Annotated in this window: 52 protein-coding genes, 4 pseudogenes and 1 riboswitch (1 of these 57 running past the window's edge); of the genes and pseudogenes, 35 read left to right on the top strand and 21 right to left on the bottom strand. The window is 37.0% G+C overall.

The window, feature by feature from the left end; all coding sequences use genetic code 11:
- From pgtP to HRG09_RS08705, 3 genes are all read left to right on the top strand, one after another.
- Nucleotides 1-1,252: the 3' portion of an MFS transporter gene (pgtP, locus tag HRG09_RS08715; protein ID WP_174100426.1), read on the top strand. It extends 89 nt beyond the left edge of the window; the window shows 1,252 of its 1,341 coding nt (coding positions 90-1,341); its start codon lies beyond the left edge, outside the window; it ends in the stop codon at nt 1,250-1,252.
- A gap of 471 nt (nt 1,253-1,723) precedes the next feature.
- Entirely contained in the window at nt 1,724-1,921 is a 198-nt protein-coding gene (locus HRG09_RS08710) for a DUF3311 domain-containing protein (RefSeq protein ID WP_174100425.1), read from the top strand.
- On the top strand, nt 1,921-3,420 hold the full coding sequence (locus HRG09_RS08705; protein WP_174100424.1) for a sodium:solute symporter family protein: 1,500 nt from the start codon (nt 1,921-1,923) through the stop codon (nt 3,418-3,420). The genes HRG09_RS08710 and HRG09_RS08705 overlap by 1 nt, the downstream gene beginning before the upstream one ends.
- A 189-nt stretch (nt 3,421-3,609) precedes the next feature.
- Here HRG09_RS08705 and HRG09_RS08700 read toward each other — a convergent pair whose 3' ends face one another.
- The 4 genes and pseudogenes from HRG09_RS08700 to HRG09_RS08685 all read right to left on the bottom strand — a co-directional run bounded on the left by HRG09_RS08700 (nt 3,610) and on the right by HRG09_RS08685 (nt 5,846).
- Nucleotides 3,610-3,891, bottom strand: a complete 282-nt coding sequence (locus tag HRG09_RS08700) for a hypothetical protein (protein ID WP_174100423.1) — start codon at nt 3,889-3,891, stop codon at nt 3,610-3,612.
- A gap of 18 nt (nt 3,892-3,909) precedes the next feature.
- A pseudogene (locus HRG09_RS08695) lies at nt 3,910-4,032 on the bottom strand (DUF4176 domain-containing protein); the annotation flags it as partial.
- Between the two features lie 248 nt (nt 4,033-4,280).
- Nucleotides 4,281-4,664: pseudogene (locus tag HRG09_RS08690) on the bottom strand (hypothetical protein).
- Nucleotides 4,665-4,668: 4 nt separating this feature from the next.
- A pseudogene (locus HRG09_RS08685) lies at nt 4,669-5,846 on the bottom strand (alpha/beta hydrolase family protein).
- 58 nt (nt 5,847-5,904) lie between these two features.
- On the opposite strand from HRG09_RS08685, the gene HRG09_RS08680 reads away from it, so the two are divergent.
- The 10 genes from HRG09_RS08680 (at nt 5,905) to HRG09_RS08635 (ending at nt 13,199) form a co-directional block, all read left to right on the top strand.
- On the top strand, nt 5,905-6,297 hold the full coding sequence (locus HRG09_RS08680) for a DUF1433 domain-containing protein (RefSeq protein WP_174100422.1): 393 nt from the start codon (nt 5,905-5,907) through the stop codon (nt 6,295-6,297).
- Nucleotides 6,298-6,366: 69 nt separating this feature from the next.
- Nucleotides 6,367-6,750, top strand: a complete 384-nt coding sequence (locus HRG09_RS08675) for a DUF1433 domain-containing protein (protein ID WP_174100421.1) — start codon at nt 6,367-6,369, stop codon at nt 6,748-6,750.
- Between the two features lie 75 nt (nt 6,751-6,825).
- Nucleotides 6,826-7,227 carry a DUF1433 domain-containing protein gene (locus HRG09_RS08670; RefSeq protein WP_174100420.1) on the top strand — a complete coding sequence of 134 codons (402 nt, stop codon included), beginning with the start codon at nt 6,826-6,828 and terminating at the stop codon, nt 7,225-7,227.
- A gap of 59 nt (nt 7,228-7,286) precedes the next feature.
- Entirely contained in the window at nt 7,287-7,583 is a 297-nt protein-coding gene (locus HRG09_RS08665; protein WP_174100419.1) for a WXG100 family type VII secretion target, read from the top strand.
- Nucleotides 7,584-7,858: 275 nt separating this feature from the next.
- On the top strand, nt 7,859-8,290 hold the full coding sequence (locus HRG09_RS08660) for a hypothetical protein (RefSeq protein ID WP_174100418.1): 432 nt from the start codon (nt 7,859-7,861) through the stop codon (nt 8,288-8,290).
- 349 nt (nt 8,291-8,639) lie between these two features.
- Nucleotides 8,640-9,830 (top strand): efflux RND transporter periplasmic adaptor subunit, encoded by a 1,191-nt coding sequence (locus HRG09_RS08655; protein ID WP_174100417.1) that lies wholly within the window; start codon nt 8,640-8,642, stop codon nt 9,828-9,830.
- Complete coding sequence (locus HRG09_RS08650; protein WP_174100416.1) at nt 9,827-10,507, top strand: ABC transporter ATP-binding protein; 681 nt, start codon at nt 9,827-9,829, stop codon at nt 10,505-10,507. The genes HRG09_RS08655 and HRG09_RS08650 overlap by 4 nt, the downstream gene beginning before the upstream one ends.
- The gene (locus tag HRG09_RS08645; RefSeq protein WP_174100415.1) at nt 10,504-11,703 is read left to right on the top strand and encodes an ABC transporter permease; all 1,200 of its coding nucleotides are present in this window, start codon (nt 10,504-10,506) and stop codon (nt 11,701-11,703) included. Before HRG09_RS08650 ends, HRG09_RS08645 begins: the two co-directional genes overlap by 4 nt.
- A gap of 134 nt (nt 11,704-11,837) precedes the next feature.
- Nucleotides 11,838-12,512, top strand: coding sequence for a YknW family membrane protein (gene yknW, locus HRG09_RS08640; protein WP_174100414.1), 675 nt, complete (start codon nt 11,838-11,840; stop codon nt 12,510-12,512).
- A 219-nt stretch (nt 12,513-12,731) separates the two neighbouring features.
- Nucleotides 12,732-13,199: a sigma-70 family RNA polymerase sigma factor gene (locus HRG09_RS08635; protein ID WP_174100413.1), complete on the top strand. Its 468-nt coding sequence runs from the start codon at nt 12,732-12,734 to the stop codon at nt 13,197-13,199.
- Nucleotides 13,200-13,251: 52 nt separating this feature from the next.
- Here the strand turns inward: HRG09_RS08635 and HRG09_RS08630 are convergent, their stop codons facing one another.
- The gene (locus HRG09_RS08630) at nt 13,252-13,731 is read right to left on the bottom strand and encodes a competence protein ComK (RefSeq protein ID WP_174100412.1); all 480 of its coding nucleotides are present in this window, start codon (nt 13,729-13,731) and stop codon (nt 13,252-13,254) included.
- Between the two features lie 192 nt (nt 13,732-13,923).
- Here HRG09_RS08630 and HRG09_RS08625 point away from each other — a divergent pair, with 192 nt between their 5' ends.
- Nucleotides 13,924-14,322 carry a DUF4359 domain-containing protein gene (locus tag HRG09_RS08625; RefSeq protein WP_174100411.1) on the top strand — a complete coding sequence of 133 codons (399 nt, stop codon included), beginning with the start codon at nt 13,924-13,926 and terminating at the stop codon, nt 14,320-14,322.
- Between the two features lie 20 nt (nt 14,323-14,342).
- On the opposite strand, the gene HRG09_RS08620 is transcribed toward HRG09_RS08625, so the two are convergent.
- The gene (locus HRG09_RS08620; protein ID WP_174100410.1) at nt 14,343-14,558 is read right to left on the bottom strand and encodes a DUF2922 domain-containing protein; all 216 of its coding nucleotides are present in this window, start codon (nt 14,556-14,558) and stop codon (nt 14,343-14,345) included.
- A 27-nt stretch (nt 14,559-14,585) separates the two neighbouring features.
- Complete coding sequence (locus HRG09_RS08615; protein ID WP_174100409.1) at nt 14,586-14,810, bottom strand: DUF1659 domain-containing protein; 225 nt, start codon at nt 14,808-14,810, stop codon at nt 14,586-14,588.
- A gap of 110 nt (nt 14,811-14,920) precedes the next feature.
- Here HRG09_RS08615 and HRG09_RS08610 point away from each other — a divergent pair, with 110 nt between their 5' ends.
- Complete coding sequence (locus HRG09_RS08610) at nt 14,921-15,406, top strand: VanZ family protein (protein ID WP_174100408.1); 486 nt, start codon at nt 14,921-14,923, stop codon at nt 15,404-15,406.
- 124 nt (nt 15,407-15,530) lie between these two features.
- On the opposite strand, the gene HRG09_RS08605 is transcribed toward HRG09_RS08610, so the two are convergent.
- Nucleotides 15,531-18,287, bottom strand: a complete 2,757-nt coding sequence (locus tag HRG09_RS08605; protein WP_174100407.1) for a DEAD/DEAH box helicase — start codon at nt 18,285-18,287, stop codon at nt 15,531-15,533.
- Nucleotides 18,271-19,890 carry an SWIM zinc finger family protein gene (locus HRG09_RS08600; protein WP_174100406.1) on the bottom strand — a complete coding sequence of 540 codons (1,620 nt, stop codon included), beginning with the start codon at nt 19,888-19,890 and terminating at the stop codon, nt 18,271-18,273. The genes HRG09_RS08605 and HRG09_RS08600 overlap by 17 nt, the downstream gene beginning before the upstream one ends.
- Before the next feature lie 154 nt (nt 19,891-20,044).
- Here HRG09_RS08600 and HRG09_RS08595 point away from each other — a divergent pair, with 154 nt between their 5' ends.
- The 3 genes from HRG09_RS08595 (at nt 20,045) to HRG09_RS08585 (ending at nt 23,744) form a co-directional block, all read left to right on the top strand.
- Complete coding sequence (locus HRG09_RS08595) at nt 20,045-20,536, top strand: zinc ribbon domain-containing protein (protein WP_174100405.1); 492 nt, start codon at nt 20,045-20,047, stop codon at nt 20,534-20,536.
- 5 nt (nt 20,537-20,541) lie between these two features.
- Nucleotides 20,542-22,077, top strand: coding sequence for a zinc ribbon domain-containing protein (locus HRG09_RS08590; RefSeq protein WP_174100404.1), 1,536 nt, complete (start codon nt 20,542-20,544; stop codon nt 22,075-22,077).
- A gap of 290 nt (nt 22,078-22,367) precedes the next feature.
- The gene (locus HRG09_RS08585; RefSeq protein WP_174100403.1) at nt 22,368-23,744 is read left to right on the top strand and encodes a zinc ribbon domain-containing protein; all 1,377 of its coding nucleotides are present in this window, start codon (nt 22,368-22,370) and stop codon (nt 23,742-23,744) included.
- A 231-nt stretch (nt 23,745-23,975) separates the two neighbouring features.
- Here the strand turns inward: HRG09_RS08585 and HRG09_RS08580 are convergent, their stop codons facing one another.
- Together HRG09_RS08580 and HRG09_RS08575 are read right to left on the bottom strand one after the other, a co-directional pair.
- Complete coding sequence (locus HRG09_RS08580; protein WP_174100402.1) at nt 23,976-24,269, bottom strand: DUF3910 family protein; 294 nt, start codon at nt 24,267-24,269, stop codon at nt 23,976-23,978.
- Between the two features lie 163 nt (nt 24,270-24,432).
- Nucleotides 24,433-25,311, bottom strand: a complete 879-nt coding sequence (locus HRG09_RS08575) for a cell wall-binding protein EntA (protein ID WP_174100401.1) — start codon at nt 25,309-25,311, stop codon at nt 24,433-24,435.
- Between the two features lie 664 nt (nt 25,312-25,975).
- Between HRG09_RS08575 and opuD the strand changes: the two genes are divergently transcribed.
- Both opuD and HRG09_RS29370 read left to right on the top strand, forming a co-directional pair.
- Nucleotides 25,976-27,496 carry a glycine betaine transporter OpuD gene (opuD, locus tag HRG09_RS08570; RefSeq protein ID WP_174100400.1) on the top strand — a complete coding sequence of 507 codons (1,521 nt, stop codon included), beginning with the start codon at nt 25,976-25,978 and terminating at the stop codon, nt 27,494-27,496.
- 238 nt (nt 27,497-27,734) lie between these two features.
- Nucleotides 27,735-27,869: a hypothetical protein gene (locus tag HRG09_RS29370; RefSeq protein WP_000833063.1), complete on the top strand. Its 135-nt coding sequence runs from the start codon at nt 27,735-27,737 to the stop codon at nt 27,867-27,869.
- A gap of 185 nt (nt 27,870-28,054) precedes the next feature.
- Here the strand turns inward: HRG09_RS29370 and HRG09_RS08565 are convergent, their stop codons facing one another.
- The 6 genes from HRG09_RS08565 to HRG09_RS08540 all read right to left on the bottom strand — a co-directional run bounded on the left by HRG09_RS08565 (nt 28,055) and on the right by HRG09_RS08540 (nt 37,106).
- A complete protein-coding gene (locus HRG09_RS08565; RefSeq protein ID WP_174100399.1) occupies nt 28,055-29,350 on the bottom strand; it encodes a glycosyltransferase family 2 protein in 1,296 nt (431 codons plus the stop codon).
- A complete protein-coding gene (locus tag HRG09_RS08560) occupies nt 29,347-30,099 on the bottom strand; it encodes an MreC domain-containing protein (RefSeq protein ID WP_174100398.1) in 753 nt (250 codons plus the stop codon). Before HRG09_RS08560 ends, HRG09_RS08565 begins: the two co-directional genes overlap by 4 nt.
- Nucleotides 30,100-30,201: 102 nt before the next feature.
- Entirely contained in the window at nt 30,202-31,413 is a 1,212-nt protein-coding gene (locus HRG09_RS08555; protein WP_174100397.1) for a NupC/NupG family nucleoside CNT transporter, read from the bottom strand.
- A gap of 497 nt (nt 31,414-31,910) precedes the next feature.
- Complete coding sequence (locus HRG09_RS08550) at nt 31,911-33,593, bottom strand: C40 family peptidase (protein WP_174100396.1); 1,683 nt, start codon at nt 33,591-33,593, stop codon at nt 31,911-31,913.
- 210 nt (nt 33,594-33,803) lie between these two features.
- The gene (locus HRG09_RS08545) at nt 33,804-34,688 is read right to left on the bottom strand and encodes a D-amino-acid transaminase (RefSeq protein ID WP_174100395.1); all 885 of its coding nucleotides are present in this window, start codon (nt 34,686-34,688) and stop codon (nt 33,804-33,806) included.
- A gap of 489 nt (nt 34,689-35,177) precedes the next feature.
- Nucleotides 35,178-37,106 carry an LTA synthase family protein gene (locus tag HRG09_RS08540; RefSeq protein ID WP_174100394.1) on the bottom strand — a complete coding sequence of 643 codons (1,929 nt, stop codon included), beginning with the start codon at nt 37,104-37,106 and terminating at the stop codon, nt 35,178-35,180.
- A gap of 632 nt (nt 37,107-37,738) precedes the next feature.
- Between HRG09_RS08540 and HRG09_RS08535 the strand changes: the two genes are divergently transcribed.
- From HRG09_RS08535 to thiC, 4 genes are all read left to right on the top strand, one after another.
- Nucleotides 37,739-38,104 (top strand): YkvA family protein, encoded by a 366-nt coding sequence (locus HRG09_RS08535; RefSeq protein ID WP_174100393.1) that lies wholly within the window; start codon nt 37,739-37,741, stop codon nt 38,102-38,104.
- Nucleotides 38,105-38,153: 49 nt separating this feature from the next.
- A complete protein-coding gene (locus HRG09_RS08530) occupies nt 38,154-38,648 on the top strand; it encodes a metal-binding protein (RefSeq protein WP_174100510.1) in 495 nt (164 codons plus the stop codon).
- Nucleotides 38,649-39,035: 387 nt separating this feature from the next.
- Nucleotides 39,036-40,697, top strand: coding sequence for an L-lactate permease (gene lldP, locus HRG09_RS08525; RefSeq protein WP_174100392.1), 1,662 nt, complete (start codon nt 39,036-39,038; stop codon nt 40,695-40,697).
- A 233-nt stretch (nt 40,698-40,930) separates the two neighbouring features.
- Nucleotides 40,931-41,045, top strand: a riboswitch (TPP riboswitch).
- A gap of 179 nt (nt 41,046-41,224) precedes the next feature.
- Nucleotides 41,225-42,985: a phosphomethylpyrimidine synthase ThiC gene (gene thiC / locus HRG09_RS08520; RefSeq protein WP_174100391.1), complete on the top strand. Its 1,761-nt coding sequence runs from the start codon at nt 41,225-41,227 to the stop codon at nt 42,983-42,985.
- Between the two features lie 182 nt (nt 42,986-43,167).
- Here the strand turns inward: thiC and HRG09_RS08515 are convergent, their stop codons facing one another.
- Nucleotides 43,168-44,193, bottom strand: a complete 1,026-nt coding sequence (locus HRG09_RS08515) for a cytochrome d ubiquinol oxidase subunit II (RefSeq protein WP_174100390.1) — start codon at nt 44,191-44,193, stop codon at nt 43,168-43,170.
- Nucleotides 44,186-45,541: a cytochrome ubiquinol oxidase subunit I gene (locus HRG09_RS08510; RefSeq protein WP_174100389.1), complete on the bottom strand. Its 1,356-nt coding sequence runs from the start codon at nt 45,539-45,541 to the stop codon at nt 44,186-44,188. The genes HRG09_RS08515 and HRG09_RS08510 overlap by 8 nt, the downstream gene beginning before the upstream one ends.
- 273 nt (nt 45,542-45,814) lie before the next feature.
- Here HRG09_RS08510 and HRG09_RS08505 point away from each other — a divergent pair, with 273 nt between their 5' ends.
- Entirely contained in the window at nt 45,815-45,958 is a 144-nt protein-coding gene (locus HRG09_RS08505) for a hypothetical protein (protein ID WP_174100388.1), read from the top strand.
- 108 nt (nt 45,959-46,066) lie between these two features.
- The gene (locus HRG09_RS08500) at nt 46,067-47,149 is read left to right on the top strand and encodes a transcriptional regulator (RefSeq protein ID WP_174100387.1); all 1,083 of its coding nucleotides are present in this window, start codon (nt 46,067-46,069) and stop codon (nt 47,147-47,149) included.
- A 209-nt stretch (nt 47,150-47,358) separates the two neighbouring features.
- Here HRG09_RS08500 and HRG09_RS08495 read toward each other — a convergent pair whose 3' ends face one another.
- Together HRG09_RS08495 and HRG09_RS08490 are read right to left on the bottom strand one after the other, a co-directional pair.
- Nucleotides 47,359-48,507: an acyltransferase family protein gene (locus HRG09_RS08495; protein WP_174100386.1), complete on the bottom strand. Its 1,149-nt coding sequence runs from the start codon at nt 48,505-48,507 to the stop codon at nt 47,359-47,361.
- 271 nt (nt 48,508-48,778) lie between these two features.
- Nucleotides 48,779-49,996: a dicarboxylate/amino acid:cation symporter gene (locus HRG09_RS08490; protein WP_174100509.1), complete on the bottom strand. Its 1,218-nt coding sequence runs from the start codon at nt 49,994-49,996 to the stop codon at nt 48,779-48,781.
- A gap of 212 nt (nt 49,997-50,208) precedes the next feature.
- Between HRG09_RS08490 and HRG09_RS08485 the strand changes: the two are divergent.
- The 9 genes and pseudogenes from HRG09_RS08485 (at nt 50,209) to chbG (ending at nt 57,554) form a co-directional block, all read left to right on the top strand.
- Nucleotides 50,209-51,084: pseudogene (locus HRG09_RS08485) on the top strand (PTS sugar transporter subunit IIC).
- A gap of 1 nt (nt 51,085) precedes the next feature.
- Entirely contained in the window at nt 51,086-51,403 is a 318-nt protein-coding gene (locus HRG09_RS08480; RefSeq protein WP_174100385.1) for a PTS lactose/cellobiose transporter subunit IIA, read from the top strand.
- A 371-nt stretch (nt 51,404-51,774) separates the two neighbouring features.
- The gene (locus HRG09_RS08475) at nt 51,775-52,203 is read left to right on the top strand and encodes a LytTR family DNA-binding domain-containing protein (RefSeq protein ID WP_174100384.1); all 429 of its coding nucleotides are present in this window, start codon (nt 51,775-51,777) and stop codon (nt 52,201-52,203) included.
- A 4-nt stretch (nt 52,204-52,207) separates the two neighbouring features.
- On the top strand, nt 52,208-52,621 hold the full coding sequence (locus tag HRG09_RS08470) for a DUF3021 domain-containing protein (protein ID WP_174100383.1): 414 nt from the start codon (nt 52,208-52,210) through the stop codon (nt 52,619-52,621).
- Between the two features lie 518 nt (nt 52,622-53,139).
- Complete coding sequence (locus tag HRG09_RS08465; protein WP_042980912.1) at nt 53,140-53,442, top strand: PTS sugar transporter subunit IIB; 303 nt, start codon at nt 53,140-53,142, stop codon at nt 53,440-53,442.
- Between the two features lie 17 nt (nt 53,443-53,459).
- A complete protein-coding gene (celB, locus tag HRG09_RS08460; RefSeq protein ID WP_174100382.1) occupies nt 53,460-54,767 on the top strand; it encodes a PTS cellobiose transporter subunit IIC in 1,308 nt (435 codons plus the stop codon).
- A 183-nt stretch (nt 54,768-54,950) separates the two neighbouring features.
- Nucleotides 54,951-55,274, top strand: a complete 324-nt coding sequence (locus HRG09_RS08455) for a PTS lactose/cellobiose transporter subunit IIA (RefSeq protein ID WP_174100381.1) — start codon at nt 54,951-54,953, stop codon at nt 55,272-55,274.
- Nucleotides 55,275-55,277: 3 nt separating this feature from the next.
- Nucleotides 55,278-56,603, top strand: a complete 1,326-nt coding sequence (celF, locus tag HRG09_RS08450) for a 6-phospho-beta-glucosidase (protein WP_174100380.1) — start codon at nt 55,278-55,280, stop codon at nt 56,601-56,603.
- A gap of 246 nt (nt 56,604-56,849) precedes the next feature.
- Complete coding sequence (gene chbG / locus HRG09_RS08445) at nt 56,850-57,554, top strand: chitin disaccharide deacetylase (RefSeq protein ID WP_174100379.1); 705 nt, start codon at nt 56,850-56,852, stop codon at nt 57,552-57,554.
- Nucleotides 57,555-57,671 lie beyond the last annotated feature (117 nt).

Below are 57,671 nucleotides of genomic sequence, written 5' to 3'. Positions count from 1 at the left end.
GTTAATCGGTATTTCGGTTGGATATGCAGCGTATTATTTAGTTCGTAGTAACTTTACTTTATCAAGTACGTATTTAATGAAAGAATACGGTTTTAGTGCTTCTCAAATTGGATTACTAGGATCGGTAATGGCAATTGTTTATGGATTTAGTAAATTCTTTATGGGGAATTTATCGGATAAAGCGTTCGCCCAGCGTTTTATAGCGGTCGGTTTATTCTTATCAGGGCTTGTAAACTTATGCTTTGGTTTTGCTCATTCATTTGGAATGATTATCACATTACTTGTACTGAACGGTATTGTACAAGGTATGGGGGCACCACCTTGTAGTATTGTTATGACAAAGTGGTTCTCGAAGAAAGAACGCGGTACAAAAACAGGTATTTGGAATATTTCACATAATGTCGGCGGAATGCTTGTACCACCTCTTGTTGGTATCGGTGTAGGTATTTTCGGTGAAAGCCATTGGCAAGGCGGCGTATTTATCTTCCCGGCGATTATTGCGATGGTCATTGCTGTTCTTGTTTGGATTAATGCGAAGGATACACCAGAATCAGCTGGTCTTCCTCCAATCGACGAATATCGTAATGACTATGAAAATCTTGAAAAAGCAGATAATGCTAACAAGATGTCACCAAAAGAGATTTTGATGAAATATGTAGTAAAAAACAAATTTGTTTGGTACTTATGTATTGCGAATGCATTTGTTTACTTAATTCGTTTCGGTGTTATTAACTGGGTACCGATTTACTTAACAACAGTTAAAGGGTTTACGCAAGCACAGTCACATGCAGCGTACTCTATTTTTGAAGGAATGGCGATTCCAAGTTCATTAATCGTTGGTTTCTTAAGTGATAAGTTATTTAAAGGGAAACGTATGCCACTATGTGTTATTAGTATGGTAGGTGTTGTTATTGGAACGTTTGTATATTGGCAAGCATCTAGCGTACTTGTTGTGAGTATTGCGGTTTCTATCATCGGTTGTTTAATTTACGTACCACAGTTCTTAATTGGTTTAAGTGCAATGGAATTAGTGCCGAAATTTGCAGTAGGTACAACAGTTGGTATGTGCGGTCTATTCGCTTATGTAGGTGGAAGCCTTACAGCAAACCTAGTTATTGGATTTATTGTTGATAGCTCTGGTTGGGACGGGTGCTTCATCTTACTATTAGCAGGCGGTATTTTATCAACATTATTCCTATTAATTGTTCAACGTGGACATGAGAGAAAAGGTCCTGAAGGTAAAATTGCATAATCGTTTATGGAAGGAGAATCTATCAATTGATAGGTTCTCTTTTTTAATCAAACGTTTGTTTAAAATTTTAGTAGTCAATCACTCCATAATATAAGATGAAATTCGAATTTGTTTTCCCTCTCCATTCGTGCTAATTCTGATGCGATTTTTTGCTTCATAAGCATCCCTATCAGTTTTATCCCGCATTAACGGGCAGTAATACTCCCACCTCAAAATTCGGCGAGAGCAAAGAAGTTAGGTGGGAGATAAACTGCCCGTAAAAGCCCGATTGGTTCAACTAATAATCAGTGGGGGATGAAGAAAATCCCCACTGATTAAAGTTTCACTTTATATAATAACATTTTTAATATTTTATAAAAGAAAATTCTGTTAATTCTAAAATTTTATCTTGTTCTAATAATTTAATACTGCTATAATGACCATTAAATTCATTTTTAGGATTCATTATTTTAAGAAAGGGGGGTTATTACATTGAGAAAGTTCGCAATTTTCATTCTTTTTTTGATTCCTTTTCTACAATTGGTATTATTACCTTTCGCTAATCGAATTGGGCCATTTATAATTGGCTTGCCTTTTTTGCACTTTTGGTTATTTTTATGGATTGTGTTAACACCATTATGTACATTTGGTATTTATTCTCTACATAAGTCACAAGGAGGTTCTCTGTAATGAAAGGAAACATAACAGCATTAAGTATCACTGCTTTCATTGTACTAACTGTCGTTCTAATTGGATTTCTAGCAGGGCGGAATAAATCCGCACGAAGTTCTGTAGAAGAATGGTCTGTGGGAGGCAGACGATTTGGCGGACTGCTTGTCTGGTTTTTAGTTGGTGCAGATTTATATACCGCTTATACATTTTTAGGATTAACGAGTACTGCATATAAAGGTGGCAGTATCGCTTTCTTTGCGATTCCTTATTCTGTTTTAGCCTATTTTATCGCTTATTTTTTCCTTCCAAAGCTCTGGAAAGTTGCAAGTGTACATAAATTAACGACTCTTGCAGATTATGCGAGAGAACGCTTTAATAGTAAGTTTCTCTCTTCACTCATTGCCATTATCGGTGTATGTATGCTAATTCCTTATATTGATTTACAATTAAGCGGCATTCAAGATACGCTTCAAGTAGCTGGTGCAGGTTATATTAATGTAAAGGTAGTCGTCATTATTTCTTTTCTTCTTGTTGCCCTTTATACATTCTTTAGTGGTATTAAAGGACCGGCATATACTGCAATTATTAAAGATATTCTCGTTTGGGCCATTATGTTATTTATGGTTGTTTCACTTCCTATTATCCATTTTGGTGGTTGGAATCCTATGATACATACACTTGCCACTGAGGCACCACAACTGTTAACGATTCCAGATGCAGGACCAAAAGGGATTGTATGGTTTATAACAGCATCTCTCGTATCAGCTCTTGCATTATTTATGTGGGCACATGCAGCAACAGGTGTATTTACCGCTAAAAGTGCTGATGCTATTCGAAAAAATTCGATGTATCTACCTTTATACAATATCGTATTAATACTCGTTATTTTTCTTGGTTTTATTGCATTTCTTGTACTGCCAGAAGATACAAACCCACGCTTTGCTTTATTACATCTCATTCAAACTTCTTATGGTGGGGTAGCGCAAGGGTTGGCATATTCGACAATTGCTTTAGCTTCTTTAATTCCTTGTTCCATCATGGCAATTGGCGCTTCCAATTTGTTTGCAAATAACATTTATCGTGATCTCATGAATCCGAAGGTAGATGGTAGTCGTTTAACACTTGTGAACCGGATGATGGTGTTTGTTGTCATCGGACTTGCTTTGCTATTTGGATTATTGTTCCCAACTGCCCTTGTATCACTGCAGCTTTTAGGCGTATCTGGTATGGTACAAATCTTTCCAGCCATTGTTATTAGTTTGTTTTGGAGAAACCAATCAAAAGAAGCAACTATTATCGGGCTCATCATCGGTTTAGTTACTACTTTTACCGTATATGCAACGGGGTATTCTTTCGGAGTCTATGAAGGTTTTTGGGGATTAACTGCAAACGTTCTATCTCTTATTATTCTCAATCCTTTATTCGTAAAGAAAACAGCAAACAAATCAAACCTAGTGATTCAGCATCTATTTGACGAAAAAGAAACTGCACATCTACATGCAGAAAAAGGAGCATAATACGCATCTTCTATGAAAATTTTGGAGTGATCTAATAAAGTGAAACAATATACTGCATTTTGAATGTTTACTTTTGTTGGTAGTAGAGGAATTGGTGCAGGTAAATCCATTTTTTAAATTTTAAGCATATAAACGAAAAGACCTTTTAATGAAAATAAAAGGTCTTTTCTACCACTATATATGTATCACTTAAGATTTATACTTTTTTACTGTATAAGGGATAGTTACAATGTATAAATCGACAGCATAGATTGTAACCCAAATTCCTTTCCCTTCAGCTGCTAATTTTTTATTTAATTGAGATAAGTGTTCTGAAACTTTTCTCTTCCCCCATCTCCTAGGAAACCATTGAAAGACTTTCGGAACATTATGTTTCTTGTTATACCATACCTTTAATCTCCAAAAAACAAAAAAGAATAAAAAAATGATTATGAAGTTAAAGATGTCAAAATGTGAAATTCCTAAAATCATATGTACTCTACCTTTTTATTAAAATTTTGATAGTTTATCTCTTAATTCTAATTCCCCCTCTGTTTCAAAACCCTTAAATAATAAATGAGCAATTTGGTTATGATTAAAAAATACATTATATTCTTTTGATAAATTACCATGCTTAATTGATTTTTTAGTCCAAGTTTAGCTTCAACTTTAAGTAATATTAAAATCAGCATCTACAAATACACCCACTGCAGAGGTTGTTGCTTCTCATGATGAAGAATTATCACGTCACTTTGGTTTTGGATAAGGAACGTTCTATTCTCTATAAAAAGCGTTTTAAATTGGCTATGCAATTTATGTTGTATGGCCAATTTTATGATATTTATATGATTCTATACTTGAAATAACAGTTTTTTATGTTTTTATTTTTTTCCACAACTGTTTGCTAAGTGAACATGTTCATTAAAAATTTTGTTGTTAATTTGTTTTTCATATTTTTTTTATGTTTCATTTATTTCACTACCAGTTTTACTTTCGAAACTTTTCTCTAGTTCTGTTGCTATATCTCTTATACTTGTTTGTAAATCGTGAAATACCCCTATGTTTTTTTGAAGAGCATATGTATCTTCTTTTATAATATCATTTGATTTAAATGTTATTTCTGTCTTTAAAAGCATACGTTGCATTTCTCTTTCGACTTGTTTTTTAGCTGCTTGTAATTCATCAACAACCTGCTCTGCTAAATCCCCTGCAGCATTTTCAATTTGTTTTTCTATCTTTTTAATTTCTCCCATAAAATCCATCATATAATTATCCCCTTATTAATCCTTGAAAATTCTTTGCTAATTGATTGTCTTTATCTCTTAATGAACTTGCTGCATAACTAATATCTTCTCCAAATAGGCTTAAGCTCTTTTGTTCTTTTCTTAAAAGATGGATTAATTCTTCAGCTTTATTTGCATCATGAAAATAGTCATTTCCATCTTTTCTTGTTTTAGCAATTTGTGAGATGGCTTCATCTACTTCGTGCTCTTCTAATAAATGATATTTTCCACCTGGCCCTGTTTCATGCTTTAATTGATTTTTTAACTTTTGAATTGCTTCGGCTTCTTTTCTTTGAAGCTCTTCTATATTCTTTGCGATATCTGATAATTGATTGCTAAGCGTTTGAATTTTTTTTGCTTGTCCTATAATATCTTCAGGTTCTAATTTTAATACGGGACTTCCATTTGAATGAAAGGATCCTCTAAATGTATCTCTGCCGTGTCCTTCCATAGTTGCACGTGTGAAAAATCCTTCTTTTGTTCCGTTTTGTTTTACTGTAAATTGTTTACCAATTAAAGGAGATCCAAATTGAGTGTGGTTTCCAATTGGGTCGTTTTTATGTGTATAATCGGTTGCTTTATTATCCATTTCCCCCGTATCTACTCGTTTTTTTGCTTTGTCACTGAGTAATCGATAAGCATTAGGCGCGGCATAGGTAGTTGCATAACAATCTAGTTCTGCAGATACATATTGCGCTTCGGCACCACCTTTACTATGGCCAGTAGTATGAAGGGATGTAGGTTGATATTTATCTACTATATCTTTTTTGTCCATTCTAATGCTCTTTCAAATGACGTCGGTAAATATTGGAATTCACCTCCTATTGCTCCAAAATTTTTTTTGATTCCTAATGTAACTTGAAATGTATCTGCAGATAAATCTCCATCCCATTTACTAAATTCAGTTCCACGAAATGCGAGAACTATCTCTTCATAATGTGTTTTATTTTCTTCATATTTTTCTGCTGGTACTACTGCGATAGCTTGTAATCCATTTTTTACTTTTTCGCAATCTGCATCTATTGATTCTATAACCCTCCATGCTTTCCCATCACTACCTGCTATTTTTTCCCCTTTATGTAAATATGTATCTTTATAAACTTTATCTGATAACTCGAAATAATCTTCATCTGTCGCAATTGTATTCTTTTTAAATTCACTCATATGTTTCAACTCATTTCATGGTATATTTTAACTATATTCAAGAACAAGGGGATTTTAAATGAAAAAGAAATTGGTAGTTATTTTATCCATTATTTGTATTATAGCAGGAGGGTATTTTACTATGGAATACTTAAAACAAAAAGAAAAAGAAGAAAAGTTTTGGAAAGTGCAAGAAGCAAGAGTAGAGAAGTATATACATTATAATGTTAAAGATGTAAAATTTATTACATTTACAAAACAGGATGTAAGTTCAATGGGAGTTCCTTCTGTAGAAGGATACATAAATGATGATAAAGAATTGTGGTTTGATGCTAGTATAAGTACTACAGAGAATTTTGAGGATAAATTCGGTTGTTCAGGAAAATTATATGATAATTATGTGAAAAAACCTGAAAAATCAGTATCCGAAATTGAAAAAGAAGAAAAAGAAAAAAACAAGAGTAGTCTTTGAACTACTCTTGTCTTCTGTATCCCATTTTAAGAAGAATGCAATGAAAAGTTTTTTATAAGGTGATTTTCTATGAAGAAAATAATGATTTGGGTTGTATCTGTTATGGTGCTTATAGCAGGAGGGTATTTTACTATGAAATACTTTAAACAAAAAGAAAAAGAAGAAAATTTTTGGAAAGCACAAGAAGCACGAGTAGAAAAGTATATTCATTATAATATTAAAGATGTGAAATCTATTACGTTTACAAAACATGAGGTGAATCCGATGGGAATCCCTACTATAAAAGGATATATAAATGGTGATCAAGAATTATGGTTCGTTGCTAGTATCAGTACAACGAAAGACTTTGAAGATGATTTTGGACGTTCTGGAGAACTGGGGAAACTTATAAAAGATCCTGAAAAATCTGTATCCGAAATTGAAAAAGAAGAGAAGGAAAAGAAACAAGAGTAGTTCTTGCACTACTCTTATCTTCTGTATCCCATTTTAAGAAGAATACATAGGTAAGTTTTTATAAGGTGATTTCCTATGAAGAAAGTAATGATTTTGGTTGTATCTGCTATGGTGCTCATAGCAGGAGGGTATTTTACTATGAAATACTTTAAACAAAAAGAAATTGAAGAAAAGTTTTGGAAAGCACAAGAAGCACGAGTAGAAAAGTATATTCGTTATAATATTAAAAATGTAAAATCCATTACATTTACAGAACATAAAGTAAACCCAATGGGAGTTCCATCTGTAAGTGGATATATAAATAATGATAAAAAATTAGATTTTTTAGCTAGTATAACTACTACGAAGGGTTTTGAAGGTGATTTCACACGTTCTAGAGAACTTGGAAAACTTATAAAAAACCCTGGAAAATCCGTATCCGAAATTGAAAAAGAAGAAAAAAAGTCTTCAAAAATTTCTAGCAATACTCTATACTAAATTAGTAAAATTAACCATAAAATAGATTTTACTAATTTATTATTAAAGGGGAGATTGAAATGGCTGGACAAATTCGTATGAGCCCTGAGGAGCTAAAATCAAAGGCTGCTTTATATGGACAAAGTTCTCAACAAATTGATGATATTCTTCGTAAATTACAAGGATTGCAAAATGAATTACGTGGTGAATGGGAAGGTCGTGCTTTCGAAGGTTTTGATCGACAATTTAACGAATTAAGACCAAAAGTAGAAAACTTCTCACAATTATTACATGAGATTAATGTTCAACTTTCTAAAACTGCAGAAGCTGTTGCTTCTCATGATGAAGAATTGTCACGTAATTTTGGTTTGAAATAAGAAACGTTTTCTCTACATAAAAAGAGTTTTAAGTGAGCCATGCAGCTTTGTTGTATGGCTCATTTATTTTTTGAGATTGAATATTGAAATATGTAATAAATCAAGTATTCATATGAAGAGAATTCATATTATTCCATTTATAAAAATATATAAAATTTATTATTTTATTATATATAGAAATTTAACATTTGTTTTACAATATCTTCAAAAACAAATGTTAAAATTTAGTAGAAATGAGCAAGGCAAATTAATATGTATAAAGGAGATGCTGGAAAGTGGGAATTTTTGTATCAGAAGTAGAAACGTTTTTATTCTGTTCCGCAACAGTCACACAGCAAGATTGTACATTTGATTTTGTCGTTCGTAGTACGCCGATCGGACTTTCGATTTGTTTAGTAGAAGATTATGAAGTAGAGTGGCTTCCGATGAGAGTGGAGACATATTTGAAAGTGAATAGAAGCATGTTTCCAGATGAAGAGGAAAAAGAGGAATTTCGTAAGCAGTTAAATAGTGAAACGGGCTGGATGTTAGATAAGCAAGGTGATAACCAAGAAGGCATTGTTCAAAGAGCAATGCGAATGGATGAATATGAGGCGTTTCAAATGGTAGAAAAGAATATTCCGCGTGAGATGAGAAAAGACGTGACAACTTTTCCGTTAGAGTATGATTTGGGAGAAACGAAATCGAGCACTTGGAAGAAACACTGAAGCCGCCTTATGTAGAGCGGTTTTTTATATTTCTTAAAACTTGCTTAAAAGATATGTTGTTATATTTCTAAACATTGGTATTTTTGTTACAATATAAGTGATGGTGTAAAACTTTGTAAAGAAAGCGTAATAATGTAAAAATATATAAATCCATTTTGATTTTTCCACATATTAGCTGCGGCTATGAAAACAAAAAAGGAACTGACCACTTCTATGCATGGCCGGATGCTCTCTCCCGCCTAAAAAAGGGTTTATGTCGGTTTTTAATTTGGATCTATATAGTTATCGTTTTCTGAAAGTTTTATATAATTCAAGAACTACTATATAAAGATATAAAAGGAGAGAGAATATGTTACCAAATACCGTTCGTACTCCAAACAAAAAGAAGAAATGGATCATCATTGGGGTTATTGCATTAATTGTCATTATTGCGGCCGTCAATATCTTTTTAGTGCAAGGGAAGAAACAGGGCGCGGCAAAAGGAGACGCTGTTAGTTTTGAAAAAGTAACAGAACGTACACTCAATAATACGAAGTTGATTTCCGGACAAGTAAAACCTGGAAATATTGAGAGCTTCTACGCAGATCCGACTAAAGGAAAAGTGAAGGATATTGCGGTAAAAGAAGGGCAAGAGGTAGAAAAAGGAACGAAATTATTCTCTTATGATAATGAAGAAATTAACTTACAGCTGAAGCAAGCTGAGCTTGATCAAAAAATGGCAACTATGCGCTATGATCAAGGGAAAAAGAAAATAGATTCATTAAAGAAAGAGATTAAGAAAGCAAAAGATAGTGGTGCTGGCAAAGAAGTAACAGATCCTATGGAAGAGCAAGTAAGTGAATTAGAAATGGGACAAAAAACAATTGATCTTGAGAAAGAAAAAGGACAATTACAATCCCAAGAGTTACAGAAAAAACAAGGTGAACTCACAATTTATAGTAATTTCGCTGGTGTTGTACAAAAGCTAGATAAAGATGCAGCACAAAGTTCAGCGCAAGCAATGGGTGGACAAGGAAAATCATTTTTACAAATCGCATCTAAAGATCCGTTCCAAATTCAAGGGACATTAACAGAACTTCAAAAATCACAAATTCAAAAGGGTCAAACATTTACTGCAACAGCAAAAGCAAATAGTAAGAAGAAATGGACAGGGAAAATTACAGAAATAAGTGAATTCCCGACAAGTGCAGAGATGGCGCAAGGAGCTGGTGCGGGTGAGGGAACACAAAACATGTCTCAGTATACATATAAAGCAAGCCTTGATGGGCAGGAAGGTTTATCACCAGGCTATCATGTATCACTGCAAGTAAACTTAGAAAATAAGAAGATGATTGCTGTTCCTAGTAAGAGCATTGTAGAAAAAGATGGCGAACCATTTGTTTATGTAGAAGAAAAAGGAAAACTGCGTAAACAAAACGTGAAAAAAGGTTCTACTGATGGAGACTGGACAGAAGTTCTTGAAGGCGTAACAGTGGGGCAAAAGGTGGTTAAAAATCCTTCCGACAATGTATATGACGGAATGGAAGTGAAAGAAAAATGATTACGTTAAACAATATTCATAAAACATATTATCAAGGGAAACTCGCGGTACCGATTTTACATGGTATTAGTTTAACGATTCAAAGCGGTGAGTTTGTTTCCATTATGGGACCATCTGGTTCGGGGAAATCAACGCTTATGAATATTATCGGTTGTTTAGATCGTCCGACAGAAGGCGAATATATGTTAAATGACGTGAATATCTTAACAGCAGACGAGGCAAAACTAGCTCTTATTCGTAATGAATATATCGGCTTTGTATTCCAGCACTTTAATTTACTACCGCGTCTATCAGCGGTGGAAAACGTTGAACTTCCGCTTATTTATGGCGGTGTGAAGAAAGCAGAGCGCCGACAAAGAGCTCTTGAGGCACTTGGGAAGGTTGGATTATCTGACCGCGTGCATCATTTGCCAAGTGAACTTTCAGGTGGGCAAAAGCAGCGTGTGGCGATCGCTCGCTCTATCGCGAATGATCCGACGTTTATTATGGCCGATGAGCCAACTGGTGCCCTTGATACGAAGTCTGGACAGCAAGTTATGGACATTTTCACAAAGTTAAATGAAGAAGGTACGACGATTGTTATGGTTACGCATGAAGAGGAAGTTGCTGCGTATTCTTCGCGCCGAATCGTGCTAAGAGACGGGAAAATTACAGAAGATAGAAGGTGTGCGGTATGAGTTTACTAGATAGTATCAAAATTGCCCTATCTTCTATTCTAGCTCATAAACTGCGCTCAGCGCTTACGATGCTCGGAATTATTATCGGCGTTGGTTCCATTATTACTGTTGTTGCGATTGGGCAAGGCGGGGAAGCGGCGCTGAAGTCTCAGTTCGTTGGATCTGGTAATAACGTAATCCCAATTCATTATAGTGCGGATATAAATGATCCATTTGGTATGGAAATGATGGAGCAACCAAAGTTAACTGAGGAAGATATTTTTGAAATAAAAAAACTTCCAGAGATTGCGCATGTTCTTACAACGAATTCAAGCATGGAGCCACTCGATATTGAAGATAAAAAAGAGATGGTGAGTATTACAGGATTAGATAGTGAGTACTTCTCGGTAAATAAAGTAAAGGTATTAAAAGGTCGCTCTTTACAAGAATCAGATATTGCACAAGGTAATAACGTCGTGATGATCAGTAAGAGTATGGAAGAAAAGGTCTTCAAAAAGGAAAATCCAGTGGGCAAAATTATTGAGATGAAAGGCCAACCGATGCAAATTATCGGTGTCTATAAATCAGATAATGAGTTCATGGGAATGGGGCCATCGGAAGCGTTAATTCCAATTACATTATGGCCAACATTATATGGAAAAGACGAAATTCAAAGTATTTCGGTTCAAGCGAAAAATGTAGATGATTTAGAAAAAGCGGGTAAAAAAGCCGCTGATGTATTAAATAGTCGTAAGCCAAGTGATGCATCAGGTAAATACGAAGTGATGAATTTAAAAGAAATTCAAGAAGGTATTTCAAAAATGACTGGTATCATGACGATGATTATCGGCGGTATCGCAGGTATTTCATTAGTCGTTGGTGGTATTGGTGTTATGAACATTATGCTTGTGTCTGTAACGGAGCGTACGCGTGAAATTGGTGTACGTAAAGCACTTGGAGCAACGCGCAGTAAAATCTTGCTGCAATTCTTAATTGAAGCGGTTATGTTAACGCTTCTTGGTGGATTAATCGGAATTGGTCTTGGGTATGGCGGCGCATATATTGTATCCACATTTGCGAAGTGGCCACCGCTTGTTTCATGGGAAGTTGTCGTTGGTGGCGTGTTATTCTCGATGACGCTTGGTATTATCTTCGGATTAATTCCAGCGAACAAAGCAGCAAAATTAGATCCAATTGAAGCACTTCGTTACGAATAGATTGCTAGTGTAGTAGAGGGGGTATTCCTCTACTACACATACATATTGTTCTGACAGGCGGTTCGCCGCCTCTAGTAAAGAGGGTGCGAACCGCCCGTCAGAACGGGTTATATAAATACAAGGAGGTTGTTAGAATGGAACCGAATGTTAATTCGCAAAAGGTTGGCGGGGAAAAACCATCGTTACTAGGAATGATTACATCCCCAGGTTTGCAGTTTGAAAGAATGAAGAATAGTAATGCAGTATGGGGTGCGTTTTGGTTAATGACCTTATTAGGCGGTATTATGGGGGCTCTTGCGGCGTACTTATATTCCCAAGATCCTGCGTCTATGGCTGCAAATAAAGAGCTTGGTATTGAAGTGCCATTGGCATTTACTTTAGGCGGTGGCTTTCTCTTTTCAGCTCTTGTTATTATACTTACATTCTTTATTGGTGCAGTTGTGTATAAAGTGTTAATGATGTTTATGAGCAATGATACCCCTTATAAAAAGTTATTAGCGATTACAGTGTATTCTAGTATTATTAGTATTTTAGGTGTAATTATAAATATGATCTTGGCGTTTATTCTTGGTGGAAATGGGCAAGAAATGTATACAGGTTTAGGACCGCTATTTGCTTCTACTGGTGGCGTTGTATATGGCGTCTTAAAACAATTTGAGATATTTGCAATCTGGGCATTAGTCGTAACTGGATTAGGATTACACATTACGGCTGGTGTAAGTAAGAAACAAGCAACGATTCTTGTTGTTGTGTTCTTTATTTTAACATTGGGATTCGGTGCAATCGGCGGTATGTTCCCGAAAGCATAATATAAGATATATTCATGAAAACGGCTCATATGGAGCCGTTTTTTTATTTTTGCATGTACTTCAAATACTAGTTTTAGAATTTCAAATTTCTCCTAGCCATATTTCAAATTTCCCTATATCGAATTTTAAATAACCTCCCCTGAAATTGCCTGTATCTTCTTATATTGTAAAGGTACCGCGGAATAACAAAGAGGTATACCTTTTGGAAAAAGGTACGATATGAAACCGGCTACTTTTACAGAGGCAGTTACGTTGTATGAAAAGATGATTAAAAATCAGATGAAAAAGCTTTGTCTATACCGGGATTATGAAGAATATTATCAATGCGGGTTAATTGGACTTTGGAAGGCGTATGAAAAATATGAGGAGGAGAAAGGTACTTTTTCAGCGTATGCATTTGTAACAGTGCGCGGCTATTTATTAGAGAAATTAAAGAAAGAAAATAGATTTCAAAAGCGGCATACATGCGTCGAACAGGAAAATTTGCAAAATGTAGGTGGTGCAGAAGTGTCGTCAGAAATTCAAGATTATATGAGTTTGTTAGACGAGGAAGAGAAACATATTATCTTCGAACGTTTTTATGCAGGGAAGAAGATACATGAAGTTGCAGAAGAGGCGGGCATGACGTATCATCAGGTAAGATGGATCTATCGGCAGGCAATAAAAAAGATGCGAGCTGAGATATAGGAAATATAGAATGGAGGCAAGGGAATACCTTGTCTCCATTCTATCATGTATACTAAAAATCATGATGAAAATCATCGAGCATCATCTGAGCGATTAGATTACCAGCTTTTCTCCATTGCTGCTTCATTTTGTAGCAGGATATGGGAAGAGTCATTGTTTCTCCATTACAAAGATGTAGTATAGCTTGACTATCTTTGCCTTTTGTGATGGTTTTAATACTTTTATAGAAGACCCAGATACAATCCCAAGCGGCAGGTGATTTTGTCGGAATGGCACAAATAAAACGACGATGATTAATAGGAATAGGTGTATTTTGTCGCAAATCCCATTTTTCAATAATGGCTTTTCGTCGACCTTCGTATGTGGAATAATTGTGTGAGATGATTAGTTCTTTTATTATTTCCAATGGTGTTTTTGGCGAGTAGAGAATTCCCTTGGTGGTATGAATTTGAGTACGGTAAAAAGGATCTTTGTAAGGCAACAGCATCATTAAAGTACTAGAAATAGCATGCAGATTGGCTGGAGCATCCAACTTAAAAGCCTCCTTTAAAAGTAATGGTTTACATATTTTAGTATATAGATGAAATATAAAAATAACTTTAAAACATTGTAAATATTTGTAAAAATTCGTAGAGGATTTTCATTTTTTATAACTAGCAAGTTTTCTAATTTGCATCGCTTGTACATATATATGAAAATAGAAACAGTTAGGCGGTGATAGAGTATGAAACGGAAGTATATTATTATGGCACTTGTTGTCCTTCTTTTCGTATATTTAGCAAACAGCAACCCGAGTAAAGGGGAATATACCGAATGGGCAGCGAAGCAATTTATGAATCGCAATGATATTAGTAAAAAGTTAACAGAGGTTGAAAAAGATGATCCAGATGGGCTTGTTGGCGAACTTGCAACAATTGGTAAGAAGTTAGCGAAGAAATATGTAGAGCCACAAGTTGATGTGTTGATTAACCATTATACAAAGCGAAACGATTATATTTTCTTCTCGACATATACGACAGAATTTACACTAGGGAAAGAAAACTACAAATATGTTTCAGTTGGATTCTCTCATATTTTTATTCCGATTGAGATGCCGAAGAAAAAAGACGAAGCTGCAAAGTGATGCAGCTTCGTCTTTTTGGTTTAAGGAGCAAGTGTTACTTCTGATACTTTCTTTTCAACAAGGCGTGCTCCTTTTTTACGAGTGTTCCCGCTAAGTGATAAGAAAATTTCAGAGGAGAGAATTGTGTCCATCACTTGGCTAATGGTTTGTTCATTCACAGGTGTGATCGGATTGTCGATAGAAAAGACGACGGTTTTTCCATCTTCTTTTAAGAAAATCAGTTCGAGTGCTGTCATTGTCGGTTACCTCCTTTTCATTAAAATTTACGGATTCGAAATATCAGATGTGCTTAAAAGCTGAACAGCATGCAGTTTTAATCCTTGTAATGAAGAAAGAGCAACTCCCACTTCATGGACTTTTGTTGCATCAGCGTTCGGTTTTACTCGTTTAAACTGTTTGTTTTTCAAAATTGCTTTCCCGTTATTGTCTGTGCCGCCGTTTAGGACAAGGCGCAAGCTTAAATCAGTTACAATTGTTTCGATTGCCATGTTTTTCACCCCCTTTTCGTCTTATATATAGGGGACAACGGTCATATTTTGGCGTGAAATTTTTTCTTTTTTTTGGTACTCTTAGAAGAATAAGAGAGGAGTTTCTAAAGATGAATCGTAAATGGTTAGTTTGGATTCCCGTTTTACTATGGATGGGGATCATTTTTTATTCTTCAGCACAACCTTACAAGAAGCAGGATATGCGATCAGATGTTGAAAAGTATGTTCCGTCTCAATTTGTGGAAGAGAAATTCTCTGGTGTATCGATTGATTATGGCGGAGGAACACCGGTTAGTATTGAAAATAAAGGTGTTGGCGGTTTTGTTGAGTTTTTCATCCGAAAAGGGGCTCATTTCACAGTATTCATGATTCTTGGTCTGCTTTCGTATTATGCATTGCATCGTTCTGGTTGTTCAAGAATGCGTTCCTTTATATTCGCATTTCTTATTGTTGCTGGATATGCAACATTCGATGAAATTCACCAAGGGTTTACAGGTGACCGTACACCGATGTGGCAAGATTCTGTTTTAGATACGTCGGGCGGATTGACAGGAATTATAATAAGCAATTGGTTTTGGCATAGAAAAAGGAGCTAACCTTTAGGGATAGCTCCTTTTTTTATATATTTTCAGTATGTTGCTTCGGATATCGGCGATTTTTGGGATATATCAGCGATTTGGCATAAGATATCGACCATTCGGCAATATGCGACATTTCTTGTTATACGCCAAGTAATTCTTTCAATTCGTCTGTTGATAGTTCCGTCATCCAGTTATCACTTGTAATGATAGCGCTACTTAGCGACTGTTTCCGGTCCAGCATTGCATCGATTTTTTCTTCAAGTGTGCCTGTTGTAATGAGTTTATGAACGTGTACAAATCGTTTTTGACCGATGCGATAAGCCCGGTCTGTAGCTTGATTTTCTACAGCTGGATTCCACCAACGATCATAGTGAATGACATGGTTGGCGGCAGTTAAATTTAGACCGGTTCCACCAGCTTTTAATGAGAGGATGAAGATGTCATATGTCCCGTTTTGGAATTGTTCGATCATCTTATCCCGTTCTGCCTTCGGTACACTACCGTTTAGGAAGAGAACACGCTGACCGAATTTCTCTTCTAATATTTTCTGTAGCATATTTCCCATTCCGATATATTGCGTAAAAATTAAGCAGCTTTCATTTTGATCTTTTATATTTTCAATGAGATCCATTAATGTTTGGGTCTTCATAGAACGCTGCACAATATCGTTTGGTTCTTCCTCTTTTAAATAAAGAGCAGGATGATTACAAATTTGCTTTAGTTTACTGAGCATCATTAAAATAAAGCCGCGTCTTTCAATACCTGTTAAGCCTTCAACATTTTGCAATGTATCTTGTACGAGCTGTTCATATAGTGACGCTTGCTCACCTGTTAGCGGGCAGTATACTTTCTGTTCTTGTTTGTCTGGTAAGTTTAATGCGACTGTTTGGTCTTGCTTTGTTCGGCGCAGTAAAAACGGTGAGATGAACCTTTGTACTTGCTGGATTTTTGCTTCATCACGGTCTTTTTCAATCGGTGTTATGAAGCGGCGCTGAAATTGTCCTAGGCTACCGAGGTATCCGTGATTCAAGAAGTCAAAAATAGACCATAGCTCTGCCAATCGGTTTTCTACAGGTGTACCTGTTAAAGCGATTTTGTGATTCGCTTGTAAATTACGAACTGCTCTCGATTGTTTCGTTTGCGGGTTCTTAATGTTCTGCGCCTCATCTAAGATGATTGCATCCCAGCACTGCGCGTTTAATTCTTCTTCATCAAGTTGTGCTAATGCATAAGAAGTTAATACAACGTCTGCATTTTGAAGAAAGTCTTTAAAGGAATCGCCTTTTGAACGGTTGCTTCCATAATGCAGTTGAACCTGTAAATTCGGTGCAAAGCGTTCAAATTCTTTCTGCCAATTTCCAAGAACAGACGTCGGTGCGATGATTAACGCCGGGCCTGTTTGGAGGCGATTTTCTTTTACATATAATAAGTAAGTAATTGTTTGGATACTCTTCCCAAGTCCCATATCATCCGCTAGTAACGCTCCAAACCCAAGCTCTCGTAAATATAAGAGCCATGCCGCACCGTGCTCTTGGTATGGACGAAGTGTGGCCTGTAAGGAAGATGGTATTGAAACTTTTGGAATGTCTCCGATATGGAGTAACTTTTGGATGAGTTCCTCGTAATAGCCATCTAACTCGATTTCAATATCCGCAAATGGATTGTCTTCTTCTACGACTTCTACTTCGGCAGAGTTTGATAAATGTTGCTGCAAGACATCTTTCATTTCAAGTCCGTATTTATCTGCACGTTTCATTAGTTTTTTCACTTCTTCAATAAAGGCAGGATCCAGTCTCATCCATTGTCCATTTAAATTGAAAAGTCGTTTATTTTGTTCGACAAGGTCAAAAAATTCACTTTCTGACAGATCAATCCCATCTGTAGAAACGCGCCAGTCGAAATCAACGAGAGTGTTCATGCCGAAGAAGGACTGCGCTTGATTTGTACTTTGCTTCAACTGAACGCGTAACCTCGGTTTCGTTGCTTTTAAATTTTGCCACCAAGACGGTAGTAAAATATCAACGCCGGCTGCTAATAATTCGTTGCTCGCTTCCGTTAAGAAATTCCATGCTTCTGTTTCATAGAGCTCCGTTCGAAAGTGATCATCTTCACGAAGCCATGGAACTAGCTTGCCGAATCCCTCCTGCGTTTCTTGAATACGTTCTTCATAGCTATGCCATCTTTTTGGTAGTGAATCGATGTCAGTATATACATATATTCGGTGTGTTCCGCGCTTGGTCGTAATAATTGTTTCAAGCTTCCACATTTCAAAATCATCATGTGGTTCTTGGAGGCGAAGGCCGATTGTAAATGGAAGGTCGTCTTCAATGTAACCAATCTTTCGGAACCAATCTTCTTCGTGAAGCGCTGTTTCTAATTGTCTTTTCGTAAAGTCGTAATGTTCATATAACCGTTTTGCATTTTCCCACCCTTCGCTAGAGCGTGCGTCTTGCCGAATTGTTTCATTAATCGCATGTGAGAACAGTGATGCGAGCGTTTCATCTTGGATTGGAACATCGATGGCTTTCCATGATGGATAATTACCCCAACGCTTCATATCTGGTACAAAGTTTCCGGTTGTAAAGTGATCCCATAGATCTTTAGCACCAGGCATGAGCGCAGTCACGGGACCGTTTATTTGTAATCCAGCAAAGGAGTTCATCGGTTTTTTCGCAATGTATTCTAGCGTTTGGACGTTTGTTAGCATGAAGCCGCTTCGTCCTTCATGTGAAGCTTCTTTTAAAAAGGTGCCGAAGAAGGACGTCGTGTGCCATGTGAAAGCATTTTGTTTCCAATCTGTTATAGGTAAGAGATTGCCGGTTTCATCTTCTCCCCAAAGGAACCACCTTTGACTTACGTGCTGGAGTCGAATTGTTACTTCAGTTTGTGTGATCATCGATTAACTTTCCTTTCCGCAGTTCTTCCTGAAGTGCTCTTAGGCGTGAATGTAAGTTAGCGATTTGGACAATGAAAATGTGCCACTCATCTGTTCGTTTGAGCCGTTTATAGAGCGTACGTAATTTCTTTAAGTAGCGGACTGCGCGGCGATACGACTTCCGATTTCGTTCTTCAATTGCTTGCACTGCTGCAAGGTGATAGAGCGGAAGAGCTGCTTCTGGTGCTTCTTTTTCGATATCTTTTAGTGGTTCTTTTAACAATTCAATTGCCTCAAATCCGTATAAAAGATGAAGTTCTGTCCATGCATAATATTGTTTTTTTGCTAGTACGTGTTGCTCGTAGTTTTGGAAGCTGAATGGCAATAACTCTTGCAAAATCATCTCAAGACCTGCTTGTTCATTTGTATGCGTCGCATATGTTTCGTACATCATGATGAACAAACGAACGATATCTTTTACAAAAAGAGGATCGGCCTGATCATTTATTGTTTTCTTCAATTGTTTATATGTGAAAGACAGCCAATTTTTGGCGCGCTCCCATTGCATGGTACTTAGTAATTCTTCGAGCCAGTCGAAATAAAGGCCAACCACTTGCGGTGGTTGTGTTTCGAGCAATTCCATAGCAACATCATCTTCTTGCTTTAAAAAGAATAGGTGAGAGGAGGCGAGTGCTTTCGAAATTGGATTCATCTTCGCATCAATTCGTGTTGCTTCTTCTTGGATCCAAGGTTCTTCTGCTAGCAACTCTCCCCATATATGCCGGTAAATAAAGAATCTCTCCTGTGTATAGGAGTCGGTAGAGAAGAAAATGCTATGCACTTGGTGAGCTGTTTCTTGCAAAATCGGTTCACATTCAGCGGGAAGCGATTCTGATTTCAAGTCACGTACAATGGATTCCACTTTATCGACAAATAGACGAACAACGTTAATCGGCTGATGATAGGAATACGTTTTGTTTGTCTCAAAGTCTGTAATTTCTTCTAATAACTTTTGAAAGCTAAACAGTGCGCCGTGTAATTTGAACAATTCATGTATGGCAACGACGCGCGGCGCTTTTCGTTCTAATTTCATGTAAAAGTCCGTAAAGATACTCATAAGAAAATACATTTGTTTATATGAGAGCCGTGCTTGTTCTTTTTTAAATGCGCTATATTCAGATTCGAAATATGCATGCCAACTTTTAAAGTCCGTTTCTTCAAACGCAGACGATTGTAATACTTGCCGCGCTGTTCGGATCGGAGGGAGTGATGGTTTCGTTTTATTTTTAAACAATGTTAATACTTCTCCCACTTGTCCGAAGCTAGAAGCAGCTGATAGTAAAACGGCGAGCATGTGCTCACACTGCGTTGGTGCAAAGCAATCACAATAGCTTTCTGCGATATTACGAATCGGAATATGAACGCTATACACATTTCCTTCAGCATCTACCGTACCTGATAACGTATAACCGTCAAAATCAACGTTGTAAACAAAACCGCTACGATATAAATGGCGAGCAGTGGCAACATGCTCTTGATCGGCTGCTTGCTGCGGATCGAGCCCTTGAACAAACTCATTCGCGATCATCATAATTTCATCTTTCGTAATTGAATGTTGCAGCATAAGTTTTCCTCCGTACAAAGATTTCTTTCCTCTACCATTATAAACAAAAAGAAGTGAAAACAGAAAAAATGAATTTCTTGGTACATAATTAGAAAAACATGAAAATATATATTGGGTAAAATATATTAGTTTTTTCGTTTGGGAGGGAATTGATTTGTCAGATTTGCAGACGAAATTAGGAAGCGGTATGAATAAGCTGCAAGAAGGTATTGAGCAGGGAAAGATGAAGCTGCAGATTGCACAGGAAATTGCACAATTGAAAAAGGAAATACAAGTGCAGCTCCATAAGAAAACAGAAGTTTTATTAGAACTTGGCCAGAGGGTGTATGTTCAGCTTCGAGATACTGGAGTGAAGGAAGAACCATTAAAGGAATTAGTCGCTCCAATTCAAGATTTCGATGTTGTGATTTATAAGGCGAGAAAACGAATTGTTGAACTGCAGAAACAGCAAGGAGAGAAAGCAACATGTGAATGTGGTGGTTCTCTATCTGTTAGTGATAAATTTTGCGGTATGTGTGGAAAACCCAATCCGATGCTAGCAGTAGAGAGTAGTGTGGAAAAGGTAGCATGTATGTCATGCAACGAGTACATAGCAAAAGACTCCATCTTTTGTCTTGTTTGTGGAATGAAGCTGGGTGGGGAGTGATTAAGATGTACTGTCGCATGTGTGGGAATCAACATGGTGAAGAAGTGAATTACTGTCCGAGTGAAGGAAGTATGATGGTGGAAGCTTCAGATGCAGCTGTTCTTGAGCAGGCTAAAGCCAAATATTGCCGTGGTTGTGGGAATGAAAATGTCCAGCATAATCTGTACTGTCAACAATGTGGTCACTCTTTATTTACCGTATCGAAAAAGGAACATATCGCCAAGTTACCTAGTGTGGAAAAAGGTTCTAAGATGGAATTATCTATACATACAGGTGGCTTAAGAACAAGTATAATCGGCGGAGCTATTGCGAGCATTCTGATGTTATTTATAGGGTGGATTGGCAGTTTATTATTTTCAGAAATGATGGAGAAGATAGTCCATGAGTTTGCTAAGGATTTACAAATGTTACCGGATTTTTATACTAGCACAACTTCTACACTACTAAGCTATCATTTACTTGGTTTTTCAGCAGGAGATGAGAGTAGAATCCTTCTTTCTTTATCTTGGGATACCCCTTTCTTTTTACTACTAATTATTCCATTTATTATTTTATGTGGAGTTGGAATTTGGATAGGTAAACAACAAGTTGCAAAGACAATTGGAGAACAGATTGTATTAGCGGTAATAGTCGGTATTATTTATGGATTATTTCTGTTTATTGTTAGCTTTGTTGCGTCAAAATCAATCACTGTTCCAGAGGTAGGAACTGTCACGGTTGGCTATTCTTCTTTTAAAAGTTTATTAAGTGGCTTTATATATGGAACGCTATTTAGCTTATTCGGATTGATTGCACATATAAGTCGAAACAATATAGCAGGTGCGTTCCAGGAGTTATTACCATATGGTGCACCCCTATATTACGGAGTGACAGCAATGGTAAAGGGACTTTTAGTAAGTGCAGTTATTTTATGTATTACTGCACTTGTTGCACTATCAGATGGTGCAAAACCTTTAGATAATTTAGCGTCTACAACCTCTCAGCGTGCGCTGATAGCACTGCAATTAACACCAAACGTATGGAGCATGACTCATCTTGCACCAGTAGAAATAAAGATTCCGGAGTTACAGGAGGAATTGTCCAAGGTAAGTACAACAAGTGATAAAAGTGTAATGGGGCTTTCATTTGTATCAGGTATGTCTGTTGGTGGAGTTGGGATAAAAGATATTTTGATTGCAGAAGGTGCTCCACCATCAGTTATGGAAATTTTTGACGAGATAAATAGTAAATTTCACTTTGGCTTATTACTTCTTATTATCCCGTTCTTCTTTATGTTTAGGGCGGGGCAGAAGTTAGCGAAGATGCCGTCATCAAATATGTATGTAACGTTAGCTGTATGTAGCGGTGCGTACACAATTATGATGGTTATGATGAATATTCTTTCCAAAATTCAAATAGATATTGAAGGGAATGTAACAAAGTTGTTTGGGGTAAGTGGAACAATGATCTCCATGCAAAACAGCTTTCTGTATTTAATAATTGGCAGTTTTGTTCTGACATATGCAGCTGCTTTTGTTGGAATGAAATTGACAAAAAAGTAGGAGGTTACAACCGTTCTTCGAAAAATGTAACAAAGAAGGAGGTGGAACCTGGTTTAAAAATCAGCAAAATCAAAACAGAAATCTTTCATGAAGAACAAGAGTTTGTATAAAGGGAAGAAATGGTCGTTCGTAACTTGCGGATTATTTTATACATATAGACATATGACGAAGTGTTTCTTCCCTGCATGAGCTGTGATATTCATCATGGAAGTAGAGTTTTATCCTGTTTTCTCTGCGTTATCTTACGTTTTGGTGTATTTTGGTATGATTTTTTAAACCAGGAAAGCATTGTGAAGTTTTGTGGAAACTGTAAAAAACAGGTCGCAGATCACTTGAATTTTTGTTCTGAATGCGGAAATAAGGTAGAAGTAATCGAAGAAAATGTAGCTGTTTCGCGAGCGGAAGTAAAACAGGAAGTACAGCCGCAGAAGAAAAAGAAAAACATTGTGCTCTTGCTTGTATTTGCCTTCTTTGTTGCTGTATTGTTTGGTACTTATAAATTTGGTGCCTATAAATTTTCAAAAGAAAGGCAAATCAATGCATTAATAGAAGCGTTTAATAAAAAAGATGTAGATGCAATTGATTCTTTTATAAAACCGGATGACCCAGGTTTGAAAATTAAAACAGAAGATATTAAATCCTATTTACGATATCTACAGGATAATCCTTCTTACAATAAAAAATTATTGTCTTACTTACAAAAGCAAACGGTGGATGCAAAGCTTGTTGATAAAGAAAGCTTTGTGGATGGGCAAATTGTAGAAGATGGGAAAGAATGGTTCTTATATCCGAAATATAAGTTCAGCATTAAGTCGTATTTCATGACAGTCAGCACAACTGTAAAAACTGCGGAAATATATGTAAATGATAAAAAAACGACTGATATTTCTAGCGAAAAATCCTCTAAAGAAATCGGACCTTACTTCCCTGGGATGTATGTAGTAAAAGCAAAAGCGAAAACTGATTTTACTGAACTGGAAACGGAAAAGAAAGTTGAATTGGCTGGAGAAAAAGAAGGGAAAGTGGATGTGAAATTACCGCTTAAAGGAAACTATGTTACCATTTCCTCTGATGAAAATACTGCCGATGTTTTCGTAAATGGTAAAAAACATGGAAAGCTAGATTATGGTAGTTATAAGCTTGGGCCTGTACCGACAGATGAAACTGTTGAAGTACATTTAGAGAAACAAACAGATTTTGGGGTCATAAAAAGCGAAAGTATAAAGGTTGGAGAGCAAAGCTCATACGATTTAAAATTCCCAAAACAGATATCTGATACTGCAGTTGGTGATTTTGTTCGAAATCACATTTATAACAGTGTGCGCGCCATTTCTTTAAATGACTTTAGCTTAATTGAAAATGATTATGATAAGAGCGGAGAATCATATAAACAAGATCGTGATTACTTGCAATATTTAAAGAAAAAAGGAATTACTGAGGACTTATTAATATTCGAAGTGCGTAACGTTGAACGTCAGAGCTCTACGAAATATAAAGTAACGACATATGAAGAATACAATATCCGCTATGGTGATGGATCTGTGAAGTTTAAAAGCTTTAATAATGAGCATATTATTACAGTGAATACAGACGGAAAATTATTGTATCATTCTTTAGCAGCAAACAATACATTGAAATCAGAAGAAATATCTGGCCCAACGCAGTAGTGGACGAAAATACTATCTCTTTATAAAGAGGTAGTATTTTTTTCGTTATTTGTGGGTAGTAAGACCCCCAACTCAAAATTCAGCAAAAGTAAAGAAGTTAGGTGGGAGGTGGGCTGCCCGTAAAAGCCCAATTGGTGAGGGCTAATAATCAGTGGGGGATGAAGAAAACCCTCACTGATTAAAATTTCACTTTATGATATATTGAGTACTTGTATGGATATATCGGCGCTTCTACAAAGTGCGAAAAGCTCGTACGTATGGATCTTGTAGAATTCTTTCTACTAACAGGAGCATTTCTTCTTGGAGTGGTATATCAATTGGAAATGGTTTTTGTGATCCTGGTTTTATGCCGTATTGTACGAATTTATACTGAACAGATTGATCGTGTTTGAGCACAATCAATTTATAGCGATTGTCATCATGTTCAAGTGAAAAATCAATTGCGGTCGCATTATATGTTACATCGTCTTTGTAGATGTATGGCTTAGGTGTACCGATCCAGTCTACTTTTGCATTTGGATTCATGTTGTAACCTCCTTGTCGTCATTATATATATATTCGTTTGGATTTTCCAACAGATAAGCCGCTCTTAGGAAGAACAAAAGGAGATTTTTTCATTTGTGTTTATAAAAAAGTAAAAGCCAGCTCTCAATATATGAGAACTGGCTGAATTTTTAGCAGTCATTGGTTATTTTAAAATTTTCACTTTAACAGTTTTACGTCCCCATTTGTTAGCAATTGCGTCAGAGCCAACTAGAACGTCGATACGGTTACCTTTAATTGCACCGCCAGTGTCACCAGCGATTGCTTCTCCATATCCTTCTACCCATACTTTTGATCCTAATGGAATCACTTTCGGATCAACAGCAATCATCTTCATGTTTGGATTCGCTGTTAGGTCATGACCCATTGCAGTTAATACACGACCACCATATGTGCCGCCATTTTCGCTCGGATGAGCTGTATATGCTGTTGCTTCAACTGTTAGCTCACGGCCACCTGCAGGAGCGTTTGTAGTTGCTGCTTTAACAGCAGGCTTAGCAGCTGGTTTCTCTTGTGCTACTGGAGTTTCTGCTTTTGCAGGTGCTTCAGCTTTAGCAGGAGCAGGCGTTTCTTGTTTTTCAATAACAGGTGCTGTACCAGTTAAGTAAGGAACATGAACGTAAGCCGTTTTCCCGTTATATTCGAATTGTAACCACTCGTTTTGTACTTGGTGCGTTGTTTCAATCATTTCGTCTTTCTTAAGCGTACCAAGAATTTCTGAGTTTGTGTTCGCTTCAGCACGTACGTTTAATACGTTTGCTGTTACGTAATAGATGCTTTTTGTAAATTCTGCGCTAACGAATACGTCTTTACCATTTAATTTGATTTGTGACCATCCGTTTGTTGTATTTGTAACATCTAATTTATGACCATTTAATAATTTTCCTACAACTTTTGATTCAGTAGTTGGGTTCTCTCGTACATTTAATACGTCTGTTGTTACAACAGTTTCTGCTTGTGCAGAAGTAGTGAAAATCCCAAGACCAAAAACTGCTGCTGTTGCTATACCAATTAATTTTTTCATGATAGCCTCCATTGCGTTTGTTTTCGTGTCCTCATTATAGCAACTGTTTTTTTCGGAATTTGGGAAAACACACAATTACAAACCATTCGTAATAAATCATTAACACGCTGTAATATAGAAAGGAATTATAGAAATCGTTTTTCAATCCGTGCTTTTAGAAGGTTTATGTCATATATCTATTTTTTTATTACAACAGATGTTTTTCGATAAAGATAAAAGTGTTACAGTGGTATTACAAAAAGTTTACTAAGGTGTTACATTCCTTGAGAATTTTACCGAATTATGCCTAAAATAGTTATATAAATATAAACATTTTGTTTGTGCATTTATAAATACGTACAATATCCTGACAAAACAACCGCATAATTGTTACAAAAAGAAAGAGCGGCAATCGATATATTTGCCCTGTTTTACAACTGTAACGCACCATTTTTTGGGAAAACACACTCCCATCCACATCTATCTCGCACGATTTGGCGGTATCATCTTCATTTTATAATCCGAACGTTTATATGGAGGGTGAACTGTCCATAAGAATTCTAATTAGTGAAGGTTGATTTTAGAGAGAATGAAGAAAATCACCACAAGAAATATTTCACTTTATCCGATTTAACATATCGGAATTAGATTCATTTTACAAAAAAACCTACAAAAGGGGGATTTTATGAGGAAACTGACAAAAACATTTATTGTCTCATTAATATTATGTATCGCATTTACAATTTGGGGGATTATTCCTGAATCTATAATTGGAAAAGGTAGCTTAGGAAATGTGACTACTGCAATTCAAACTGCATTGGTTAGTAAATTTGGGTGGTTCTATATCATTTCTGTTTCTGTTTTCTTAGGTTTAGCCATCTTTTTCATCTTTTCAAAGTACGGTTCTATTCGTTTAGGTAAAGATGATGATGAACCTGATTATAGTTATATGACATGGTTCGCTATGCTTTTTAGTGCTGGTATGGGAATCGGTTTGATTTTCTGGGGAGTTGCGGAACCATTAAATCATTTATATGCACCGCCATTTGGAGAAAGTGCTACAGAAGAGAGTGCACGTCTTGCACTTCGTTTTTCATTCTTCCATTGGGGATTGCATCCGTGGGGCTTGTATGCACTTGTAGCATTATGCATCGCTTATTTCACATTCCGAAAAGGGAAGCCAAGTACAATTAGTGCAACAGTTGGTCCTTTATTTAAGAGCGGTGAGCATGGCCGTATTGCGCATATATTTGATGTGTTAGCTGTATTTGCGACAGTGTTTGGTGTAGCAACTTCATTAGGGCTTGGAGCGAAACAAATTGCAGGTGGTGTTAGCTACTTAACATCTATTCCTAATTCATTAACAACCCAGTTAGTTATTATTGGGATCGTAACGGTTTTGTATATGTTATCTGCACAAACAGGATTAGACAAAGGTATTAAGTACTTAAGTAATACGAATATTATTTTAGCCTTTGCACTTATGGCAATTTTATTATTCGCAGGCCCAACGAACTTTATTATGAATTACTTTACATCAACAATTGGTTCTTACATTCAAAACTTACCAAGCATGAGTTTCCGTTTAAGTCCATTAGATGAGAGTGGAAACCAATGGATTCAATCGTGGACGATTTTCTATTGGGCATGGTGGATAGCATGGTCACCATTCGTTGGTACATTTATTGCCCGTGTGTCACGTGGACGTACAATTCGTGAGTTTGTGATTGGTGTGTTGCTCGTTCCAACAATTATTGGTGCACTTTGGTTCGCGGTATTTGGAGGAACAGTCATTCATATGGAGTTGTTTGATGGAGCGAACATTTATGGACAAATTAAGGAGATGGGTACAGAGGTAGGATTATTCGCTGTACTAGATCATATGGGTAGTATGGGACCAGCTTTATCGGTTCTTGCGATTCTATTGATTTCAACATTCTTTATTACATCAGCAGATTCTGCGACATTTGTTCTTGGGATGTTAACGACACACGGTAGCTTAAACCCGCCAAATCGAATTAAATTAGTTTGGGGTCTTGTACAGGCAGCGTTAGCAGCAATCTTACTATATGTAGGTGGATTAGAGGCTTTACAAACAGCTTCGATTATCGCAGCATTCCCGTTTGTATTTGTTATCTTCTTTATGGCTGCTTCCTTATTTAAAGAATTACAAAAGGAAGTTCGTCATCACCATCACCATAAATAGTATAATAGAAGGAAAGAGCTGATTTTGAATCAGCTCTTTTTTGCGAGGTGTGCGAGTTTCTAGTGGTTGTCTGTTGTCGCAAGGTGTCGAACTGTCCATATATTGTCAAAGGTCATCCGAATTTTTGTCAAAAATTTGTCGGAAATGTGTTGTCACTTTTCCGTATATGTGCTATATTATTTCCTGTAAGCGATTTCAAAAAAGTTTTTAAGCGTATTCAAGGGGGACAACTAGAATAATGAAGCGTTACGAAAGAAAGTGGAAGCATATTTGTTTGAAACGTGTGGCACATCGTAATGTGCAAGAAAACACGGAACCAAAGACTGAAGTATCTAAAGAACAACAAGAGAAGCAATTGGTTTTACAAAAATAGCAGTCACTTTTTCGTATATAAAAGAAAGTAGATCGTTCGTTGGGGGATGGACGTGAAAATTGCTTTCGACTAAGGGGTATTGTCCGATATATAGATTTATAGTAAAGATAAGCACAGAGCATACGGCGCTCTGTGCTTATTTTTTTATAAACATTTGTTTCATTCTGAACAAGCCGCTTGCGCCTTTATTTTTTATACCTGACTGTCTTGTCCCATCCGATGATTTGTTTTTTACTTTTCGCGCGTAAGTATAGGATGAGACTTCGGATAAATAGGTACGTAAAGAGCTGGGCGTATGTGAAATACATAATGATGCTGATAAATATGTTCGTTGGCGTGAATGTATTTTCGACGCTTTGTGCACTAAAGAGTTGCGATGTGTATGTGATATAAGCGACGTACCACATAAATAGTAATGGGATGGTATAGCTGATTTGAAAGAGACCGAGTAAGCCAATAATGAACCATACATTTGAGATGATTAAGAACAGCCAAAAGACAACGTATACTAGTACTTGCTGCAAGGAATGAACGAGTAATTTTCCTTTAAAGAAACTGAAGGAGGAAAACATCTTTTCTAAAATATATAAGTTACCCTGAAGCCAGCGTGTTCGTTGTTTAATAAGAATTTTCAAATGCTCTGGTTCTTGTTCCCATGTAATGGATTCAGGTACGATTGGTAATAGGTAGCCTTTTTGTGTAATTCGTAATGTGAGCTCTGCATCTTCGGCAATGGCATAAGGGTCGTAGCCACCGAGTTCTTCAAGTGCGGAGCGGCGCAGGAGCATATTCGTTCCTGTTAATGAACCAGTTTGGAATAAAAGCCAACGGCCAGACTGCATGAGTAACTGGAAGATTTGAAACTCAAGAGAAATCATCCTAGTAAGCCAGTTTCGTTTTTCATTGACAGTGCGGACATGACCGACAGCACCGACAGCATCTTTTGTCGTTTCTGCGTATTCAACAAGCATGCGCAGGGCATGTGGTTCTGGTTGGTTATCAGCATCATACACACAAAAATACTCTCCATTTGATATGCTGAGCCCATAGTTTAATACACGTGATTTTCCTTTCGGCTCTCCAGGTGGTACGCGGATATGTCTTATATGAGCATAGGCCTCATCGTATTCATCACCAATTTCTCCAGTTTCATCTTGGGAATTATCATTTAATAAATAAATGGCAAGTTTTCCGGGATATTCGATATTTGCCATCGCAGCTAACGTATCCATAATAACGACGCCTTCATTATGTGCAGGAATCAGTATATCTACGCTCGGGTAATGTTCTAATGTCCGATTCTTTAGCTTACGATTTCGATGAACAAGTCCAGCAAGCGTTAGTAAGGAGTAGTAGACGAGCAAGCCGGAAAATAAGAAGGCTGTAAAGATAAGCACATATTTAATAGAAAAAATGAAGCTAATCCAAAAAACAAGTAGGCAAAATAGAAGAAATAGCAGGAGAAGAATAAGTGTCATCATGTTGTTAACACCTGCTCTCCAAGTTTTTCTTGTTTGATTATAATTTTTGAAAGAGCATCCTCTGTTAACCATTCTTCCCACTTATTTTCAAGGCGCATCAAAACAATATTTGCACCAGCTTCATTTGTATTTTGGAGTAAAATGACCAATGTATTTTCATCATATTTTCCAACTAAATCAAAATCACTCCGCACTGTATCAAGGAGGAGGGAGGCAACGCGATCCATGACACTTCGCTTCGTATAGCTACTAAAAGAGGTGAATGAAAAATAGACAAGCATGCCTGTTTCACTCCGCCTTTTCATAGCAGCTTCGAGCAATACACCACGCCTTTCAAATTCCTGTCTTGTTAATAACTTTGTTTCTCCAATATATTGTTCAAGTGTATGGACTTGTTGTTGCAAGCGTCTATTTTCATGCAAGAGTTTTTTTAACATATAAGTCGATATATAGATAAGAAAGAAATTCACAATTGCTAGGAAATGAACGATGATGTAGGTAAGTTGTGTAGAAGTACTCGATAAATATAACCATGCTTCATAAAATAAATAGAAGACGGAGAGGAGAGTTCCGGCAATAAATAAGGTGAAAGCAAATTTATTTGAAATGAATAGAAATAATAAGTTGATGAGTACATAAAGGATCGTAAAGAAAAAAGCATAAGGAAATGAGCTTATATGAACTGTGGTGAAATAGAATAAAATTTGTGCAATCCATAATATCATAATTTGATTGGGCATTTGCTTCATCACGGGCCTCCTAGTACATAGGTTGTTATATGTAATATGTGCTAGAAGGGGGGATATGCATTCATAAAAAAAGCTGACCCGAAAATTCGGATCAGCTTGATTTTATAAGAACATCATACCTGCAACTGCTGCATTTAAGAAGTTCGCTAGCGTACCAGCGATTACTGCTTTAATCCCTAACTGTGCAATTTGTTTACGGCGAGAAGGAGCAAGTGTTCCTGTTACACCTAATTGAATTGCGATAGAAGAGAAGTTTGCAAAGCCGCAAATTGCAAATGTTAAGATCATATTTGTTTTATCAGAGAACTCTGCCATATGTGATCCTAAGTTTGCGTAAGCAACGAATTCGTTGATTGCAAGCTTTTGACCGATGAAACTAGCTGCTTGTACAGCTTCGTTTGGTGAAACACCGATTAAAATAGCGAATGGAGATAAAAGATATCCAAAGATTAAATCAAGGCTTAGCTTAATATCAAACCAAGAACCAATCCATCCTAATAGACCATTTAATACAGCAATTAATGCGATGAATGCCATTAGCATTGCTGCTACGTTAATAACAAGTTGCATCCCTTCAGATGCACCGCGTGCTGCTGCATCGATAACGTTCGCATCTTCACGCTCTGTTGAAAGTTGTACATTGTTATCTGGTGTTTCAGTTTCCGGCATAATTAGCTTTGCAATTAATAAGCTTGATGGTGCTGCCATAATGGCTGCTGCTAATAAGTGCTCTAGCGGAATTCCCATTGCTGCATAACCGACAAGAACTGATCCGGCAACAGCCGTCATACCGCTTACCATAACTGCGAAGAACTCACTGTTTGTTAAACGTGTTAAGTACGGTTTAATTAAAATTGGTGCTTCTGTTTGTCCTAAGAAAACAGTTGTTACTGCATTTAAGCTCTCTGCTTTAGAAGTTCCAAGCAGTTTACTTAATGCACCACCAACGATACTAACGAACCATTGCATAATACCTAAATAATATAATATTGCTACTAATGAACTAATAAATACAATTGGAAGTAGTGCTTGAATTACGAAGATGAATCCCCAAGGACCATCTTTATCTAATAAGTTACCAGAGACAAATTTAATTCCTTCATAAGAAAAGTTGATTAAGCCTTGAACCCCATCAGAGGCAACCTTTAAGCCAGCTTTTCCAGCATCCCATCGTAATACGATGAAAGAAAACGTAATTTGTAATGCTAGCGCGATTAAAATTGTGCGCCAATTCACAGCTTTGCGGTTGGAAGATAGTAAAAATGCAACTGCTAAAATTCCAATCACGCCGCCAATTCCCCATAAAACATTCATGCAGTGTAAATCTCCTCTCTCATAGTAAAAAAGTAGAATTAATAGATGTATATACTTCTATGAAAATAGCATCTTAAGTAACGTATCACACCGGACATCAGAGGTCAAACGTCTGTTGAAAAGTTTAAATAGAAAGAAAATTTACTAAGAAAACACATATCAATCTTATGGGGACAAAATAGGTTATGTTTTTTAGCGAGAATATATTTATTATTGTAACGTTATGAACTGTTTTTAGGGAATATGGTGTATGAAATAAGAGGATAGAAAACATATTTGTAGAAATACGGGTAGAAACATGATAAAAACCTCTCTTTTAGGTGGGAAGAGAGGATCCGGCCATGGATAGAAGCGGTCAGGTCCTTTTTTAGTTCCATGCCGAGTTTAAAAACAAAGGGAGAAAAGAGAGTAGATTACCTTTTACTTTCATGGCATGAATGTATGTCAATTTATAAAAAAGAGCCCTCTAGTAATCTAGAAGGCTTTGAAACTATGACTTAAGGTGCTTTTGTATATCCTAAGAAGTGCTTACTCCAATAAGAGTTGTTTAATGATGCAACTGCTACACCTTTATCTCCAGCTTGAATGAATGATCCGCCACCAAGGTAGATACCCATGTGAGAAGGACCTGGCTTATAAGTGTTTTGGAAATAGATTAAGTCACCTGGTTGTGGATTTGAAGTTTTTGATAGGCTGCTCCAATATCCAGCAACACTTTGACGGCTAATGTTGTGACCAAATTTGTTAAATACGTGGAAAATGTAACCACTGCAGTCAACGCCATTAGCAGAAGTGCCGCCCCATACATATGGTACACCTGCCATTGATTTTGCATATGCAAGAATAGATGATGTATCGCCACTTGTGTTACCTGTATTGTTATTATTATTGTTGTTATTGTTATTGTTGTCTACAGCACCACCAACTGGTGTTTTAGATAGGAAACGAGTTCCTACATAGCCAGTGCGACCGTTGTAGTTAATTTTGCTCCATCCATAATGTTCAGAAATAACTTGTACTTTTTGACCTTGTGGAAGAGCACCGATTACGCTGTAATTTGTACCTTCGCCGCTACGTACATTTAATGCAGACACATTAATATAGTATTCGCCAGCAGTTGTTTGTGGTTGCTCAGGTTTTTCAGGTGTCGTTGTACCACCTTTAACGAATTTCACAAATTCACTGCTTACATAACCAGTTTTACCATGGTGATTAATTTTGTACCAACCATTTTCTACACCAACTACGTTTAATGTTTGACCATTTAATACGCCACCAAGTACACCGTGGTATGTAGCTGGGCCTGTACGAACACGTAATGATGTTGCATTAACAACATAAGTACCGCCAGTTTGAACAGTTGTATTGTTATTTCCTTGTTGATTGTTACCTTGGTTAGTATTGTTACTAGAACCACCTTTTGTTACGTAGTCTTTGCTAATGTAAGCTGTTTGTCCTGCATAGTTAATTTTGAACCAATCTTGAACTTCACCAATAACTTGTACAACTTGTCCTTTATGAACAGAGCCTAAAGTTGTATGGGAAGTGCTAGGACCTGTACGAATGCGAAGAGAAGATACATTGACTGTATAGTTTCCGCTTGCTTCTTGAACATTTGGGTTGTTATTAGAAGAACCAGCATTTGCAGAAACGCCAGATACGAACTGTCCACTAACGTAACCAGTTTTGCCGTTATGGTTAATTTTAACCCATCCGTTTTCTTCGCTAATAACTTGCAATGTTTGTCCTTCATATACACGGCCCATAATAGAACTAGAAGTATTTGGGCTTGTACGAACACGTAATACGTCAGCAGTAACTTTGTTCTTGCCACCTGTACTTACGCTTGTTTTCGCACCATTTTTTGATACGAATTGTCCACTAACGTAACCAGTTTTCCCATTATGGTTAATTTTGAACCATCCGTTTTCTTCGGTGACTACGTTTAATTTTTGGCCTTCATATACGCGAGAGATGATGTCGTGAGAAGTACTAGCTCCTGAGCGAACGTGTAATACGTCAGCAGTAACTGTGTAATTTGAGTTGTTTTGTGGTGCAGCTTGAACAGCGTGTGCAGCAGGTTTTTGTGTATTTTCAGGGGCAGCTTGAACGCTATCTAATGTCGGGGCTGCTCCTCCTGCTACAGACACTGCCGCAAGACCGGCAAGATATTTTTTCATGTTTTGTCGATTCCTTTCTGTCTGTAATGTAGTGATGAAATATTTACCAACTGTTAAAAATTCTAAAAGGCATGTCGATTACTGTCAAGGCTTATGCGGGAATCTGAATATGTCAAGAATATTACAAAAAAAAATCAAGGTGCATGTTCCACCTTGATTTTAAATGAAAATACGTATATTAAGAGGTTTTTAAGAAGAAAATGTTTGTGTTTAAGGTAATGGGATATTAGAAGTTGAAAAGCTTTGGACAAATGTTTTTTGTAGTAATTTGGTGATTTTCCCAACTTGACCATTTTGGATGGCGGTGCCATCAAGATGTGTCATCGGAAGTACTTCTACTGTTGTTCCTGTAAAAAAACATTCATCAGCATGATAAACATCACGAATGCCGAATAATTCTTCTTGAACAGGAATCTGTAGTTTATGGGCTAAAGAAAGAATATATTGGCGGATAATCCCGTTTAGGATTAGATGATTAGCGGGATGAGTATACAGAGTCCCGTTTTTTACAAGAAAAAAGTTGGAGTGACTTCCTTCCGTAACGATCCCATTACGAACGAGAAGTGCTTCTTTACAACCTTTTCGTTCCGCTTTTGTACGAGCTAATACGTTTGGCATTAAATTAAGAGACTTAATATCACAGCGGAGCCAACGCACATCAGGCTCTGATATGGCACGTATACCGTACTCAATCCATAAAGCGGGGCGTTCTTTTTTTGAGATATAAGCATAGATTGTTGGGATTACATTAAAAGAGAATGCGTGTGTACGATGCTGTACTCCTCGAGAAACTTGTAGGTAGATGGTACCATCTTCTTGAAATTTATTATTTTCAAGTAATTTATAAAGTAGTGTAATGAGTTCTGCTTTAGAGAAAGGTAGTGTTAATTCTATTTCATCCATGGAACGATATAACCGAGTTAAATGTGGATCTAATAAGTGGATGGTTCCTTTATAAATACGAATGACTTCGTAGACACCATCTCCAAACTGCAAGCCACGTTCTTCTAATTGTATGTACGGCTGTTTTTTATTTGTATCAATAATTTTATCATTCCATAATACGAACCTTTCGTATGACATTTTACTTCCCATCCTTTCTTAATTGTTTGCATGATGAGCGTTGGTCGCCTCTATAAAAACTCCAATTTATCGTATTTCGCATATACAAATTCGCAAATGGGAAATGATAATCCTGCTTTTTAGAAATAAAAAAAGCAACATTCATATAGAACGTTGCTTGCAACAATGTTGCATAAGGAGGGTAGCTTGTTTCATAGGGATATTGTCCTGGTATAGTCTAGAAAGGTGACCAGTAAAAAGGTCGGCTTTACTAAGACAATGGATGTTACTTCTCAGTAATATCAAAGGCATTGTTACACAAATGATTCTGATATTCCCCATGGGGACCTAACGCAAAGTTGTAACATGATAGGTGGGGAACGAACAGAATATTGTTTACAAATTCTATTATAGATATGTTTCATGAATTTCATGTAAATATTTGGTGAAGATTGTGTAATTTTATCATATTATTGGCGAGCAGTATGAACCCTGACTGTAACTAAAAAAAAGACGCTGATATTACTCAGCGCCTTTTTTTTCTTCTTTAATCGTTGTTTTTACTTCGCCTGTTTTAATTTTGTTGCTTTCAGAGAAGCGAAGTAAGTCTCCTTCAATGAGCTTATCAGACATGCGCAGTTCATTTTGAGCACGATCGATCATTGCTTGAGCTTCTTCTTTTGGTACCTCTACGACTTCGCCAGTTGCACGGTCATAGAATGTACTGTTTGTATACATATACTTGTCTGTAACAAAACTACCGTCACGAAGAACAACGAATCCTTTATTATCTGGTGAGAATACGTCATGACCAAAACGAACGTCATTGCTTGAATCCACACCAAGTAAGTTTAGAATTGTTGGTTTAATATCAATTTCACCAGTTGGTTTTGAAATTGTTTTACCTTCTTTTTGACCTGGAACGTGAATGAACATAGGTGTTTTTTGTAAGTTCATATGATCAAATGCTGTAATTTCTTCTTTACCTAAGAACTGTGCCATCGCGCGGTTATGGTTTTCAGAAATACCGTAGTGATCACCATAGAATACGATAACAGAATTGTCATAAAGTCCTTCTGCTTTTAGACGTTCAATAAAGTTTTTCATTGCTTCGTCTAAGTAACGAGCTGTTACCATGTAACGGTCAAATACACCATCACCAGAGTTATAAGGTTCAATCAATTTTGTGTCATCGTCGTACGTAAATGGATAGTGATTGGTTAAAGTAAGGAAACGAGTATAGAATGGTTGTTTCACTTCTTTTAACATGTCAATTGATTGATTAAAGTACTCGATATCTTTTAATCCCCAGTTTAATTTTGTTTCTGGAGTAATTTTATAGTCAAGCTCATTGTAGTAACGATCGTAACCAAGTGCTGGATACATAATGTTACGGTTCCAGAATGTTGCGTTGTTTGCATGGAATACAGCTGTGTAATATCCTTGCTGACGCAGAATTTCTGGAGTCGCAGTATATTCGTTATTACCGTGTGTAAAGAATACAGCACCACGGTCTAATGGATATAATGATGTATCTACTAAGAATTCAGCATCAGATGTTTTTCCTTGCCCAGTTTGGTGGAAGAAGTTATCGAAGTAATAACTTTCTTTTGCAAATTGGTTTAAGAATGGTGTAACTTCTTGATCGCCTACTTTTGCACCAATTAAGAATGTTTGTAGGGATTCAAGAGAAACGACAATTACGTTTTTCCCTTTTGCCGTGCCAAACATATTTGGATCTGGTTTACTTTGCGTTGTTTTTACGTAGTTTTCTGTTTCTTGTAATTTACTGCCGTCAGCGAATGCTTTTTGTGAACTAGATTTTGCTTGCAAGCCAAGATCATATACTTGGTGTGTATATAAACCTAAGTTTTTCACGAGCATAACACGGTCAAATGAACGTGTTAATAATTCTGGCCGCTCAGTTTCTGCAAGTCCTAAGTTTACAAAGAAAATAGCAACCGTTGATACGAAGTATAAAGAGCGCATTGGACGTGATACGCGTTCAGTTTTTGCAAAGCTTTTCTTTTTCTTTAATAGTACAAAGAAAAGGATAATATCAGCAAATGCAACGATGATTTTGTAGTTAAGCAATTCTTTTACACTGGATCCTAGTTGTCCAAAGTTTGATGTTTGCCCAAGTACTGGTAAAGTAACGAAGTCATTGTAGAATCCGTAGAACATTACGTTACCAACAAGAATGATTGTTAAAACAAAGTCAATTCCAAGTGCTATATAGTTTCGTTTCTTTCCTTTTGCAAATAATGCAAGACCCACAAACAGTAATGATGTTGCTAATGGGCTAATGAATAAGATAAATTCTTGCATGAAAGATTCAAGTTTTAAATCAAAACTCGTACGCGTTATGATGTAAGTTTTTAGCCATACGGCCAAAGCAACGAACAAAGTAAAACGTACATTTAGAAATTGCGATTTTAAAGATTCCTTCATTCATTCCACCCTTTCTCTATCAGGCTTGGTCGATTTTGGAGCGAAAAAAGCTAAAATAAAAAACACATAGTTTTCTTGGCCATGAGTAGAGGTTTCTATATCCCTCATATACGACTTTAACTATGCATACCCTTTTGGTTTCCTGTTATTTCTTTTGTTGATTCATAAGCATAACGTCATTTCTGTATTATACAACAAAATTCAATTCTTAGAAACACTATAACATTTTACAGTTTTTGTATTTTTTATTGTTGCTGCCAGAGAAAACTTTAACATTGGTTTATATGCTCGTCAACTAGAAAATATAACAAAGATAATAAAGAATAGTAAGAGAAATAGAACATTTTATGTTGAGAAATATTGATAGGAAATATATAAATCCTCTCTTTTTAGAGGGAAGAGAGCGTCGGCTGAAGCGTAGAAGCGGTCAGTGCCTTTTTTGAATGTATAGCCGTGATTTATATAGTGGGAAAACAACAACGAACACTTGTTCTTTTATCTGTTGTCTGTTACAATAAAATTTGTGTATATTTGATGAACGTTTTATTAACTAATGGAGCTAGTTCCTTATTTTTGAAGACGCATCTACTTTTTTCGTATAATGAAAAAAACAAAACATGGGGGCTCTTTATATGGAACGAAAATTTTCAGTCGAAGCGTTTTGGAATAAGGTGAAACATGTAGCGAAACAAGCGGGACAATCGGTTATTTATGCGAGTTTGTTGCTGTTTTACGTTATGCAAAGACCGGATGTTCCAAAGCGAGTAAAAGCAACTATTATTGGAGCACTTGCCTACTTTATTGCTCCAATTGATGCGATTCCGGATTTTTTAGCTGGAATAGGTTATACGGATGATTTAGGTGCATTAACTGCTGCACTTGTACAAGCGTCTATGTATGTAAACGAAGATGTAAAAGAAAAAGCACAGATGAAATTAGCGGATTGGTTTGGTTCGGATATAGACACATCATTTATCGATCAAAAATTAGATCAATAGGTGAGAACTGTCAGAAATGGCAGGGCAAACATTAGCGGGGAAGTGTACTATGCCATCAGGAAAAACACATACGAAAATAAACTTACTCTCTCTTCCGGTTGTTTTGTTTATGCTTGTTTCGTATGGACTAACAAATTTTGATTTTTTACTCACTTTTGCGATAGGGTTTTTAATCGGCACGTTTTTCTTAACACCAGATTTGGATACTCATAGTAACGCCTATAACAAATGGGGCTTGCTTCGTATTTTTTGGTATCCATATCAATGTGTGATGCCACATCGTTCTTTCTTAACGCATACGATTATAATTGGTGATCTCATTCGTATATTGTATATGCTTCTCGTCTTCTCTCCATTCCTATACATATTAAATAAAACGGTACTAGACGGAAGATTGCTTGGGATTGCAAGGGAACATGATGTTGCTTTAACAACATTCGTAATTGGAGTTATTGCTGCGAGTGCACTCCATATTATAGCGGATCGATTGAACACGCGCCGAAAAAAGCTTATGAGACGAAAGAAAAAAAGAAGAAAAAGGTAAAGCACTTGCGAATTGCAAGTGCTTTTTCTTTTTGTGGTGAACGTTCATAAGGCTTTTAATCAAACGTTTGTTTAAAGTGAAATACGCCAGAGTGACAAGCTTTTCAGTCGTTAATCAAACGTTTGTTTAAACTAATGAGGGAGGGATGAAATCGACTTTTTTCCTATTTATATGACTTATTCGAAAGTGTGATTTAACGAAAAAATTAGAAAATTAACGCAAAAAATCTTTTTAAATCAAAAATGATATGGTAAAGTAGAAATACAATCATTGAAAACGTTTTCCTAAAACGTTTTTTATTTTAGACTTAAAGGTATGATGACCGGATAGTCTATTGATAGGGTTATAGGGATTTTAAAACAGGGGATTACAGAAAGGGAGAGGACAATGGGGACATGGACACAAGTTTACGATCCGTTTGGTAACATTTGGATTTCTGCGGCGGTAGCACTTATTCCAATTATCTTTTTTTTCTTGGCGTTAGCAGTGTTTCGTATGAAGGGGTATGTGGCAGGCTTTATTACAGTTGTATTAACAATTTTAGTTGCGTTATTTGCGTATAAAATGCCGTTTACAATGGCGATGGCCGCAACTGGATATGGCTTCCTATACGGGTTATGGCCAATTGCATGGATTATTGTGATGTCGGTATTTTTATATAAAATTTCTGTCAAAACAGGACAGTTTGATGTGATTCGTGCATCGGTACTATCGATTACGAATGACCATCGTTTACTCGTTATTTTAATTGGTTTTTCATTTGGCGCATTTTTGGAAGGGGCAGCTGGATTTGGTGCACCGGTAGCAATTACGGCAGCGCTTCTTGCTGGTCTTGGCTTAAATCCGTTATACGCAGCTGGACTTTGCTTAATTGCAAATACAGCACCGGTAGCGTTCGGAGCGATGGGGATTCCGATTACAGTTGCGGGGCAAGTAACGGGTATTGATGCTCATAAAATCGGACAAATGGCAGGGCATCAATTACCATTCTTATCATTATTTGTTCCGTTCTTTATCGTATTTTTAATGGATGGCTTCAAAGGGGTTAAACAAACATGGCCTGCATTATTTGTAGCAGGTAGTTCATTTGCAATTACACAGTTTATTACAGCTACATTTTTAGGGCCAGAACTTCCGGATATTACATCAGCACTTGTCAGCTTAGTGTGTTTAGCATTATTCCTAAAAGTATGGCAACCGAAAGAAATTTATCAATCTAATCAAGCGAACGCCGAAGTGGCAGCGACAACAACTGCGGCATCTATGCCAAAATTAACGGCAGGAAAAGTTGTAAAGGCTTGGTCACCATTTATTATTTTGACAGTTATGGTTGTGATTTGGAGTCAAGGGTTCTTCAAAGCGTTATTTGCTCCAGGCGGGGCGTTAGAAAGTCTTGTCTTTAAGTTTCAAATTCCAGGTCTGCACAATTTAGTAATGAAGGCAGAACCAATTGTAAACAAACCAACGCCTTACGATGCGGTATTAAAGTTTGATGTTCTATCAGCAACAGGAACAGCGATTTTAATTGCGTGTATTATTTCAATCCTTGTACTTAAAATGAGCGCAAAACAAGCAGTTGAAACGTTTAAAGAAACATTACAAGAATTAAAAATGCCAATTCTATCTATCGGTTTCGTATTAGGATTCGCATTTATCGCAAACTATTCTGGGTTATCGTCAACACTTGCGTTAGCATTAGCAGGAACAGGTGGATTATTCCCGTTCTTCTCACCATTCCTTGGCTGGATCGGTGTATTTTTAACGGGATCAGATACATCAGCAAACGCACTATTCTCTAACTTGCAAGCTATTACGGCGCAGCAAGTTGGCGTATCAGAGGTATTACTTGTTGCGGCAAACACAACAGGTGGTGTAACGGGTAAAATGATTTCTCCGCAATCGATTGCTATCGCATGTGCAGCAGTAGGACTCGCTGGAAAAGAATCTGATTTATTCCGTTTTACCGTAAAACATAGTTTATTCTTTGTAATCATTGTTGGGATTATGACATATGTACAAGCTTACTATTTAACGTGGATGATACCGTAAATAAGAAAAAGATGCCCGGGCGCGTGTGTGCGGGCATCTTTTTTTGAGATATCGGCGATTTTTAAAATATATCGAACGTTTTTCCAAATATATCGGCGGAAACTACTAACATATCGACTGTTCGACAAAGGATATCGACCAACAGACAAAAAACGACACATAAAAATTAAGATTTATTCGTTTGCATTTTTCTGATTATCGTGTATGATAAGAAAGTATTGAAAATTAAATCAGTGATAAACTAGGGGTGCCCGACAAAGCGTGGGCTGAGAGAGAAGCGCGATAACTTCTTAACCCTTTGGACCTGATCTGGCTCGTACCAGCGTAGGGAAGTTAACGGCTTTACATAACGATGTCTTTATGAGCCAGGTCCTTGTTTTACTATGGACCTGGCTCTTTTTATTTTGGCATGCGCTGGCCACTAGTTTTTGTCCTTATCACGCTAGAATCGAATTGTTTGGAATTTGGTTGGAGGTTCTAAACGAGGTAGGTTCACCTGAAATGATAAAGGGGAGGAAACACAAATTATGAAGCAATCTGTTTCAGCTGAGCAAATTGAATTGAAGTCGAGTTTACCAGGGAGTAAGAAAGTCTATGTTGATGGTCCATGTGAAGGTATGAAAGTACCGATGCGTGAGATTGAGCAAAGTGATACAAACGGTTTGCCAAATCCACCAATTCGTGTCTATGATACAAGTGGTCCATACACAGACCCGGAGTACAAAGTAGAGCTGGAAAAAGGGATTCCGACGCCACGCCGTAGTTGGATTGTTGAGCGCGGAGATGTAGAAGAGTATGAAGGGCGCGAAATGAAACCGGAAGATGATGGTGTGAAAGCTGCATCCAATCATACACCTGTATTTCCGCAAATGGATCGTAAGCCGCTTCGTGCAAAAAAAGGCGCGAATGTAACGCAAATGCATTATGCGCGCCAAGGCATCATTACATCTGAAATGGAATATGTTGCGATTCGTGAAGGGGTAGAGCCAGAGTTTGTTCGTAAAGAGATTGCTGAAGGACGTGCAATTCTGCCAGCAAACATTAACCACCCGGAAGCAGAACCGATGATTATCGGCCGCAACTTCCATGTGAAAGTAAATGCGAATATTGGGAACTCAGCAGTTTCTTCTTCTATCGCGGAAGAAGTTGAGAAGATGACATGGGCAACGCGCTGGGGTGCAGATACAATTATGGATCTATCAACAGGAAAAAATATTCATACAACTCGTGAATGGATCATTCGTAATGCTCCTGTACCAGTTGGAACAGTCCCGATTTATCAAGCTTTAGAAAAAGTAAATGGGATTGCTGAAGATTTAACGTGGGAAGTATATCGTGACACGTTAATTGAACAAGCAGAGCAAGGCGTTGACTACTTTACAATTCATGCGGGTGTACTACTTCGTTACATTCCAATTACGGCAAAGCGTACAACAGGTATTGTTTCACGCGGTGGTTCGATTATGGCGCAGTGGTGTTTATTCCATCATAAAGAAAACTTCCTATATACTCACTTTGAAGAGATTTGTGAAATTATGAAACAATACGATGTTTCCTTCTCTTTAGGAGATGGATTACGTCCAGGTTCGATTGCGGATGCGAACGATGAAGCGCAATTCTCTGAGCTTGAAACGCTTGGTGAATTAACGAAGATTGCTTGGAAGCATGATGTTCAAGTAATGATTGAAGGGCCAGGACATGTACCAATGCATTTAATTAAAGAAAATATGGATAAAGAGCTTGAAATTTGCCAAGGTGCACCGTTCTATACGCTCGGACCTTTAACAACCGATATCGCGCCAGGTTATGACCATATTACATCGGCAATTGGTGCGGCGATGATTGGGTGGTTTGGTACAGCAATGCTTTGCTATGTAACACCGAAAGAGCATTTAGGCTTGCCAAACAAAGATGACGTTCGTGAAGGGGTTATTACGTATAAAATTGCGGCGCATGCGGCCGATCTTGCGAAAGGACATAAAACAGCGCAACAGCGTGATGATGCACTTTCAAAAGCTCGTTTTGAATTCCGCTGGCGCGATCAATTTAACTTATCTTTAGATCCTGAACGCGCAATGGATTTCCACGATGAAACATTACCGGCAGAAGGAGCAAAAACAGCTCATTTCTGTTCCATGTGTGGTCCGAAGTTCTGTAGTATGAGAATTTCACATGACATTCGTGAATATGCAAAAGAAAATGATTTAGAAACAACAGAAGCAATTGAAAAAGGTATGAAAGAGAAAGCAGAAGAATTTAAAGAAACTGGTAGTCATTTATATCAGTAATTCAATGTAAGATTTTTCAGGGTGTTTGCCCCCTCGTTCAATTAAGGAGGGAGTGCAAATGCCCGCAAATAGCGGGAGATATGTATTGCTCCTAAACACCTCTTTACTTGATTGATCACGTGTATCTAACTTAAATATAGAAGAAGCCCCCTTTGCTAAGACGGTAGCAAAGGGGGCTATTATTATTTTTCCTTGAGGAACGTTCGATCCTTTAAGAATAAATTCCAGAAGAAGATAAAGCCTGGAAGTAAGATGGCGATGCCGATTGCATAGAGGATGAGCAACGCATAGAATGTTTCTTTCGTTGTAAAGCTTGTAAATACAGTAACGTCCGGGTAAATGATATACGGTAAATGCGCGACGCCATAAGCGTAGCTTGCAAATGCATATTGTGCAACCACTGCTAAAACAGCGATGCGTGGCCAACCAAGTGAATCGTATTTATTATTTGTCCACCAAAGAGAAGAATACCCGATTACAAATAAAATAATGGAGACTGTGAACCAAGGAAACTGTTTAATTAATCCTTGCATGAGCCAATGTGTTTCTGGATCCATTACAACAAGAGCGATGATGGCCGTAACGAGCGTTGCGGGACCAAGTATGATGGCGTTGCGTCTGTAAAGACGATACGAATCCTCTGATCCTTGTTCTCTCGCAAAGTCAGCTAGAAATAGAGAAGATAAAAACAATTCAGAAGTTAATCCGAATAGCATATAGCAGTATATAACAGGACTGGACAAAAGCTTTCCGTATAGGAGAACTTCTTTGCCACCAGTAGTTGTAATATAAGCGCCTTCTGTTACAGGTAAAACGGTGATTAATAAAGCTGGAATTAAGAGTCCGGTAATACCTGAAATAAGACGAAGCAGATGTTCATATTTCGGGACAGAATAGGCGAATACCATAAATGTACTACGAATGGCAACAAGCACTAAAATTAACATAACTGGTACGAACATAACTGTTGCAAGGGTGAAGGCCGCTTTTGGAAAGAAACCGAGAAAAGCGACAACAACAAAGACAAGAAATGTATTTGTTACTTCCCAAGTTGGTGATAAGTACCGATTGGCAAGCTTAGCAGCAAGTGTTGGATGTTTCGCATACACCATGCCCCAAAAGCCAGCCCCGAAATCAATGGACCCTAAAATGCTATACACGAAAATAAGAGCCCATAAAATGATAATCGCAATACTTTCCTCATGCACGAGAATCTCCTCCTTGCGGCCCTAGATCATTTTTCAATGGATGTCTTCTAAAGAACGTCCGTAGTACGAATATTGTTAAAACACCAAGACCGATATATAAAATGATGAATAAAATAAATAAAGGTCCGACGAAATCAGCACGCGTAGCAGCATCCATTGTGCGCTGCATTCCATAAATAGTCCATGGCTGGCGACCGCTACAACTGAAAATCCATCCAAATTCAATACCAAGCATCATAATTGGACCGCATGCAGCTGTGGCCCATAGAAGCCATTTTGGTAATTCTGCCCCTTTTTTTCGATAAATAAAGTACCAATATAAAAGAGCGATTGCTGCGACAGCAAAAGTGAATACAGCCGTACCAACCATTAAGTTAAACAATGTATGTGTATAAAATGGTGGCCACGTTTCCCTTGGGAATTCATTGAGTCCTTTTACAACGGTATTAGGATCTAAACCAACGAGTAAGCTAAGCATGTTTGGAATTTCAAGTGCATAGTTTAACTCAAGCGTTGCAGGGTCAACGACTCCGCCAATGGATAAGGGAGCATGTGATGTCGTATCGAATAATGCTTCTGCTGATGCTAATTTTTCTGGAGAATGTTCGTGCAAGGCAATAGCTGATTCATGTCCAGATAGCCACATAGTTGCGCCTGTAATAAAAGTAACAACAAGACCTAAAAATAGTCCTTTTTTATGATAAGTAATCTCCCGTGCGCTCACATTTCGTTTTAATAATTTAAATCCAGCGATAGAAGCAATGACGGCTGCTCCTGTTGCATAAGCTGTAATGACAACGTGAAAAGAGCTTGTGAAAAAGCTTGGATTAAAGAATGCTTTCCACGGGTCAACGTTAAAAACAGAGCCATCAGGATTCATAGAAAAACCTGCTGGTGTATTCATCCATGTATTTGCTGAAGTAATTAACACGGCGGATGCAGTCGCACCAAGCATGACAAAAAAAAGTGAGATTAATCTCATAAATGGTGGCAATTTATCTGCTGCGTATACGTAAATAGACATAAACAAAGCTTCTAAGAAGAATGCGAAAATCTCAATCTGAAACGGAACAGAAATCACTTGTCCGACAATTTTAGCGAATCCGGGCCAAAGAAGTGAAATTTGTACACCGACGATTGTTCCAGTAGGAATTGCCACACCAAGAAGGATGGCAAAAGCCTTTGTCCACCTTTTTGCCATAACAGCGTAATCTGAATCCTTCTTCCAGTGATATAATACTTCGCTTATAAAAATCATCAAAGATAGTCCGATTCCAAGGGTTGCAAAAATGATGTGGAATGCTAGTGATGACCCAAAGAAAGCCCGTGACAATGTAACAGTATCCATAACTCTACTCCTCTTCATTTTTGCCATTATTTTCTGATTAGACTGGAAAAATTATTCAAAAAAATGCCAAATATATATGTGTATTTTAAAAACTTAATATGATATTATGATTTTGAAATCTTCAGAAAAAAACACAAAAAAAGGTGGAAATATTTCATTTGTGTTTTAGAACAAAATCTTTTATAATGCTTATACGAACGTTAGTTCTATCAAGGGAATTTCATTTGTAGAGGGACAAGCTGGAAGTCCACGTGAAACGGAGAGGATGTTTGTATGTATCCTGAAGTCATTAGAAAAATGGCGTTTTCGAAAGAGCATAAAGATTTGTTATTAAAGTTATACAATAAAGAGATTACACGGCGTGAATATGATCATCTTGTGCAATCACTGTACCGCCCCACAAAAGAGGATAATTAACGTGTGCAAAGGATAGAAAATGAGGGACAATCTAAAGGATTGTCTTTTTTAATGTTTTTGTATGTTCTATCTAGATTACGGTTAGTCTTATTATAGAGGTGAGGAAATGTGCGGAAACGTTTGTATATAGGGATTGCATGTACTTTATTTATCGTTTTAGGTGGAATTGTTTTTTGGACTGCACTACAAGGAAATCGGACAGAATATTTTATTATGAGACATATGATGAACGAGAATGAGACGCTTGCAACATATCGAATAGCTGATTCAAAGGTAGGAACGAATGAGGCGACCGGCCGTGAAGCATTGTCAGAATCAGCAGGGTTGTGGTTACAATATACGCTGGATATGGAAGATCAAGCATTGTTTGATGAACAAGTAAAGGTTATCCAAAATTATTTTATCCACCCAACTCATATTGTGTTATGGAAGATTTCTGAGACAGGAGATAGGCAGAGCGGAACGAATGCCCTCGTTGATGATCTTCGTATTATCGAACAGCTTTATCGTGCCTATGATATGTATAAAGAAGAACGGTATAAATATCTTGCCGATCAATTGAGTGATGCTGTACTTCGTTATAATAAAAAAGGGAAAAACTATGTTGATTATTATGACGCAGATAAAGGGATGCAAAACAACATATTAACGACATCTTACATAAATCCAAGGGCATTCTCTTATATGAAAAAGTATGGGGGAATTTCAGAAACGCAGTATCAAGAAGTGATTCAATTTTTAGCGGATTATCCAAGAAAGGGCTGGGCATTTCCGAAAGAATATAAAGAAGATGGCACATTCACATATGAAAAACAGGTGAATATGATTGATCAATCGTATGTTGCGTATCATCGTAGTTTAGGCGGAATTTCTTCAGAAGCATATTTAGATTTTATTAAAAAGTCATTCCAAAAAGATGGAAAGCTATATGGCCGCTATAATTTAGAAACAGGGAAACCAGTGGTAGATTTTGAATCACCGTCAGCCTATGGGATAACGATTCTATATGTATTACAAGCAGGAGATGTGAAGTTTGCTCAAGCATTGTATGAACGTATGAGTGAATTTCGGAATGACAATGTATTTAGCAGGTTTTATGGGGGATATGTAGCTGGGAAAGAGAAAGACACGCATATTTTTGATAATGTATTGCCGCTTTTAGCTGAGACGAAATTGAAAATGGATAATTGATCAAAATGTAGCGGGAAGACCCCCATCTTAAGATTCGGAGAGAAACGAGGAAGATAGGTGGGGGTAGTTCAATGTAGTAGGATTTTTGGGAATGGGTGGAGCAGCATTTGTGCTTTTCAGAAAGAAACCAGTAAAAAACTAAGGTTATAGAGAAATATAGTGATATAATGTGAAAAGAGGAAGAGCAAACGGCTTCCTCTTTTCGACATTTATTTTTTACTTCTTAATAATGGTAACAAGGGGATAAGCGTTGGCCATTTTAAGGTAGGTGTAGGAGAAGGGCCTGTAATCCATGTGTGGAATGGAATCGTGCTGCATATAACCATTATGATGATAGAGAATATTGCCGTTAGAAGAAATAGCAATAGACTATATAGAATTGTATTAGCTTGTACTGTAAATAGAGATAATAATTTCGTAATGAATTGTAAAAAGAAAAAATGTGCTAAATAGGCTCCGTACGTATAGCTTCCGATAAAACGTAATGTTTTATATAACGCTCCTCGTCGTTGAACAATCATGATTGATAGTGCGTATAGTATTAAAATTTCACATACAATGTACAAAAACATAGATGGCTTTAAATAGGTAGATACAGTAAGGTGAATAGAATCTACACCATAAAAGCTAAATAGTTCATAGTTGATGAATAGGAAGAGAATAAAAAATAAGATTGTTATAAGTGGCATATGCTTCATGACAAATAAACGCCAAGCCGGCAATGCTACCGCTGCAATTCCTCCCATGACAAAGTAGAATGAATAGAAGAAAAAGGATCGATCCGTATATTGTAAGATTGCTGAGCTTGTTAGTTTTTCTCCATTAAAAATATAGTGAGAAGAATACCACATTAACAGAAAATATATGATGGAAAAAGCAGTCATATATTTGTAAATGTCATGCTGATTATGTGTTCGTTTTTGAAACCAATAAAATAAAGTACATAGCAAGGGGAACAGCAAGTGAATTTGAAACATCATGGTGACATACCAAAGGTGAGGTGCAGCTGTTCCAAGAAATAGGCTTTTTATTCCGCTTTGCATGGTAACGGACTCCGTTGTTGTAAATAAGTAAATGATAGACCAGAATAAGTAAGGTGTAAGTAGATGTGCCGTTTTTTCGTATATGTATTCTTTATATACTAGTTGTTTTGTATACTGCCGAATTAAATGAAATCCAACAATAAAGATGAATGCTGGTGCTGAAAATTTTGCGAGGTTGAATAGCATTCCAATAATGAGAGATTGTTCTAGTAGAATATTTCCTTGGTTCATTGTATATAGTAAAGAACTTTGTAAAACAACAGCAAGAAACGCGATGCTTTGCAAAATTTTAAATTCTGGGGCATTTTGTGTCATGATCTCCATCTCCTTTTCCATACATGATTATAGTACGAAGGAGGGGGAAGGATTGTAGAAAATTTGTGAAATTTATAACAAATTTGTGGCGGAGGATGTTGAAGGAGACTGATTCGTGAAAGAGTTGGTTGATGAGGGAATAGTAAATGAAATGATATCGGCGCAAATTAGAATATATCGGCGTTTCGACAAAGGATATCGACATTCTAACAAACAACGACAAAAAACAGGGGCCTGCCTGAAAACTGCCTCTGTTTTTTCTTACTTTATATTATGCAAATTTACTTTTAACCCAGTTCTTACCTTCAACAAGGCGCGCTGTCATCACGGCACAAGCGTTATCTGCTGTTACGTTTAACATCGTTGCTGGTGGATCAATGATTGTACTAATAGCTGCGATAATTGGTAATGCTTCTGGTGGGAAGCCATATAGAGAAACGATTAACATTTCACCAATCATTCCGCCGCCAGGAATTGCGCCCATCACCGTTCCAACTAATAGAGAAACAACAAGAGCGATTGCTAATGTTTTTGGACCGGAGAAATCCATATTGAAAATCCCAAATAAGAAAGCAATTTTTAAAACGCCACCTAAAACAGATCCATCTTTATGAAGTGTAGAACCAAGAAGGACAACTGTTTCACGAACGTCAGAAGAGATACCCATTTTTTTCGTTGCTTCTAAGTTTGCTGGAATACTTGCGGCACTACTGCAAGTTGCAAGTGATGTAACTGTAGGAGAAACCATGTTTTTCCAAAAGATTTGTACACCTTGCTTGCGTCCGGCAAGGTAAGCATAAAATGTGAAAAAGACAAAGAAGTATATGATAGAAGCAGGATAGTATACCATTGCTGCTCGGAAATATGTTCCAAGAAGCTGCGGTCCAAATTCTCCTACTAAAGCTGCGAAATAAGCAGCAAGTCCAATTGGAGCATAGTACATAATGAAAGAAACAACTTTCATTGAAATTTCTGCACCAGATTGTAAAAATGCAGCGAATGGTTTTCCTTTTTCGCCAACTGCTGAAGTTGCAATTCCCATTAAAATAGAGAAGAAAATAAGAGCTAGCATATTTTCACGAGATAGTAACTTCGAGAAATCTGATACTGTAAGGATGCCAACAATTTGATCAGCAACGCTAATGCTTTTTTCAGCTGTATCAGGTTGTGTTAATTCTAATACAACACCTTGTGCGGGCGGGAATACTTTCACAACAATAATCATAAAAATTGCAGCGATAATACTTGTAAATAAGAAAGTTCCTGCCATACTAGACATAATTTTTCCGAAGCGTTTTAATCCATCCATATTGGCAATAGAGGAAGCAATGCTAAAGAACACAAGAGGTACAACAATCGTAAACATTAAGTTTAAGAAAATGTCACCAAGCGGCTTTAAAGCAACTGCATCGGTACCCATGAAATAACCAATGAAACCACCAATTAGGATGGAAGATAATAAAATAATTGGAAAGCGATAAGCCTTCATCATATATCTCCTCCTATCTAATGTAAAAAATCATACTGAATTATTATAGCGATTTGTGAGGCAGTTTACTAGGAAAATACGGATAGATGGAATAGCGTGAAAACGGAGAAATTTTTGTTTTTATGCGTGGTATACGGTATGAAATCTAGACATATGTATTTGTAATCTAGTAGCTACCTAGGTTCATTCAATAAGGGAGGGAAGTAAAATGAATATTTTTCTTTGCTGCGTGGCAGAGGCATTTACAAGCGATTCGTGATGGAATTATTTTAACGATGCCATTTTTAATTATTGGTTCTTTTTTTCTTATTATTAGTGCTTTACCAATACCCGGATACAATGAGTTTATGGAAAGTTTACTTGGTGGGAATTGGTAGAAGACGTTAGGGTATCCAGTTAGTGCAACATTTAATATAATGTCTTTAATAGCTACTTTTGGAATCGCTTACAGATTAGGAGAACAATATAAAGTAGACGCATTAGCAGCGGTTATTATTGTCCATGTACTTTGGGCATGCGGAATTCAAGGGGCCGCAATTGTAGGCGGTGTTATGAGCCCGATTTGGTTATCATTAATGGATCAAAACCGTATTGCTTTTCAGGCGGGGCAAGATGTCCCAAACACAATAACAGCACAATTCTTTGATTTGTGGATCTATACAGGTGGCTCTGGCGCTACGCTTGCACTTGTTGTAGCAATGTTACTATTCGCAAGAAGTCAGCAATTAAAAAGTTTAAGCCGGTTATCAATTGCGCCAGGTATTTTTAATATTAATGAAATGGTCACGTTTGGAATGCCGATTGTACTGAATCCACTTTTGCTCATTCCATTTATACTTGTTCCAGTCGTTATGACATTTGTTTCTTATTTCGCAATGGAATGGGGGCTTGTTGCTCGGCCAAGCGGTGCGGCAGTACCGTGGACTACACCAATTCTTTTTAGTGGATATTTAGGGTCAGGTGGGAAAATTTCAGGTGTTGTCTTGCAAATTGTTAACTTTATACTCGCATTCTTGATTTATTTACCGTTCTTGAAAATGTGGGATAAACAAAAAGTAGCCGAAGAAAAAGGGGGAGTAGGGAAGTAAGATGGATACATTAGAGACGCAAGCTTTTCATTTAATTTTACACGGGGGAAATGCAAGAAGTTGTGCGATGGAGGCCATTGATTATGCAAAGCGCGGAGAGTTTCAAGAAGCGGAGGCAAAATTACAAGAGGCCTTACAAGAACTGCAAGAAGCACATCGCTTGCAAACAGAGTTGATACAAAAAGAAGCTGGCGGGGACAAAACAGAGATTACACTGCTCATGGTTCATGCACAAGATCATTTAATGAATGCGATCACGGTGAAGGAATTAGCGAGTGAATTTGTAGCGTTATATAAAAAAATGTCAACGAAAGAATGAGGCTTAGTGGAGCGTATGCAGGGTGTTTTTCAAAATGGCGGAAACTAAATCAAACAGAGGCTTGCTTTTTGTCATTATTTGTTGAATGGCCGATATCCTTTGTCGAATCGCCGATATATTGTGAGAAACGGTCGATATATTTGAAAAAGCGTCGATAAAATTTTATTCACCAATTTACAGGAACATTCTTTCATACGATATTTCATAAAGTTTCCTTATAATAGTTCCCTTTTTTCAACACCTTGCGTATGCAAGGTGTTTTTATGTTTGAAAAAGAGTCCGTTATGACAAAAACAATACCACTTATGTACCAATCTATTTATTTTTTTGAAATATATGTAAAAATAAAGGTGTAAGGGAGGTGGGAGGCAGTGAAAATTCACCTTGAATTAAATCCATCACAAAATGAAATAGAGATTATTGTCAAAGCAAAAGAAGTGACAGATGAAGTTCAGCATCTTTTAAAAAGAATAGAAGGAGGGAATGTGAAGCAGCAATATTATTTGTTAGAACTAAAAGATATTTATTGGTTTTATGTAGAGGATCGAAAGGTAATGGCGCAAACGACGAAAGGAAGTCTTGAGGTGAAGTCACGTTTGTATGAGCTAGAAACAAAATTACAGGGTGATCGCTTTGTACGATTTTCAAAGTCGACACTTGCTAATTTGCAGCATGTAACAAGCTTTGAAATGTCTTTTAGCGGTAGTATGTGTGCACATTTTTCAAATGGAATGAAAGAATACGTTTCAAGAAAATATGTACCGCTTATTAAAGAAGCTTTAAATATAGGAGGAGGTTAAGGACATGGTTACATTGTTTGATAGAATAGGCGCCAAAGTGATTGCAGGAATGGCGATGGCGATGATGTATAGTTTATTGTTTTTAGGAATTGGTTATGCAAATGGAATGGATGTATTACAGACAAAGACATTGCTTACTCACCTTGTAATAGCAAATATTGTAGGGTTAATCTTCTCGTTTGCTTCTTTTGTATTTGAGAGAGAAGAATGGGGCATTTTAAAGCAAACAATTATTCACTTTATCATCTTACTAGGAACATTCTTACCGATTGCAATTTGGATTGGATGGGTTCCAAATCATCTCGTTCCGATTCTTATTTGCACAGGTAGCTTTATCGTTATTTACTTCATTATATGGTTTGCGATGACAATATATTGGAAGAAAAAAATTGAGGGATTGAATAAGCAGTTGAAATAGAGGGGTCGAAGCGAAGTGAGCAGTTTAGTGAAAAAAGAGAGAGCAGGAACGTCTTTATGTATGGGTGCCTACCATCAGTGTTACTTCACTGATGGTATTATTATGATTTAAAGAAATTCCTCTTCATCGTTCATTCCGATTAGCTATTTCCCTTATATCACGAACAAATTTGTTTTTTATGGATTTTTCATGTGGAAAAATAAAGGTTTTTTTCTTTTTTCGATAAAAAATAAAATTTATTTATAAAAATATTTTATTTTTTGTTTTTACACACAAATAGACAACTAAACACTAACCTGTTTTTATACAAATATGTGTTGAAAGTGTGTTGTTTTATAACACACTACCGATATTTCCGATAACACACTTTTTGAAAGCGATAACACACAAGAAAAACAGTTGATAAAATGTTATTTTTCAGCGATTTTTAAAAGTTGGCACGGTACTTGCATTAATAAATAGCGTAAAGAAAAATAAAAAAACATAAATTTTTTATATCACATAAGGGGGACTTATTAATGAATATTTTACTTTGTTGTTCAGCAGGGATGTCTACAAGTTTACTAGTTACAAAAATGGAAGCAGCTGCAAAGGCTCGCGGGTTAGAAGGAAAGATTTGGGCTGTATCTGGGGATGCAGTGAAAAACAACATTGATGAAGCAGATGTATTATTACTAGGACCACAAGTTCGTTATATGCTGTCTTCTATGAAAGCGCTTGCTGATGAGAAGAACGTTGGGATTGATGTTATTAATCCAATGCACTACGGCATGATGAATGGAGAGGCAGTTTTAGATCACGCATTAACACTTAAAAAATAATTAGGGGGGAAGAAACAATGCAAAAGTTTATTGCATTTATGGAAAGATATATTGTTCCAGTCGCTGGTAAAATCGGGTCACAACGTCATTTAGCTGCGATCCGTGATGGCTTTATTGCAGTTATGCCACTTATTTTAGTTGGTGCCTTTGCATCACTGATTAATGGTTTTCCATCTGAAGCTTTCCAAAACTTCATGAAAGGTACATTCGGAGAAGTTTGGAAAGACGTCGGCGGCGGGATGTGGACAGGTTCTTTCGCAATTTTAGCATTAATCATCGCATTTACAACAAGTTATAACTTAGCAAAATCTTACGGTGTTGATGGATTGTCAGCGGGTATTATTTCATTTGGTGCGTTAATTATTCTTACACCAACAACACCAAAAGAGGGCGGATTAAACTTAGCTTGGACAGGAGCACAAGGCTTATTCGTAGCAATCATTGTGGCACTTCTTGTTACTGAAGCATTCCGTTTCTTTGTACAAAGAGAAATTACTTTCAAAATGCCAGACGGAGTACCACCAGCAGTTTTAAGATCATTTGCGGCATTAGTTCCAGCATTTGTTATTTTAACAGTAGTTGCAGGTCTTCAATTAGCAGTGAAATTAGCAGGTACAAGCGTTCATGAATTTATCTTTAATACAATTCAATTACCATTACAAGGTTTAGCAGGTACATTACCAAGTGCAATTGTCATTGTCATTCTTGTTCATGTCCTTTGGTTCTTTGGTTTACACGGTCCAAACATTGTTGGTGGGATTATTGAGCCATTATACTTACCAGCATTAGAAAAAAATATCAAGATGTTCCAAGATGGTGTGTCTTCATTTGATGTGCCAAACATTATTACAAAACCATTCTTTGATACTTTCGTATATCTTGGTGGTTCTGGTGCAACATTAGCATTCTTAGTCGTTGTATTAATTGTAGCAAGAAGTGCTCAATTGCGCGGGGTATCCCGATTATCAATTGGACCGGGTGCATTTAACATTAACGAACCAGTAATCTTTGGTACACCGATTATTTTAAACCCAATTTTATTCGTTCCGTTTATTGTGGTACCAGTTGTACTAGTAATTACTTCTTATACAGCTATATCTCTTGGATTTGTGCCAAAAACAGTTGCGATGATTCCATGGGCAACACCACCGATCATTAGTGGTTACCTTGTAACGGGCGGACACATTTCTGGTGCAATTCTACAGTTATTAAACTTTGTAATTGCAATGGTAATTTACTATCCATTCGTTGTGTTATGTGACCGTTCTATCGTTAAAACTGAAAAAGCAGCAGCACAAGGAAATAATCAATCCGTACCTATGTAATATATGATTGTTCTCGCAGGTGAAACGAGCCTGTGAGAACAATCAATTTTATATCTTGTTCAGAAAGATGGCATACATCTAGAAGAACACCAAAATAAAATTAAGAAAATAATATTTTAATAGACACGTTCAAACTGAAGGGGTATTTCAGGTCGGTTGAACTATATAGAGAGGGCGGTATTTATGATGACTACAGCAGAACAAATTCCATTTCAATTAATTTTACACAGCGGTAACGCAAGAAGCTATGCGATGGAAGCTTTGCAATATGCAAAACAGGGAAATTTAGAAGAAGCAGATGAAGCGATGACAAAAGCGAAAGAAGCGATTAATGAAGCACATCATTTCCAAACAGAGCTCATACAATCAGAAGCAAGAGGCGAAAAAACAGAAATTAGTGTTCTTTTAATTCATGCACAAGACCATTTAATGAATTCAATGACTGTGAAAGAATTAGCAGCGGAATTTATCGATCTTTATAAAAAACTTGATGCGAAAGGGGAATAAGGTATGAGCGGAATTAAAATTGCTACAATCGGCGGTGGATCTAGTTATACACCAGAGTTAATTGAAGGATTTATTAAGCGCTATGATGAACTGCCAGTTCGTGAAATTTGGTTAGTAGATATTGAAGCGGGAAAAGAAAAGTTAGAAATTGTTGGTAACTTGGCGAAACGTATGGTGAAAAAAGCTGGTTTACCAATTGATATTCATTTAACGCTTGATCGTCGCGTTGCACTTAAGGATGCTGACTTTGTAACAACACAGCTTCGCGTTGGTTTATTAGAGGCACGCGCGAAAGATGAAGCAATTCCATTAAAATATGATGTAATCGGTCAGGAAACGAATGGTCCTGGTGGTTTATTCAAAGCATTGAGAACGATTCCTGTTATTTTGGATATTTGTAAAGACATGGAGGAGCTTTGTCCGAACGCTTGGCTGATTAACTTTGCAAATCCAGCTGGTATGGTAACAGAGGCTGTACTTCGTTATACAAGTATCAAAAAAGTAGTGGGATTATGTAACGTTCCAATTGGTATTCGTATGGGACTTGCAAAGCTACTTGAAGTAGATGCAAGTCGTGTACATGTTGACTTTGCTGGTTTAAATCATATGGTCTACGGATTAAATGTATATTTAGATGGAGTAAGTGTGATGGACCGTGTGCTAGAACTTGTAACAGATCCAGAAAAGCAAATCACGATGGAAAACATCGCTGCGCTTGATTGGGAGCCAGATTTCATTCGCGGACTTCGTGCAATTCCATGTCCATACCATCGCTACTACTATAAAACACGTGAAATGGTGGAAGAAGAAAAACAAGCTTCTATTGAAAAAGGCACACGTGCAGAAGTGGTGAAACAATTAGAAGATGACTTATTTGAATTATATAAAGATCCGAATTTAGATATTAAGCCACCGCAATTAGAAAAACGCGGAGGAGCGTACTACAGTGATGCAGCATGTAGTTTAATTACGTCTATTTATAATAATAAGGGTGATATTCAACCTGTTAATACGAGAAACAACGGTACAATTGCAAGCTTGCCACACGATTCTGCTGTTGAAGTAAACTGTATCATTACGAAGGATGGTCCAAAGCCGATTGCGGTAGGTGATTTACCGGTTCCTGTTCGCGGTTTGGTTCAGCAAATTAAATCATTTGAGCGCACGTCAATTGAAGCTGCTGTTACAGGTGATTATCATAAAGCGCTGCTTGCTATGACAATTAATCCACTTGTACCATCAGATAAAGTAGCAAAACAAATTTTAGATGAAATGTTGGAAGCACATAAAGAATATCTTCCGCAGTTCTTCAAAAAGGTAGAGAAATAAAAAGCGGCGCTTATAAAGCCCGCGTTTTTCAATTTATATAAATATAAATTGAAAAACGAACATAAAACCTTTCTTTTTAGGTGGAGAGAGGGGATCCGATCATGCATAGAAGCGGTCAGAGCCTTTTTAGCCCTATGCCAGGTTAAAACAAAAAGAGAAAATGAGTGTAGGTCATATTTTGATTTTTATAGCAGCGGATTATATGTTAGTAAATCAAGGTGGATATATATATTAGGAGGGAAAATCATGATTCGATTAATTGTAAATGCAGATGATTTTGGTCTTACAGAAGGTACAAATTACGGCATTATTGAAGGACATGTAAACGGAATTGTGAATTCTACGACGATGATGATGAACATGCCAGGGACGGAGCATGCAGTACGCTTAGCGAAAGAATATAAGACATTAGGAGTAGGGGTGCATCTCGTTCTAACTGCAGGAAAACCTCTTCTTACAAATATTCCGTCTCTTGTAAGTGAGGATGGATTGTTTCATAAGCAAAGTGTTGTAAGAGAAGAAAATATAAATCCTGAAGAGGTTGAAAGAGAGTGGACTGCCCAAATTGAGAAGTTTTTATCTTATGGATTAACCCCAACGCATTTGGATAGTCATCATCATGTACATGGATTACCGATTTTGCAGGATGTTTTGGAGCGATTGGCAGAAAAATATAATGTACCAATCCGCCGCTGCGCTGAAGAGAGAGCAGTGCGTCCATTTTCTGATGTGTTTTATAGTGATTTCTATAGTGATGGTGTGCAGGAAGATTACTTTGTTAAATTAAAAAAGCGTGTGCAGGATGGAAAAACAGTAGAGGTAATGGCGCACCCTGCTTACATTGATCCAGAGCTTGTGAAGCGTTCTTCCTATGTAATGGATCGTGTGAAGGAACTACAGATTTTAACGGAAAGTGTTTTACCAGAAGGGATAGAGCTTGTGAGGTTTTGATATAGGAAAACCTAAAACCTTTCTTTTGGGGGAGGAAGAGAGGATCCGCCCATGTGTAGAAGCGGTCAGTGCCCTTTTTGGTCCCATGCCAAGTTAAAAAAGAGGGAGCAAGTGAGA

The sequence above is a fragment of the Bacillus sp. Xin1 genome (genome assembly GCF_013314535.1).
Lineage (GTDB): Bacteria > Bacillota > Bacilli > Bacillales > Bacillaceae_G > Bacillus_A.
This window is presented reverse-complemented; position numbering and strand designations above follow the sequence as displayed.

Excerpts from the sequence above, each read along its gene's own strand:
- HRG09_RS08705 (WP_174100424.1), top strand. The coding sequence starts at position 1,921 with ATGAAAGGAAACATAACAGCATTAAGTATCACTGCTTTCATTGTACTA.
- HRG09_RS08700 (WP_174100423.1), bottom strand. The coding sequence starts at position 3,891 with ATGATTTTAGGAATTTCACATTTTGACATCTTTAACTTCATAATCATT.
- HRG09_RS08680 (WP_174100422.1), top strand. The coding sequence starts at position 5,905 with ATGAAAAAGAAATTGGTAGTTATTTTATCCATTATTTGTATTATAGCA.
- HRG09_RS08675 (WP_174100421.1), top strand. The coding sequence starts at position 6,367 with ATGAAGAAAATAATGATTTGGGTTGTATCTGTTATGGTGCTTATAGCA.
- HRG09_RS08670 (WP_174100420.1), top strand. The coding sequence starts at position 6,826 with ATGAAGAAAGTAATGATTTTGGTTGTATCTGCTATGGTGCTCATAGCA.
- HRG09_RS08665 (WP_174100419.1), top strand. The coding sequence starts at position 7,287 with ATGGCTGGACAAATTCGTATGAGCCCTGAGGAGCTAAAATCAAAGGCT.
- HRG09_RS08655 (WP_174100417.1), top strand. The coding sequence starts at position 8,640 with ATGTTACCAAATACCGTTCGTACTCCAAACAAAAAGAAGAAATGGATC.
- HRG09_RS08650 (WP_174100416.1), top strand. The coding sequence starts at position 9,827 with ATGATTACGTTAAACAATATTCATAAAACATATTATCAAGGGAAACTC.
- HRG09_RS08645 (WP_174100415.1), top strand. The coding sequence starts at position 10,504 with ATGAGTTTACTAGATAGTATCAAAATTGCCCTATCTTCTATTCTAGCT.
- yknW (WP_174100414.1), top strand. The coding sequence starts at position 11,838 with ATGGAACCGAATGTTAATTCGCAAAAGGTTGGCGGGGAAAAACCATCG.
- HRG09_RS08635 (WP_174100413.1), top strand. The coding sequence starts at position 12,732 with ATGAAACCGGCTACTTTTACAGAGGCAGTTACGTTGTATGAAAAGATG.
- HRG09_RS08625 (WP_174100411.1), top strand. The coding sequence starts at position 13,924 with ATGAAACGGAAGTATATTATTATGGCACTTGTTGTCCTTCTTTTCGTA.
- HRG09_RS08620 (WP_174100410.1), bottom strand. The coding sequence starts at position 14,558 with ATGACAGCACTCGAACTGATTTTCTTAAAAGAAGATGGAAAAACCGTC.
- HRG09_RS08615 (WP_174100409.1), bottom strand. The coding sequence starts at position 14,810 with ATGGCAATCGAAACAATTGTAACTGATTTAAGCTTGCGCCTTGTCCTA.
- HRG09_RS08610 (WP_174100408.1), top strand. The coding sequence starts at position 14,921 with ATGAATCGTAAATGGTTAGTTTGGATTCCCGTTTTACTATGGATGGGG.
- HRG09_RS08605 (WP_174100407.1), bottom strand. The coding sequence starts at position 18,287 with ATGATCACACAAACTGAAGTAACAATTCGACTCCAGCACGTAAGTCAA.
- HRG09_RS08600 (WP_174100406.1), bottom strand. The coding sequence starts at position 19,890 with ATGCTGCAACATTCAATTACGAAAGATGAAATTATGATGATCGCGAAT.
- HRG09_RS08590 (WP_174100404.1), top strand. The coding sequence starts at position 20,542 with ATGTACTGTCGCATGTGTGGGAATCAACATGGTGAAGAAGTGAATTAC.
- HRG09_RS08580 (WP_174100402.1), bottom strand. The coding sequence starts at position 24,269 with ATGAATCCAAATGCAAAAGTAGACTGGATCGGTACACCTAAGCCATAC.
- HRG09_RS08575 (WP_174100401.1), bottom strand. The coding sequence starts at position 25,311 with ATGAAAAAATTAATTGGTATAGCAACAGCAGCAGTTTTTGGTCTTGGG.
- opuD (WP_174100400.1), top strand. The coding sequence starts at position 25,976 with ATGAGGAAACTGACAAAAACATTTATTGTCTCATTAATATTATGTATC.
- HRG09_RS29370 (WP_000833063.1), top strand. The coding sequence starts at position 27,735 with ATGAAGCGTTACGAAAGAAAGTGGAAGCATATTTGTTTGAAACGTGTG.
- HRG09_RS08565 (WP_174100399.1), bottom strand. The coding sequence starts at position 29,350 with ATGATGACACTTATTCTTCTCCTGCTATTTCTTCTATTTTGCCTACTT.
- HRG09_RS08560 (WP_174100398.1), bottom strand. The coding sequence starts at position 30,099 with ATGAAGCAAATGCCCAATCAAATTATGATATTATGGATTGCACAAATT.
- HRG09_RS08555 (WP_174100397.1), bottom strand. The coding sequence starts at position 31,413 with ATGAATGTTTTATGGGGAATTGGCGGCGTGATTGGAATTTTAGCAGTT.
- HRG09_RS08550 (WP_174100396.1), bottom strand. The coding sequence starts at position 33,593 with ATGAAAAAATATCTTGCCGGTCTTGCGGCAGTGTCTGTAGCAGGAGGA.
- HRG09_RS08545 (WP_174100395.1), bottom strand. The coding sequence starts at position 34,688 with ATGGGAAGTAAAATGTCATACGAAAGGTTCGTATTATGGAATGATAAA.
- HRG09_RS08540 (WP_174100394.1), bottom strand. The coding sequence starts at position 37,106 with ATGAAGGAATCTTTAAAATCGCAATTTCTAAATGTACGTTTTACTTTG.
- HRG09_RS08535 (WP_174100393.1), top strand. The coding sequence starts at position 37,739 with ATGGAACGAAAATTTTCAGTCGAAGCGTTTTGGAATAAGGTGAAACAT.
- HRG09_RS08530 (WP_174100510.1), top strand. The coding sequence starts at position 38,154 with ATGCCATCAGGAAAAACACATACGAAAATAAACTTACTCTCTCTTCCG.
- lldP (WP_174100392.1), top strand. The coding sequence starts at position 39,036 with ATGGGGACATGGACACAAGTTTACGATCCGTTTGGTAACATTTGGATT.
- thiC (WP_174100391.1), top strand. The coding sequence starts at position 41,225 with ATGAAGCAATCTGTTTCAGCTGAGCAAATTGAATTGAAGTCGAGTTTA.
- HRG09_RS08510 (WP_174100389.1), bottom strand. The coding sequence starts at position 45,541 with ATGGATACTGTTACATTGTCACGGGCTTTCTTTGGGTCATCACTAGCA.
- HRG09_RS08505 (WP_174100388.1), top strand. The coding sequence starts at position 45,815 with ATGTATCCTGAAGTCATTAGAAAAATGGCGTTTTCGAAAGAGCATAAA.
- HRG09_RS08495 (WP_174100386.1), bottom strand. The coding sequence starts at position 48,507 with ATGACACAAAATGCCCCAGAATTTAAAATTTTGCAAAGCATCGCGTTT.
- HRG09_RS08490 (WP_174100509.1), bottom strand. The coding sequence starts at position 49,996 with ATGAAGGCTTATCGCTTTCCAATTATTTTATTATCTTCCATCCTAATT.
- HRG09_RS08480 (WP_174100385.1), top strand. The coding sequence starts at position 51,086 with ATGGATACATTAGAGACGCAAGCTTTTCATTTAATTTTACACGGGGGA.
- HRG09_RS08470 (WP_174100383.1), top strand. The coding sequence starts at position 52,208 with ATGGTTACATTGTTTGATAGAATAGGCGCCAAAGTGATTGCAGGAATG.
- HRG09_RS08465 (WP_042980912.1), top strand. The coding sequence starts at position 53,140 with ATGAATATTTTACTTTGTTGTTCAGCAGGGATGTCTACAAGTTTACTA.
- celB (WP_174100382.1), top strand. The coding sequence starts at position 53,460 with ATGCAAAAGTTTATTGCATTTATGGAAAGATATATTGTTCCAGTCGCT.
- HRG09_RS08455 (WP_174100381.1), top strand. The coding sequence starts at position 54,951 with ATGATGACTACAGCAGAACAAATTCCATTTCAATTAATTTTACACAGC.
- celF (WP_174100380.1), top strand. The coding sequence starts at position 55,278 with ATGAGCGGAATTAAAATTGCTACAATCGGCGGTGGATCTAGTTATACA.
- chbG (WP_174100379.1), top strand. The coding sequence starts at position 56,850 with ATGATTCGATTAATTGTAAATGCAGATGATTTTGGTCTTACAGAAGGT.